The organism is Streptomyces sp. NPDC055955 (assembly GCF_042270245.1).
Classification (GTDB): Bacteria; Actinomycetota; Actinomycetes; order Streptomycetales; family Streptomycetaceae; genus Streptomyces.
Map to the genome: position 1 here is coordinate 407,459 of NZ_JBHJYS010000003.1, position 55,986 is coordinate 463,444.

53 protein-coding genes, 1 tRNA gene, 1 pseudogene and 1 riboswitch (2 of these 56 only partly in view) are annotated in these 55,986 nt (G+C 71.1%); of the genes and pseudogenes, 25 read left to right on the plus strand and 30 right to left on the minus strand.

Annotated features, from left to right (window positions below):
• Window positions 1-157, plus strand: the 3' portion of a protein-coding gene (locus ACFC96_RS07900) for a hypothetical protein (RefSeq protein ID WP_376227071.1). 140 nt of this gene lie to the left of the window's left edge; only the last 157 of its 297 coding nucleotides appear in the window; its start codon lies beyond the left edge, outside the window; its stop codon occupies window positions 155-157.
• Between the two features lie 199 nt (window positions 158-356).
• On the opposite strand, the gene ACFC96_RS07905 is transcribed toward ACFC96_RS07900, so the two are convergent.
• The 5 genes from ACFC96_RS07905 to thrC all read right to left on the minus strand — a co-directional run bounded on the left by ACFC96_RS07905 (window position 357) and on the right by thrC (window position 5,432).
• Complete coding sequence (locus ACFC96_RS07905; RefSeq protein ID WP_376610842.1) at window positions 357-1,067, minus strand: DUF6215 domain-containing protein; 711 nt, start codon at window positions 1,065-1,067, stop codon at window positions 357-359.
• A gap of 154 nt (window positions 1,068-1,221) precedes the next feature.
• Window positions 1,222-2,847 carry a chaperonin GroEL gene (groL, locus tag ACFC96_RS07910; protein WP_376260533.1) on the minus strand — a complete coding sequence of 542 codons (1,626 nt, stop codon included), beginning with the start codon at window positions 2,845-2,847 and terminating at the stop codon, window positions 1,222-1,224.
• A 320-nt stretch (window positions 2,848-3,167) separates the two neighbouring features.
• Complete coding sequence (locus tag ACFC96_RS07915; protein WP_005315736.1) at window positions 3,168-3,371, minus strand: cold-shock protein; 204 nt, start codon at window positions 3,369-3,371, stop codon at window positions 3,168-3,170.
• 451 nt (window positions 3,372-3,822) lie between these two features.
• Window positions 3,823-4,098 carry a MoaD/ThiS family protein gene (locus ACFC96_RS07920; RefSeq protein WP_100595710.1) on the minus strand — a complete coding sequence of 92 codons (276 nt, stop codon included), beginning with the start codon at window positions 4,096-4,098 and terminating at the stop codon, window positions 3,823-3,825.
• Between the two features lie 47 nt (window positions 4,099-4,145).
• Window positions 4,146-5,432: a threonine synthase gene (thrC, locus tag ACFC96_RS07925; protein ID WP_376260534.1), complete on the minus strand. Its 1,287-nt coding sequence runs from the start codon at window positions 5,430-5,432 to the stop codon at window positions 4,146-4,148.
• Window positions 5,433-5,449: 17 nt separating this feature from the next.
• Window positions 5,450-5,581, minus strand: a riboswitch (SAM riboswitch).
• Window positions 5,582-5,761: 180 nt separating this feature from the next.
• On the opposite strand from thrC, the gene ACFC96_RS07930 reads away from it, so the two are divergent.
• From ACFC96_RS07930 to ACFC96_RS07940, 3 genes are all read left to right on the plus strand, one after another.
• On the plus strand, window positions 5,762-6,709 hold the full coding sequence (locus ACFC96_RS07930) for a glucosyl-3-phosphoglycerate synthase (protein WP_376610844.1): 948 nt from the start codon (window positions 5,762-5,764) through the stop codon (window positions 6,707-6,709).
• A 37-nt stretch (window positions 6,710-6,746) separates the two neighbouring features.
• Entirely contained in the window at window positions 6,747-8,522 is a 1,776-nt protein-coding gene (locus ACFC96_RS07935) for a hypothetical protein (RefSeq protein WP_376610846.1), read from the plus strand.
• A 110-nt stretch (window positions 8,523-8,632) separates the two neighbouring features.
• On the plus strand, window positions 8,633-10,030 hold the full coding sequence (locus tag ACFC96_RS07940; protein WP_376610848.1) for a trehalose-6-phosphate synthase: 1,398 nt from the start codon (window positions 8,633-8,635) through the stop codon (window positions 10,028-10,030).
• On the opposite strand, the gene otsB is transcribed toward ACFC96_RS07940, so the two are convergent.
• From otsB to ACFC96_RS07955, 3 genes are read right to left on the minus strand one after another with little or no spacing between them, the layout of a single operon-like run.
• A complete protein-coding gene (gene otsB / locus ACFC96_RS07945; RefSeq protein WP_376610850.1) occupies window positions 10,027-10,884 on the minus strand; it encodes a trehalose-phosphatase in 858 nt (285 codons plus the stop codon). The two genes, ACFC96_RS07940 and otsB, sit on opposite strands and share 4 nt — an antisense overlap.
• Window positions 10,885-10,931: 47 nt before the next feature.
• Window positions 10,932-11,246 (minus strand): DUF3263 domain-containing protein, encoded by a 315-nt coding sequence (locus tag ACFC96_RS07950; protein ID WP_376610852.1) that lies wholly within the window; start codon window positions 11,244-11,246, stop codon window positions 10,932-10,934.
• 10 nt (window positions 11,247-11,256) lie between these two features.
• Complete coding sequence (locus ACFC96_RS07955; RefSeq protein WP_376610854.1) at window positions 11,257-12,507, minus strand: ABC transporter substrate-binding protein; 1,251 nt, start codon at window positions 12,505-12,507, stop codon at window positions 11,257-11,259.
• Between the two features lie 220 nt (window positions 12,508-12,727).
• Between ACFC96_RS07955 and ACFC96_RS07960 the strand changes: the two genes are divergently transcribed.
• The 3 genes from ACFC96_RS07960 (at window position 12,728) to ACFC96_RS07970 (ending at window position 15,837) form a co-directional block, all read left to right on the plus strand.
• Window positions 12,728-13,675, plus strand: coding sequence for an ROK family protein (locus ACFC96_RS07960; protein ID WP_376260545.1), 948 nt, complete (start codon window positions 12,728-12,730; stop codon window positions 13,673-13,675).
• The gene (gene nagA / locus ACFC96_RS07965; protein ID WP_376610856.1) at window positions 13,675-14,820 is read left to right on the plus strand and encodes an N-acetylglucosamine-6-phosphate deacetylase; all 1,146 of its coding nucleotides are present in this window, start codon (window positions 13,675-13,677) and stop codon (window positions 14,818-14,820) included. Before ACFC96_RS07960 ends, nagA begins: the two co-directional genes overlap by 1 nt.
• An 84-nt stretch (window positions 14,821-14,904) precedes the next feature.
• Window positions 14,905-15,837: a 1-phosphofructokinase family hexose kinase gene (locus ACFC96_RS07970; RefSeq protein ID WP_376260548.1), complete on the plus strand. Its 933-nt coding sequence runs from the start codon at window positions 14,905-14,907 to the stop codon at window positions 15,835-15,837.
• 251 nt (window positions 15,838-16,088) lie between these two features.
• Here ACFC96_RS07970 and ACFC96_RS07975 read toward each other — a convergent pair whose 3' ends face one another.
• On the minus strand, window positions 16,089-17,060 hold the full coding sequence (locus ACFC96_RS07975) for a carbohydrate-binding protein (protein WP_376260550.1): 972 nt from the start codon (window positions 17,058-17,060) through the stop codon (window positions 16,089-16,091).
• Window positions 17,061-17,158: 98 nt separating this feature from the next.
• Window positions 17,159-18,871 carry a diguanylate cyclase CdgB gene (cdgB, locus tag ACFC96_RS07980; protein ID WP_376610858.1) on the minus strand — a complete coding sequence of 571 codons (1,713 nt, stop codon included), beginning with the start codon at window positions 18,869-18,871 and terminating at the stop codon, window positions 17,159-17,161.
• 480 nt (window positions 18,872-19,351) lie between these two features.
• Here cdgB and ACFC96_RS07985 point away from each other — a divergent pair, with 480 nt between their 5' ends.
• Window positions 19,352-19,843: a flavin reductase family protein gene (locus ACFC96_RS07985; RefSeq protein ID WP_376260771.1), complete on the plus strand. Its 492-nt coding sequence runs from the start codon at window positions 19,352-19,354 to the stop codon at window positions 19,841-19,843.
• Window positions 19,844-19,870: 27 nt separating this feature from the next.
• Here the strand turns inward: ACFC96_RS07985 and arfB are convergent, their stop codons facing one another.
• On the minus strand, window positions 19,871-20,308 hold the full coding sequence (gene arfB / locus ACFC96_RS07990; protein ID WP_376260554.1) for an alternative ribosome rescue aminoacyl-tRNA hydrolase ArfB: 438 nt from the start codon (window positions 20,306-20,308) through the stop codon (window positions 19,871-19,873).
• A 180-nt stretch (window positions 20,309-20,488) separates the two neighbouring features.
• On the opposite strand from arfB, the gene ACFC96_RS07995 reads away from it, so the two are divergent.
• A complete protein-coding gene (locus ACFC96_RS07995; protein ID WP_376260555.1) occupies window positions 20,489-21,064 on the plus strand; it encodes a TerD family protein in 576 nt (191 codons plus the stop codon).
• A 279-nt stretch (window positions 21,065-21,343) separates the two neighbouring features.
• Window positions 21,344-22,981: a M4 family metallopeptidase gene (locus tag ACFC96_RS08000; RefSeq protein WP_376260557.1), complete on the plus strand. Its 1,638-nt coding sequence runs from the start codon at window positions 21,344-21,346 to the stop codon at window positions 22,979-22,981.
• 37 nt (window positions 22,982-23,018) lie between these two features.
• Here ACFC96_RS08000 and ACFC96_RS08005 read toward each other — a convergent pair whose 3' ends face one another.
• Window positions 23,019-24,401 carry a M1 family metallopeptidase gene (locus ACFC96_RS08005; RefSeq protein WP_376260559.1) on the minus strand — a complete coding sequence of 461 codons (1,383 nt, stop codon included), beginning with the start codon at window positions 24,399-24,401 and terminating at the stop codon, window positions 23,019-23,021.
• Window positions 24,402-24,473: 72 nt separating this feature from the next.
• Window positions 24,474-25,028, minus strand: coding sequence for a heme-binding protein (locus ACFC96_RS08010; protein ID WP_376260561.1), 555 nt, complete (start codon window positions 25,026-25,028; stop codon window positions 24,474-24,476).
• Window positions 25,029-25,312: 284 nt separating this feature from the next.
• Here ACFC96_RS08010 and ACFC96_RS08015 point away from each other — a divergent pair, with 284 nt between their 5' ends.
• The 3 genes from ACFC96_RS08015 to ACFC96_RS08025 all read left to right on the plus strand — a co-directional run bounded on the left by ACFC96_RS08015 (window position 25,313) and on the right by ACFC96_RS08025 (window position 27,718).
• Window positions 25,313-26,446: a sensor histidine kinase gene (locus ACFC96_RS08015; RefSeq protein WP_376610978.1), complete on the plus strand. Its 1,134-nt coding sequence runs from the start codon at window positions 25,313-25,315 to the stop codon at window positions 26,444-26,446.
• Window positions 26,443-27,084 carry a response regulator transcription factor gene (locus tag ACFC96_RS08020; RefSeq protein ID WP_328542519.1) on the plus strand — a complete coding sequence of 214 codons (642 nt, stop codon included), beginning with the start codon at window positions 26,443-26,445 and terminating at the stop codon, window positions 27,082-27,084. Before ACFC96_RS08015 ends, ACFC96_RS08020 begins: the two co-directional genes overlap by 4 nt.
• A 124-nt stretch (window positions 27,085-27,208) precedes the next feature.
• A complete protein-coding gene (locus ACFC96_RS08025; protein ID WP_376260563.1) occupies window positions 27,209-27,718 on the plus strand; it encodes a hypothetical protein in 510 nt (169 codons plus the stop codon).
• A gap of 90 nt (window positions 27,719-27,808) precedes the next feature.
• On the opposite strand, the gene ACFC96_RS08030 is transcribed toward ACFC96_RS08025, so the two are convergent.
• On the minus strand, window positions 27,809-28,519 hold the full coding sequence (locus ACFC96_RS08030; RefSeq protein WP_376610860.1) for a pentapeptide repeat-containing protein: 711 nt from the start codon (window positions 28,517-28,519) through the stop codon (window positions 27,809-27,811).
• 152 nt (window positions 28,520-28,671) lie between these two features.
• Here ACFC96_RS08030 and ACFC96_RS08035 point away from each other — a divergent pair, with 152 nt between their 5' ends.
• Both ACFC96_RS08035 and ACFC96_RS08040 read left to right on the plus strand, forming a co-directional pair.
• Window positions 28,672-29,847, plus strand: coding sequence for an FAD-dependent oxidoreductase (locus tag ACFC96_RS08035; RefSeq protein WP_376610861.1), 1,176 nt, complete (start codon window positions 28,672-28,674; stop codon window positions 29,845-29,847).
• 90 nt (window positions 29,848-29,937) lie between these two features.
• Window positions 29,938-30,942: a zinc-binding dehydrogenase gene (locus tag ACFC96_RS08040; protein ID WP_376610863.1), complete on the plus strand. Its 1,005-nt coding sequence runs from the start codon at window positions 29,938-29,940 to the stop codon at window positions 30,940-30,942.
• Window positions 30,943-30,966: 24 nt separating this feature from the next.
• Here the strand turns inward: ACFC96_RS08040 and ACFC96_RS08045 are convergent, their stop codons facing one another.
• Window positions 30,967-31,440 carry a GNAT family N-acetyltransferase gene (locus ACFC96_RS08045; RefSeq protein ID WP_376610865.1) on the minus strand — a complete coding sequence of 158 codons (474 nt, stop codon included), beginning with the start codon at window positions 31,438-31,440 and terminating at the stop codon, window positions 30,967-30,969.
• Between the two features lie 289 nt (window positions 31,441-31,729).
• On the minus strand, window positions 31,730-32,611 hold the full coding sequence (locus tag ACFC96_RS08050; RefSeq protein ID WP_376610867.1) for an aminoglycoside phosphotransferase family protein: 882 nt from the start codon (window positions 32,609-32,611) through the stop codon (window positions 31,730-31,732).
• A 26-nt stretch (window positions 32,612-32,637) separates the two neighbouring features.
• Here ACFC96_RS08050 and ACFC96_RS08055 point away from each other — a divergent pair, with 26 nt between their 5' ends.
• The 5 genes and pseudogenes from ACFC96_RS08055 to ACFC96_RS08075 all read left to right on the plus strand — a co-directional run.
• Window positions 32,638-33,369 (plus strand): rhomboid-like protein, encoded by a 732-nt coding sequence (locus ACFC96_RS08055; protein WP_376610869.1) that lies wholly within the window; start codon window positions 32,638-32,640, stop codon window positions 33,367-33,369.
• 11 nt (window positions 33,370-33,380) lie between these two features.
• On the plus strand, window positions 33,381-34,802 hold the full coding sequence (locus ACFC96_RS08060) for an NAD(P)/FAD-dependent oxidoreductase (RefSeq protein WP_376260575.1): 1,422 nt from the start codon (window positions 33,381-33,383) through the stop codon (window positions 34,800-34,802).
• Window positions 34,803-36,786: 1,984 nt separating this feature from the next.
• Window positions 36,787-37,443 (plus strand): YeeE/YedE thiosulfate transporter family protein, encoded by a 657-nt coding sequence (locus ACFC96_RS08065; protein ID WP_376226785.1) that lies wholly within the window; start codon window positions 36,787-36,789, stop codon window positions 37,441-37,443.
• Window positions 37,443-37,859 carry a YeeE/YedE thiosulfate transporter family protein gene (locus ACFC96_RS08070; RefSeq protein ID WP_376226786.1) on the plus strand — a complete coding sequence of 139 codons (417 nt, stop codon included), beginning with the start codon at window positions 37,443-37,445 and terminating at the stop codon, window positions 37,857-37,859. The genes ACFC96_RS08065 and ACFC96_RS08070 overlap by 1 nt, the downstream gene beginning before the upstream one ends.
• Before the next feature lie 19 nt (window positions 37,860-37,878).
• A pseudogene (locus ACFC96_RS08075) lies at window positions 37,879-38,073 on the plus strand (integrase); the annotation flags it as partial.
• Between the two features lie 45 nt (window positions 38,074-38,118).
• Here the strand turns inward: ACFC96_RS08075 and ACFC96_RS08080 are convergent.
• A tRNA-Thr gene (locus ACFC96_RS08080) sits at window positions 38,119-38,196 on the minus strand.
• 219 nt (window positions 38,197-38,415) lie between these two features.
• Between ACFC96_RS08080 and ACFC96_RS08085 the strand changes: the two genes are divergently transcribed.
• From ACFC96_RS08085 to ACFC96_RS08095, 3 genes are all read left to right on the plus strand, one after another.
• Window positions 38,416-39,555, plus strand: coding sequence for an ABC transporter ATP-binding protein (locus ACFC96_RS08085; RefSeq protein WP_376260577.1), 1,140 nt, complete (start codon window positions 38,416-38,418; stop codon window positions 39,553-39,555).
• A 223-nt stretch (window positions 39,556-39,778) separates the two neighbouring features.
• Window positions 39,779-40,234: a hypothetical protein gene (locus ACFC96_RS08090; protein ID WP_116512325.1), complete on the plus strand. Its 456-nt coding sequence runs from the start codon at window positions 39,779-39,781 to the stop codon at window positions 40,232-40,234.
• 44 nt (window positions 40,235-40,278) lie between these two features.
• Window positions 40,279-41,031 carry an NDP-sugar synthase gene (locus ACFC96_RS08095; protein ID WP_376260579.1) on the plus strand — a complete coding sequence of 251 codons (753 nt, stop codon included), beginning with the start codon at window positions 40,279-40,281 and terminating at the stop codon, window positions 41,029-41,031.
• A 77-nt stretch (window positions 41,032-41,108) separates the two neighbouring features.
• Here ACFC96_RS08095 and ACFC96_RS08100 read toward each other — a convergent pair whose 3' ends face one another.
• The 7 genes from ACFC96_RS08100 to ACFC96_RS08130 all read right to left on the minus strand — a co-directional run bounded on the left by ACFC96_RS08100 (window position 41,109) and on the right by ACFC96_RS08130 (window position 47,858).
• On the minus strand, window positions 41,109-42,758 hold the full coding sequence (locus ACFC96_RS08100; RefSeq protein WP_376610980.1) for a DoxX family membrane protein: 1,650 nt from the start codon (window positions 42,756-42,758) through the stop codon (window positions 41,109-41,111).
• Window positions 42,759-42,850: 92 nt separating this feature from the next.
• A complete protein-coding gene (gene rlmB / locus ACFC96_RS08105; RefSeq protein WP_227295563.1) occupies window positions 42,851-43,795 on the minus strand; it encodes a 23S rRNA (guanosine(2251)-2'-O)-methyltransferase RlmB in 945 nt (314 codons plus the stop codon).
• Window positions 43,796-43,880: 85 nt separating this feature from the next.
• Window positions 43,881-45,281: a cysteine--tRNA ligase gene (cysS, locus tag ACFC96_RS08110; protein WP_376260581.1), complete on the minus strand. Its 1,401-nt coding sequence runs from the start codon at window positions 45,279-45,281 to the stop codon at window positions 43,881-43,883.
• Window positions 45,282-45,374: 93 nt separating this feature from the next.
• Window positions 45,375-45,779 (minus strand): PPOX class F420-dependent oxidoreductase, encoded by a 405-nt coding sequence (locus ACFC96_RS08115; RefSeq protein WP_376260583.1) that lies wholly within the window; start codon window positions 45,777-45,779, stop codon window positions 45,375-45,377.
• Window positions 45,780-45,854: 75 nt separating this feature from the next.
• Window positions 45,855-46,349 (minus strand): 2-C-methyl-D-erythritol 2,4-cyclodiphosphate synthase, encoded by a 495-nt coding sequence (ispF, locus tag ACFC96_RS08120; protein ID WP_376260585.1) that lies wholly within the window; start codon window positions 46,347-46,349, stop codon window positions 45,855-45,857.
• Window positions 46,339-47,082, minus strand: a complete 744-nt coding sequence (gene ispD / locus ACFC96_RS08125; protein ID WP_376260587.1) for a 2-C-methyl-D-erythritol 4-phosphate cytidylyltransferase — start codon at window positions 47,080-47,082, stop codon at window positions 46,339-46,341. The genes ispF and ispD overlap by 11 nt, the downstream gene beginning before the upstream one ends.
• 293 nt (window positions 47,083-47,375) lie before the next feature.
• Window positions 47,376-47,858 carry a CarD family transcriptional regulator gene (locus ACFC96_RS08130; RefSeq protein WP_003953493.1) on the minus strand — a complete coding sequence of 161 codons (483 nt, stop codon included), beginning with the start codon at window positions 47,856-47,858 and terminating at the stop codon, window positions 47,376-47,378.
• A 678-nt stretch (window positions 47,859-48,536) separates the two neighbouring features.
• Between ACFC96_RS08130 and ACFC96_RS08135 the strand changes: the two genes are divergently transcribed.
• Window positions 48,537-49,181 carry a DUF461 domain-containing protein gene (locus tag ACFC96_RS08135; protein WP_376610871.1) on the plus strand — a complete coding sequence of 215 codons (645 nt, stop codon included), beginning with the start codon at window positions 48,537-48,539 and terminating at the stop codon, window positions 49,179-49,181.
• Window positions 49,182-49,270: 89 nt separating this feature from the next.
• Here the strand turns inward: ACFC96_RS08135 and ACFC96_RS08140 are convergent, their stop codons facing one another.
• Together ACFC96_RS08140 and ACFC96_RS08145 are read right to left on the minus strand one after the other, a co-directional pair.
• A complete protein-coding gene (locus ACFC96_RS08140) occupies window positions 49,271-49,951 on the minus strand; it encodes a response regulator transcription factor (protein WP_018527980.1) in 681 nt (226 codons plus the stop codon).
• Window positions 49,948-51,225: a sensor histidine kinase gene (locus tag ACFC96_RS08145; protein WP_376260591.1), complete on the minus strand. Its 1,278-nt coding sequence runs from the start codon at window positions 51,223-51,225 to the stop codon at window positions 49,948-49,950. Before ACFC96_RS08145 ends, ACFC96_RS08140 begins: the two co-directional genes overlap by 4 nt.
• A 189-nt stretch (window positions 51,226-51,414) precedes the next feature.
• Between ACFC96_RS08145 and phoU the strand changes: the two genes are divergently transcribed.
• Complete coding sequence (gene phoU, locus ACFC96_RS08150; RefSeq protein WP_100595662.1) at window positions 51,415-52,098, plus strand: phosphate signaling complex protein PhoU; 684 nt, start codon at window positions 51,415-51,417, stop codon at window positions 52,096-52,098.
• A 78-nt stretch (window positions 52,099-52,176) separates the two neighbouring features.
• Here the strand turns inward: phoU and ACFC96_RS08155 are convergent, their stop codons facing one another.
• From ACFC96_RS08155 to ACFC96_RS08170, 4 genes are all read right to left on the minus strand, one after another.
• Window positions 52,177-52,335: a hypothetical protein gene (locus tag ACFC96_RS08155; RefSeq protein ID WP_165914669.1), complete on the minus strand. Its 159-nt coding sequence runs from the start codon at window positions 52,333-52,335 to the stop codon at window positions 52,177-52,179.
• Window positions 52,336-52,396: 61 nt separating this feature from the next.
• Window positions 52,397-53,980 carry an APC family permease gene (locus ACFC96_RS08160; protein ID WP_376610873.1) on the minus strand — a complete coding sequence of 528 codons (1,584 nt, stop codon included), beginning with the start codon at window positions 53,978-53,980 and terminating at the stop codon, window positions 52,397-52,399.
• Between the two features lie 86 nt (window positions 53,981-54,066).
• A complete protein-coding gene (locus ACFC96_RS08165) occupies window positions 54,067-55,419 on the minus strand; it encodes an aspartate aminotransferase family protein (protein ID WP_376260595.1) in 1,353 nt (450 codons plus the stop codon).
• Window positions 55,420-55,502: 83 nt separating this feature from the next.
• Window positions 55,503-55,986, minus strand: partial view of an aldehyde dehydrogenase gene (locus ACFC96_RS08170; protein ID WP_376260596.1) — the 3' end only. Its footprint extends 980 nt past the window's final position; 484 of the gene's 1,464 nt are visible here — the last part of the coding sequence; its start codon lies off the right edge, out of view; its stop codon occupies window positions 55,503-55,505.

The following is a 55,986-nucleotide window of genomic DNA, read 5'->3' on the forward strand; positions in this document are numbered from 1 at the left end:
GCGCGCGGGCCGCAACTGGACCGGCAGCTGGGAGGTGCCGCCCGCCGAGCTGGCGACCCGCACCCTCCACCAGGCGCAGACCGCCGCGCAGAGCGCGGCCCAGGCCGGCCGAGAGGCCTGGACCAGCTACCAGGAGTCGCCGGTTCAGCGCGGCTAGGGCCTTTCGTCCGGATCAGGCCGGATCAGGGAGCTGGTCCCTCCGCCGTGCGTCGCAAGGCGGAGGGAGGAGCCGACGCTGAGCGTCGGCGACCGACGACAACGCCGCGAGGCGCGGTGCCGGCGCCCGCGAGCCCGGCATGATCCGGACGACAGGCCCCAGGACCTGTCCGGCGGATCCTCTCGCGGGACGCGGGCCGTCACTGGGCGGGCGCCCACCCCGGGATCCTCGGCAGCACCTTCTCGGCGACCTGGAACAGCACCGTGTCGTCCGGCACCGCGCCGTCCGATCGCCACAGCGTCAGCTCGAAGGAGCCGCCCTTGTCCTGCGCGTCCTGCGCGACGGACAGAACACGGGCCGGGACCCCGGGAGCGCTGCTCGAATCACTGCCGTCGAGGCGGAACCTGATGCTGATGGTGCGGTCCGAGTAGAGGACCGCCCGGCGGCCCAGGAACGTCCGCCGCTTCTGCGTGTCCCCGAAGAGGCCGGCGGTGTCGGCGACCGGACGGCCGTCGTAGGTGCCCTCCAGCGTCACGGTGTACGTCTCGAACTCGACCCGCGCCGAGGGCGTGGAGATCTCGCGCCCACCGGCCGTCCTGATCGAACTGCCGCTGCCCGACGCGGACTTCGCGATCTCCGTCGGCGTGCCGAGCAGGTCGGCGAGGTCCCGCCGGTTGAGCACTGCGCACAGTTGCGCGCCGGAGACCCGCCCCGCCGCCTCACCGGCCTTCGCGCCCTTCTCGGCCTCCCCGCCCGAGCAGGTCGCCGGCTTCGGCTCGGCGCTGCTCTCGGCGTCCGTCTTCGCGATCGCCCAGAACCCGATGGCGAGCGCGGCCACCAGCGCCACGGCCGATATCGCCTGTCCCCACGCGTTCATGCCCTTCTTGGGCACGTCGTCACTGTCGGCCATGTCCCCCACCCGCCCCGATCACCTGACAAATGCCCGGGGAATCTAACCCGTGATCACCGGGCGGACAAGGAGAACCGACCGGGGAACGCCCGAGGGCGGCACCCCCCGGGAAGAGGAGTGCCGCCCTCGGAAAGGACAGGCTGAACCGTCAGGCTCAGAAGTCCATGTCACCGCCCGGCATGCCGCCCGGAGCGCCGCCCGCGGCGGCCTTCTCCGGCTTGTCGGCGATGACGGCCTCGGTGGTCAGGAACAGCGCGGCGATGGACGCGGCGTTCTGCAGCGCGGAACGCGTGACCTTCGCCGGGTCGAGGATGCCCTCGGCGATCATGTCGACGTACTCGCCGGACGCGGCGTTCAGGCCGTGGCCGATGGGAAGGTTGCGGACCTTCTCCACGACGACGCCACCCTCGAGACCACCGTTGACGGCGATCTGCTTGAGCGGGGCCTCCAGCGCGAGCTTCACGGCGTTGGCGCCGGTCGCCTCGTCACCGTCGAGCTCGAGCTTCTCGAAGACCGCGGAGGCCTGCAGCAGGGCCACGCCGCCACCGGCGACGATGCCCTCCTCGACGGCCGCCTTCGCGTTGCGAACGGCGTCCTCGATGCGGTGCTTGCGCTCCTTGAGCTCGACCTCGGTCGCGGCACCGGCCTTGATGACCGCAACACCGCCGGCGAGCTTCGCCAGGCGCTCCTGCAGCTTCTCGCGGTCGTAGTCGCTGTCCGAGTTCTCGATCTCGGCACGGATCTGGTTGACGCGGCCCTGGACCTGGTCGCTGTCACCGGCGCCGTCGACGATCGTCGTCTCGTCCTTGGTGATGACGACCTTGCGGGCGCGGCCGAGCAGGTCGAGACCGGCGTTCTCCAGCTTGAGGCCGACCTCCTCGGAGATGACGGTGCCACCGGTGAGGATGGCGATGTCGCCGAGCATGGCCTTGCGGCGGTCACCGAAGCCCGGGGCCTTGACGGCGACGGACTTGAAGGTGCCACGGATCTTGTTGACGACCAGGGTCGACAGGGCCTCGCCCTCGACGTCCTCGGCGATGATCAGCAGCGGCTTCCCGGACTGCATGACCTTCTCGAGCAGCGGAAGGAGGTCCTTCACGTTGCCGATCTTGGAGTTGACGATGAGGATGTACGGGTCGTCGAGCGACGCCTCCATACGCTCCATGTCGGTGGCGAAGTAGGCCGAGATGTAGCCCTTGTCGAAGCGCATGCCCTCGGTGAGCTCAAGCTCGAGACCGAAGGTCTGCGACTCCTCGACGGTGATGACGCCTTCCTTGCCGACCTTGTCCATCGCCTCGGCGATGAGCTCGCCGATCTGGGTGTCGGCGGCGGAGATGGAGGCCGTGGAAGCGATCTGCTCCTTGGTCTCGACATCCTTGGCCTGCTCGAGCAGGGCGGCGGAGACGGCCTCGACGGCCTTCTCGATGCCGCGCTTGAGGGCCATCGGGTTGGCGCCGGCCGCGACGTTGCGCAGGCCTTCCTTGACGAGCGCCTGGGCGAGGACGGTCGCGGTCGTCGTGCCGTCACCGGCGACGTCGTCCGTCTTCTTCGCGACCTCCTTGACCAGCTCGGCGCCGATCTTCTCGTACGGGTCCTCGAGCTCGATCTCCTTGGCGATGGACACACCATCGTTGGTGATCGTGGGGGCGCCCCACTTCTTCTCGAGGACGACGTTGCGACCCTTGGGGCCCAGGGTCACCTTGACGGCGTCGGCGAGCTGGTTCATGCCGCGCTCGAGGCCGCGCCGTGCCTCCTCGTCGAACGCGATGATCTTGGCCATGTGAAGTGGTCCTCCCGGACGGGGTGGAAACGCAAAACGGACCGTGCTGGTGCCCGCGACGGACGGCCTGCGTGCCGTGTGGTTCCTTGCCCCACCCGGCCTGCGAGCCTCACCGACCCGATCCAAGTTCTGTCACTCTCACCTTCAGAGTGCTAACGCAATGATTAGCACTCGACCTAGGAGAGTGCAAGCGCCTCCGGCAGACGCGCGGTCCCCGCGGGCGGCGCGCGCGGACCGCGCGCGCACGCACGAGAGGCCCGTACCCCTCGCGGGGTACGGGCCTCTCGGCGTGAGTGTGTCGGTGGCCGATCGCGCCGAGATCAGACGGCGAGCTTGACCATGTCCGCCTGCGGACCCTTCTGGCCCTGCGAGATCTCGAATTCGACTCGCTGACCCTCTTCAAGGGTGCGGTATCCGTCCATCTGGATGGCGCTGTAGTGGACGAATACATCCGCACCACCGTCGACCGCGATGAAGCCGTACCCCTTCTCCGCGTTGAACCACTTGACGGTGCCCTGAGCCATGACTAACTCCCCTATTACTGGCCCTTGCACAGGCCCGCACTTCGCGGACCCGGGTCAGACCTCACGCCCCATTGGTTGGAGGTGTGCGCCGGAACGCGTCGACCGCGGCTGAATGTATCTGCCCAACTGCCGTCTGCAACAGGTCAATCGGACGAGAATTCTGGGCACGGCAGAGCGGTAATAAGCGGCGGAGTCATTGGATTCCGGGGCAACTCGGGCCCGACAAATGCCACGAACACCCGATAAGGGCTGGGCACTTTGGCTGCTTCTTGTCGGACGGCGGCCGACTTCATATATGCGCTCGGCACAGGCGCGAAGCTCGCTTCCCAACTCTACCGCGCTCAACCCTGCAGAATTGCCCCCTCCGCTTCTCTCGCGGAGGGGGCAATTCAGGTGACTCTGTGTGGCCTCGCAAGGCCGGGCGATCAGCCGCCGGCACGGTGCCCGACGGTCAGCCTCCGGCGACGGCCGGGATGATCGAGACGCCCGCGCCCGCCGGCGTCGCCGTCTCCAGGCCCTGCTCGAAGCGCACGTCGTCGTCGTTGACGTACACGTTCACGAAGCGGCGCAGCTTGCCCTGGTCGTCCAGGACGCGGGCCGCGATGCCCGTGTGGTTCTTCTCCAGGTCGGCGATGACCTCGGAGAGGGTCGCGCCCTCGGCGGCGACCTCGGCCTTGCCGCCGGTGTAGGTGCGCAGGATGGTGGGGATGCGGACGTTGACGCTCATGGGGGCTGCAGCCTTTCCGTGCGGGGGTCGCGGGAGTGCGCGGGTCTTCAGTGGGCGAGGCCCGCGTCGCGGAACGCGTCCAGGCTCGGGCGGATGGTGGCGGTCGCCTGGGACGTCTCGGCGACCGCGTCGAGGGTCTTGAGGCCGTCGCCGGTGTTGAGGACGACGGTGGTGAGCGTCGGGTCGATCAGGCCGGCCTCGATCAGCTTCTTCGTCACGCCGACCGTCACACCGCCCGCGGTCTCCGCGAAGATGCCCTCGGTCCGCGCCAGGAGCTTGATCGCGTCGACGACCTGCTCGTCGTTGACGTCCTCCACGGCGCCGCCGGTGCGGCGGGCGATGTCGAGGACGTACGGGCCGTCGGCCGGGTTGCCGATGGCCAGGGACTTGGCGATCGTGTTCGGCTTCTGCGGCCGCACGACGTCGTGGCCGCCCTTGTAGGCGACGGACACCGGCGAGCAGCCCTCGGCCTGGGCGCCGAAGAGCTTGTACGGCTTGTCCTCGACGAGGCCGAGCTTGATCAGCTCCTGGAGGCCCTTGTCGATCTTCGTGAACTGGGAGCCGGACGCGATCGGGATGACCAGCTGGTCAGGGAGCCGCCAGCCGAGCTGCTCACAGATCTCGTACGCGAGCGTCTTGGAGCCCTCGCCGTAGTACGGGCGGAGGTTGACGTTGACGAAGCCCCAGCCCTCGCCGAGCGGGTCGCCGATGAGCTCGGAGCAGAAGCGGTTGACGTCGTCGTAGTTGCCCTCGATGCCGACGAGTTCGCCGCCGTAGACCGCGGCCATGACGACCTTGCCCTGCTCCAGGTCGTGCGGGATGAACACGCAGGAGCGGAAGCCGGCGCGGGCCGCGGCGGCGCCGACGGCGCCGGCGAGGTTGCCGGTGGAGGAGCAGGACAGGGTGGTGAAGCCGAAGGCGCGGGCGGCCTCGATGGCCTGGGCGACGACGCGGTCCTTGAAGGAGTGCGTGGGGTTGCCGGAGTCGTCCTTGACGAACAACTTGCCCTGCTCCACGCCGAGTTCACGGGCGAGGTTGTCGGCCTTGACGAGCTTGGTCCAGCCGGGGTTCAGGTTCGGCTTCTCGGCGACGTCGGCCGGGACGGGCAGGAGAGGGGCGTAGCGCCAGATGTTGGCGGGTCCGGCCTCGATCTCCTTGCGCAGCGACTCGGGGTCGCCGACCGGCAGGTCGTAGGAGACTTCGAGCGGCCCGAAACACTCGGCACAGGCGAAGATCGGTCCGAGCGGGAAGCTGGTGCCGCACTCGCGGCAGGAAAGCGCCGAGGCGGGTCCCAGATCAACGGAAGTGGTGGTGGCGACAGTCTGCGCAGCCATGATGGCGAGGCCCTTTCTCCTCATCTTCCTCGCGGCGCATCTCGCCACGAGACGGAATTGGCACCTTCCCCACCTGGACCTCGACAAGGTCGGCGGGAGGGTTGCCGGGACTTCAACGGGCCGTATCCCTCTGTCCCTCTGGATGAGCGCTATTCGGTTGTTGTACTGGCGCTTGATCACTCAAGCGCGGCGGCGACCCCGACATGCGATGGTCACCGGCGTTGTTCAAGACTGTAACCGAAGGCCCGGACGCTTGAGATAGTCGTCCGAACCGCGAGATGGATCACAGTTCGTGATCAGACAGTTCAGACAGTGAGGAGCCGCGCACCGTGCTGGAAGAAGTAGAGCGCTGGCTGAGCAGGCGTTCCTGGTCGGTGTCGGACCGTCCGCTCCCTCAGCTGATCGCCGCGAAGCGGGCCTCGGGCACCTCGGTGAGCGTGGTGCTGCCCGCACTGAACGAGGAGGAGACGGTCGGCGAGATCGTCGCCGAGATCCGGCGTGCCCTGATGACGGAGCGGGTGCCGCTGGTCGACGAGCTGGTGGTGATCGACTCGGGCTCGACGGACCGCACGGCCGAGGTCGCGCGGGCCGCCGGAGCGCGCGTCGTGCACCGGGACGCGATCCTGCCGAGGATCCCGGCCGTGCCCGGCAAGGGTGAGGTGCTGTGGCGCTCGCTGCTCGCGACGGGCGGCGACATCGTCTGCTTCGTCGACGCGGACCTGAAGGAGTTCTCCGCGGACTTCGTCTCGGGGATCGTGGGCCCGCTGCTCACGGATCCCGGCGTGGACTTCGTGAAGGCGATGTACGACCGCCCGCTCGGGTCCGCCGCCGGCCAGGGGGGCCGGGTCACGGAGCTGGTGGCGCGCCCCCTCCTCAATCTGCACTGGCCGCTGCTCGCGGGGTTCGTGCAGCCGCTCGGCGGCGAGTACGCGGCCCGCAGATCGCTCCTGGAGCGCCTGCCGTTCCCCGTCGGTTACGGAGTCGAGCTCGGTCTTCTCGTCGACGCGCTGCACACGGTGGGCCTCGACGCGCTCGGGCAGGTCGACGTGGGGGTGCGCAAGCACCGGCACCAGGACGGGCAGGCGCTCGGCCGGATGGCCGCGGCGATCTACCGCACCGCGCAGCTGCGCCTCGCGCGCGGGCACCTCGTACGTCCGGTGCTCACCCAGTTCGAGCGCGGGGAACAGGGATTCGAGCCGCGCACGCACACCGTGGACACCGAGGAACGCCCCCCGATGACCGAAATCACCGAGTACACGGAGCGCCGCGTGGCGTAGCCGGGGGCAATCGTATGTTTTGCCTACATTGCCCTTTATGTGGCTCAGACAAGTTTCGGGTGAGCGACGGCTGCGCGCAGCCGCGACCCGCACCGCCGGGGCGCTCGTCGCCACGGCCACCGCACTGACGGCTCTCGTCGCCGCGGCCCCCGCCGCGGCGGACGTGGTGGCGCCGTTCGCCAAGCGCTACGACGCGTCGCTGTACGGCGACTTCGCGACCATCGGCAACACGGTCATGGGCTGCCAGTCCGCCCCGGCCGACCTGGCGGAGCGCTGCGCGGCCGCCGCCGGCGGGCAGGGCGGCGACAACAACGACACGTTCGTGATGCAGCGCGTCAACACGGCCGCCACGACGGCCGGTTACGGCTCCAGCACCGGCCGGGTGACGATCCCGCCGGGCGCGAAGGTGGCCTACGCCCGCCTGTTCTTCGGCGGCAACGACGGTACGTACAAGGGCCCGAGCGGCGCGCAGCTCGCGCGGTGCGACATCTCCGGCGCCGATGTGCGGCCCTCGCCGGGCGCTCCGCTCGCCGCCGTGCCCGTCCTGGGCGTGAACGGCGGCGCGCCGGCCAAGGTCTCCGCCGAGGTCCTGGTCCGGGACCCGGCGACCGCCGACGGCCCGCACTACTACACGGGCGAGGCCGACGTCACGGGCATGTTCGCCGGCGTCACCGGCACCGGCGCGCCCGTCCCCGTCGCGGTCGGCGGCGTCTGGGCGCCCAACGGCAAGGGCTGCGTGGCCGGCTGGTCGATGACGGTCGTCTACGAGTACGGCGCCCCGGACCCCAGGTACGCGCCGGAGCGTCGCCACGTGTACGTCTACGGCGGACACGTCCTCCAGCGCTCCGTCTCGCCGGCGACCACGATCGGCGTGGACGGCTTCCACCGCGCGGGCGGCGGCGCGGTGCGGGCGGGCGTCGCCGCGTACGAGGGCGACCGGAACACGCCGGGCGACCGCTTCCTGGTCGACGGCAGGAACGTCACCGAAGCCCAGACCGGCGACACCGACGGCTTCTTCGTCGGTGAGGGCGACGGTGCCGTCGCCCCGAGGACGGTCGACAGCCTGGGCATCGACGCGAAGGAGTTCGAGCTGCCCCCCGGGACCGTCCCGCCCGGCGCCACCTCCACCGAGCTGACGTTCACCACCGAGGGCGACACCTACCTCCCCTCGGCGCTCGCCCTGTCCGTCCCGGTCCCCGACCTGGAGGTCACCGGGACGGCGAGCCCGAAGGCGGCCGGCCCCGACGGCACCCTGAGCGAGAAGCCGCAGCCCCCGGCCCCGCCCGCCCTGCGCATCACGAGCGTGCCCGAGCGGCCCGCCGTGCCGCCGTGCGGGGAGAGCGGGAACACCGTCACGATCACCGACTTCTCGGCGAGGAAGCGCACCGGCGCCGCCGTCGAGTGGCCCGTGACGGCGGGCTCGGTCCCGGTCGCCTCCGCCGGGAGCGTCACGAAGCGGGGGTCCGTGTACGTCTGGAAGGGTGACGTCGCGGCCCACGGCAAGGTCGTCATCACCCAGCGCGTGAAGGCGCCCTGCACGGCGGGCGGGGCCACCGTGATCACGGTGACGGCCGACGTGCCGCGCACCAACTGTCCCAAGGCCCCGCGCGTCAAAGCCGACCCGTGCACCTCGGTGATCACCGCCGGACGGGCGCAGGCCCGCCCGGCCCCACCTCGGGAGTCGCACCGGCCGCGCGGCAGCGAGCTGGCCGACACCGGTGACTCGGACACGCTCCTGTACGGCGGTCTCGCGGGGGCCCTGTGCGGGCTCGGCGTCCTCGCGGTGGCGGCGGCGCGCAGCCGGCGTGACTGACCCGCGCGGGTAACCGTCGCGGCGGGCGAACGACGGATCGTATACGGCCGGGCTCCCACGGAGTCCGGCCGTACGTTTGAGCGTTTACGGGCCGGGCTACGTTTGCCCGTATGGCTTCCACGCAGGGTGCACAGATCCTCGTCGCGTCCAACCGCGGTCCGGTCTCGTACGAGCTCGGGGCCGACGGGACGCTCGACGCGCGGCGCGGCGGGGGCGGGCTCGTCTCCGGGCTCTCCGCGATCGGACAGGACCCGGACGGCGCGAGCGCGGTGTGGGTGTGCGCGGCCCTCGGCGAAGGCGACCGCGAGGCGGTGCGTCGCGGCGTCGCGGAGCCCGGCGTGCGGATGCTCGACATCGACCCCGAGGTGTACGCCGACGCGTACAACGGCATCGCGAACTCGGTCCTCTGGTTCGTCCACCACATGCTCTACCAGACGCCCCTGGAGCCGGTCTTCGGGCCGCAGTTCCGTGCGCAGTGGGCGTCGTACGAGGCCTACAACAGGGCGTTCGCCGAGGCGCTGGCCGCGGAGGCCGGGCCGGGCGCCGCGGTCGTCGTGCAGGACTACCACCTGGCGCTCGTGCCGGGGATGCTGCGGGAGCTGCGCGGCGACCTGCGCATCGGGCATTTCTCGCACACCCCGTGGGCGCCGGTCGACTACTTCCGGATGCTGCCGGACGACATCGCCGGGCAGCTGCTGCGCGGAATGCTGGGCGCGGACCGGCTCGGGTTCCTGACGCGCCGCTGGGCGGACACGTTCACGGCGTGCTGCGAGGCCGTGGTGGGCGGCACGTCCGGTGCGCAGATCGGGGTGCACGGCCTGGGCGCGGACGCGGACTTCCTGCGGGAGCGCTCGCGGCGCCCCGACGTCGAGGACCGGCTCGCCTCGCTGCGGGAGCAGATCGGTGGCCCGGACCGCAAGGTGATCGTCCGCGTGGACCGCACGGAGCTGTCGAAGAACATCGTGCGCGGCCTGCGCGCGTACGGGCTCCTCCTCGATGAGCACCCCGAGTGGCGGGAGCGGGTGGTGCACGTCGCCTTCGCGTACCCGTCACGGCAGGACCTGGCGGTCTACCGGGAGTACACGGACGAGGTGTCCCGGGTCGCCGGGGAGATCAACTCCCGATTCGGTACGCAGAGTTGGACCCCGGTCGTGCTCCATGTGAAGGACGACTTCGCCCGCTCCCTGGCCGCGTACCGGCTGGCCGACGTGGCACTGGTCAACCCGATCAGGGACGGCATGAACCTCGTCGCCAAGGAGGTCCCGGTCGTCTCCGACGAGGGCTGCGCGCTGGTCCTGTCGCGGGAGGCGGGGGCGTACGAGGAGCTGGGCGACGACGCGCTCGTGGTGAACCCTTACGACGTGTCGGCGACGGCCGAAGCCCTGCACGCCGCGCTGCTCATGGGCGACGGGGAGCGCGCCGAGCGCACGAAGGGCCTCGCGGCCGCGGCGACCGCGCTGCCGCCCGCCCAGTGGTTCCTGGACCAGCTCGACGCGCTGCGGGGCTAGGGCCTGGAGCTGATCGCGCCCGCCAGACCCGACAGCAGCCCCACCACTCCCTCCGGCCCGTCCACCACCACGTCAGCCCGTTCCGCCAGCTCCGTGACCTCCGAGCTGCCGCTGCACACCAGCAGGCCCGGCACCCCGTCCTTGCGGAGCTCGTCGACGGCGGCGAACGCCGGCAGATCACCGAGGTCGTCGCCCCCGTACAGGACCGACGTGGCGCCCACTTCCCGCGCGTAGGCGCTGAGCGCGGCGCCCTTGTCCATGCCGGGCGGCCGCAGTTCCAGGACGAGACGGCCGGGCTCGACGATCAGGCCGTGCCGGGCCGCGAGCTCGGACAGGGGCGCGCGCAGCGCCTCGAACGCCGCCTGCGGGTCGGCCGCGCGGCGCGTGTGGACGGCGACGGCCCGGCCCTTCTCCTCGATCCAGGTGCCGCGCCAGGCGCCCACGGACTCCAGGACTCCGGGCAGTTCGGCGCGGACGGCCGCGACGCCGGGGTGCACGGCGGGGGCGTGGACCGTGCCGGTGACGGCGTCCCAGCGCTCGGCGCCGTAGTGGCCGAGGACCACGAGGTGTTCGAGGCCCGGGACGCCCGCGAAGCCGCCGTGGCGCACGGCGACGCCCGCGGGACGGCCGGTGATCACGGCGACGGACGCGACCTGTGGTGCCAGCGCGGCGAGCGCGCCGACGGCGCCCGGGTGGGCGCGGGCCTGTTCGGGGTCGGGCACGATCGGCGCGAGCGTGCCGTCGAAGTCGAGCGCGATCACGGCCCGCGCGGGGTCCGAGAGGAGTGCGTCGAGGCCGTCACGCCCGGCGGCGGTCACAGGCGACGGCAGGTCGTGCTGCTGAGGGCTGCCCATGCGCCGAGCCTATCCGCGGGAGACGGACCGTACTCCTGGCGTGCCGGTCAGCGTTCCGCGCGTCGCGCGTCCCGCACCCGGCGCAGCCGGTTGACGGTGACCGGGTCGTGAGCGAGGGCCCTCGGGTCGTCGAGGAGCGCGTTGAGCAGCTGGTAGTAGCGCACCGGGGCGAGCCCCAACTCCTCGCGCACGGCACGCTCCTTGGCCCCGGCCGACGCCCACCCGCGCCGCTCCAGCGCGAGGACGCCCTGCTCGCGCGGGGACAGGGCGTCGGACATCTCGCCGGCGGACCCGGACCCCGGCTCCGGCTCCGGCCCCGGCTCCGGCTCCGGCCCTGACTCTGCGTACGGTGGTTCGCTCACGGCAGCGACGCTACTCCGCGTTCTCCGCCGCGTCGGCCGAGCGCTGGAGGCGGCCGAGGGTGGCGCCCGGGTTGCCGTTGGGGCCGACGGCCGAACCGATCTCGCGCTTGACGCCGGCGCTGACCTGGGCCCAGGACGTCTTGCCGACGGGGTAGAGCTGCGAGTTCGGCAGTTCGCCGAGGAACTTCGAGAGCTTCTGGTCGCGCCGGTCGTCGGCCATCGTGTCCGACGCGGAGTTGGTGACCGGCAGGAGGTCGTACTCGCGCGAGAAGTCGAGGACGTTCTTCTCGCTGTAGACGAAGTCGAGGAACTTGCCGATCTGGTCCTTGTGGCCGTTCTGCCGGAACGCCATCATCCAGTCGGCGACGCCCATGGTCGAACGGGCCCTGCCGTGGATGCCGGGCATCGGCACCGTGCCGAACCTGACGCCCTTCTTGGCGGCCATCTGCATCAGCGTCGGGTGCCCGTTGAGCATGCCGACGTCACCGCGCGTGAAGGCCGCGAAGGCCTGGGCGCGGTCGAGCTTGGCGGGCGGGGTCGGACCGGTGAGGCCCTGGCCGACCAGGTCGTTCTTCAGCCACTCGAAGGTCTTGACGTTCTGCGGGGAGTCGATGCTGTAGGTACCGACGTCGTCGGTGTATCCGGAGCCGCCGCTCAGCATCCACATCATCGTCTCGGCCTGCGCCTCCTCGCGGCCCAGCGGAAGCGCGTAGGGGATCTTCACGCCGCGCGCCTTGAGGGCCCTGGCGTCGGCCTGCAGCTCGGCCCAGGTCTGCGGCGGGGTCAGGCCCGCCTTGTCGAAGAGGGTCTTGTTGTAGAACAGCAGCCGCGTGGAGGACGCGAAGGGCATGCCGTACTGGACGCGGGAGACCTCACCGGCGGCGGCGAGCTGCGGCAGGAAGTCGGACTGCACGGGGATGGAGAGCAGGTCGTTCGCGCTGTAGAGCTTGCCGCTCGCGGCGTAGTCGGAGTACGCGCCGATCTGCGCCATGTCGGGCGCGTGGCCGTCCGCGACCATCTTCTTGACCTTGGCGTCGACGTCGCTCCAGGAGTAGACGCTGACGTCGACCTTGATGCCGGGGTTCTTCTTCTCGAAGGCGACGGACAGCTTGTCCCAGTACTTCTGGGAGCTGTTCGCCGGGGAGTCGCCGTAGTCGGCGGCCACCAGCTTCAGGGTCACGTCGTCGGATCCCGGGCCCCCGCAGGCGGCCAGCGTCGCCGCCATGCCGAGCGCGGCCACCGCCGCCGTCAGACCTGTCATGCGCCGCTGCACAGCCGGTTTCCCACCCTCTTGATGTCGCTCGTCAGGATTTCGGGCCCGGAAGACTCACGAGGCCCGGCCATAAGGTCTACACCACACGGGTTTCACGCCCGCAACAGGCCTTCACCGGGAAAGCGGAAACGCATCATCCGTACACATCGGCGCAAGATCCGTGCAAGTGGACTAGACCTCTCGCCGGTTGAGGCGCGAGACTGTCCCCGTGAGACATGTCATCGCCCTCGATGTGGGCGGCACCGGAATGAAGGCCGCGCTGGTCGGGGCCGACGGCACCCTGCTCCACCAGACGCGGCGCGCCACCGGCCGCGAGCGCGGACCCGACGCGGTCGTCGAGACGATACTCGGCTTCGCCGCCGATCTGCGCGCGTACGGCGAGGAACACCTCGGGGAGCCGGCCGCCGCGGCCGGCGTCGCGGTGCCGGGCATCGTCGACGACGAGAACGGCATCGCCCTGTACGCGTCGAACCTCGGCTGGCGCGACGTCCCGATGCGCAGACTGCTGAGCGAGCGGCTCGACGGCATCCCCGTCGCCCTCGGCCACGACGTGCGCACCGGCGGCCTCGGCGAGGGGCGGCTCGGCGCGGGCAAGGGCGCGGACCGCTTCCTGTTCGTACCGCTCGGCACGGGCATCGCCGGCGCCATCGGCATCGGCGGCCGCATCGAACCCGGCGCGCACGGCTCGGCCGGCGAGATCGGCCACATCGTCGTACGCCCCGGCGGCACGGACTGCGGCTGCGGTCAGCGCGGCTGCCTGGAGCGCTACGCGTCCGCCTCGGCGGTCTCGCTCGCCTGGGCCGAGGCCACCGGCGACCCGGAGGCGGACGCCGCGGACTGCGCCAAGGCCGTCGAGTCCGGTGATCCCAGGGCGCGACAGGTCTGGCAGGAGGCCGTGGAGGCGCTCGCCGACGGGCTCGTCACGGCGCTCACTCTGCTGGACCCGCGCACCCTGATCATCGGTGGCGGTCTGGCCGAGGCCGGGGAAACCTTGTTCACACCACTGCGGGCCGCCGTCGAGGAACGCGTGACGTTCCAGAAGCTGCCCACGATCGTCCCGGCGGCCCTCGGGGACACCGCCGGCTGCCTGGGCGCGGGCCTGCTCGCCTGGGACCTGCTCGCCCGGTCCACCGATTCCACGGAGGTAGTCGCCTGATGGCCGCTCTGAATGTTCTCTCCGGCGCCCGCGTCGTCCTGCCGGCCGGCGTCGTCGAGAACGGACGCGTGATCGTGGACGGCGCGAGGATCGCCGGCAGCGCGCCGGCCGGCGCCCCCTCCACCGATCTCACCGGCCACTGGGTCGTGCCCGGCTTCGTCGACATGCACAACCACGGCGGTGGCGGGGCCTCCTTCACCTCGGGGTCGATCGACGACATCCTCAAGGGCGTCCGCACGCACCGCCTGCACGGCACCACGACGGTCGTCGCGTCCTTCGTCACCGGCGAGACGGACTTCCTCACCCAGCGCGCCGGCCTGCTGTCCGAGCTGGCCGAACAGGGCGAGATCGCGGGCATCCACTTCGAGGGCCCGTTCATCTCCCCGTGCCGCAAGGGCGCCCACGACGAAACGCTCCTGCGCGATCCCGACCCGGCCGAGATCCGCAAGCTGCTCGACGCGGCGCGCGGCCAGGCCAAGATGCTCACCCTCGCCCCCGAACTCCCCGGCGGCACCGACTCCGTTCGCCTCCTCGCCGAGCACGGTGTGATCGCCGCGATCGGCCACACCGACGCCACGTACGAGCAGACCGTCGAGGCGATCGACGCCGGCGCCACCGTCGCCACGCACCTCTACAACGCCATGCCGGCCGTCGGCCACCGCGCCCCGGGCCCCATCACGGCGCTCCTCGAGGACGAGCGGATCACCGTCGAACTCATCAACGACGGCACACATCTGCACCCGGCGGCCCTGGAGCTGGCGTTCCATCACGTGGGCGGCGGGCGCGTCGCGTTCATCACCGACGCCATGGACGCGGCGGGCTTCGGCGACGGCCGCTACATGCTCGGTACCCTGGAGGTCGAGGTGAAGGACAGCGTCGCGCGGCTCGTCGAGGGCAACTCGATCGCCGGCTCGACGCTCACCCTGGACCGCGCGTTCAAGCGGGCCGCCACCATCGACAAGCTGCCCGTCGAGGACATCGTCCGCGCGATCTCCGCCAACCCGGCCCGCCTCCTCGGCGTGGACGACAGGGTGGGCTCGCTGGAGCCCGGCAAGGACGCCGACCTCGTGGTCCTCGACGAGGACTTCGAGCTCAAGGGCGTCATGCGCAAGGGCCGGTGGATCGTGGAACCCCGGCTCGCGTGAGGTCTGGGCCTACCGCCCGGTCTTTGGCATGATCAGGCCGCGTTACTGAAGGTAGTTCCGAACTGAGGGGTGGGCTGGGGTCTCGTGATCCTCACGGTCACACTGAACGCCGCGCTCGACATCACCTACGACGTGCCGGCGCTGCACCCGCACGCGTCGCACCGCGTCACCAAGGTCACCGAACGCCCCGGCGGCAAGGGCCTCAACGTCGCGCGCGTGCTCGCCGCGCTCGGCCACGACGTGACCGTCACCGGCTTCGCCGGCGGCGGCACGGGCCGCGCCCTCAGGGAACAGCTCGCGGACTCCCCCGGCATCCGGGACGCGCTCGTCCCGGTGTCGGGCGCCACCCGCCGCACCATCGCGGTCGTCGACGCCACGACCGGCGACACGACGCAGCTCAACGAACCGGGCCCGCTCGTCGCCCCCGCCGAGTGGTCCGCGTTCACCGAGGCCTACGACAAGCTGCTCGCGTCCGCGTCCGCGGTGGCCCTGTGCGGCAGCCTCCCGCCGGGCGTCCCCGTCGGCGCGTACGCCCAGCTGGTCCGCGCGGCCCGCGCCGCGTCCGTGCCCGTGCTGCTCGACTCGTCCGGGGAACCGCTGCGCCGGGGGCTCGCGGCCCGCCCCGACATCATCAAGCCGAACTCGGACGAGCTCGCCGAGCTCACCGGCTCCCACGAGCCGCTGCGCGCCACCCGTGACGCCCGCCGCCGCGGCGCGCGCTCCGTGGTCGCCTCACTGGGCCCTGAGGGCCTCCTCGCCGTCACCCCGGACGGCAGCTGGCGCGCCCCCGCCCCGGACCGGGTGAAGGGCAACCCGACGGGCGCGGGCGACTCCGCGGTCGCCGGCCTGCTCTCGGGCTACGTGGAGGACCTGCCGTGGCCGGACCGTCTGGCCCGCGCGGTCGCCCTGTCCGCGGCGACGGTACTGGCGCCGGTGGCCGGGGAGTTCGACCGCGCGGCGTACGAGGAACTGCTCGGCCGGGTCGCGGTGACCCGACAGACGCCGACAGCGGCCTAGGGCCTGTCGTCAAATTCCCGTCGTCCGCCCGAGGGGCGGGCCCGGCGGCGTCTGGTGCGTGCGATCGCAAGGCGCCGGAAAGTCCTGGTAGCGGAGCTACCAGGACTTTTCGGCAACGCCGCATGGGGGTCCCCCTGCTCGAGCAAAGCCGAGAGCCAGGGGGAGTGCGTGCCAGACGCCGCCGGGCAGACGGGAATGTGACGACAGGCCCTGGGGCGCACCCCGGGCCGCTGTCGGCACACCGCTGCCGGTCAGCCCTGGGTGCCCTTGACCAGCCACATCTGGTCGAAGTTCGCGTCACACTGATTGCCCTGCTCGCACGAGACCGCGATCGCGTTCGTGCCCTTGCTGAGCTGGACGACCGACCAGGTGGTGGTCCAGCCCTTCTCCCAGTCGCCTTCCTTGGCGCCGGAGAAATTCTTCATGTTGAGCGGGCGGTCCTGCACCTTGCCGTTGACCGTGATGGTCGCGTTGGCGTCCTTGCCGGGCACGCCGTAGTTGACGCGCAGGCTGTACGCGCCGTCCTTCGGGATGCCGTTGACCGTCCAGGTGAGCTTGGCGCCCACCTGGTTGAAGCCGGCCACATAGGTGCCGCCCTCGGCCTTGGCGCCCTGGACGTCCGACGCGGTGGCCGTGCCGCCCTCGAGCTTCAGCGCCTTGGCGTCCGTCTTCGGGAGGGCGGCCGGCTTGTCGGCGCTCTTGGACGGGGTCTGGCTCGGCTGGACCGACTGGGAGCCGCCGGACGGCTGCCCGCCCGCGTCGCCGCCCTTCGCGTCGTCGTTCGAGTCGCCGCCGAGGACCGCGACGCCGATGCCGACGACCACGGCCGCCACGACGGCGAGCGCGCCGATCAGCAGGCCCTTGGTGTTGGGCCCGCGTCCCCGGCCGCCACCGCCGCCGTGCTGCGTGGGCGTCACCGTGGTCGGTGCGCCGCCGGGCAGCGTCTCGGGGGCCGAGTAGTGCGCGTTCGGCTGGCCGTAGGCCTGGGGCTGCTGCTGCGGCGCCTGGCCGTACGCGGCGGTCGGCTGCTGCCCGTACTGGGGCTGCTGCCCGTACTGCCGCTCACCGACCGGCCTGACCTGGTGGTAGGACCGGGGACCCGGATAGCCGTAGCCGCCGCCCCCGCTGGGCGGTGTCGCCCCGGCCGCCTGTCCGTCGGCGTACAGATAGCCGAACGGATCGTCGTCCTCGGGCGTGCTCGCGCCGTTGTCAGCGGGCGCCATCCCTGATCACTCCCTACGTATCGCTTACCCGGCGAGCGTACCCGCTGGGAGTGGTCCCAAGGGGTGGCGTTGACCTCACCGATACCAGCGGAAGGAGATCATCCGGCCCGTCGGTGCTGCTTGGCACGCGACCGTTTCTCGATGTACATCCGCTGGTCAGCGGATTTCAACACCTCGTCGGCCGTCATCCCGCAGTGCGCCCACCCGATGCCGAAACTGGCGCCCACACGGACGGCCCTCCCGTCGACCCGGATGGGCGGAATGATCGCGTTCCGCAGACGGACGGCGAGGTCCTGCGCGTCGGCCCGGCCGAGCCCGTCGGCGAGCACGACGAACTCGTCGCCGCCGAGCCTCGCCACCGTGTCCCCGTCCCGGACACCGCTGGTCAGACGCCGCGCGACCTCGATCAGAACGGCGTCTCCGGTGTGGTGCCCGAACCGGTCGTTGATCGACTTGAAGCCGTCGAGGTCGCAGAAGAGGACCGCCAGGCCCTTCGTGCCGTCGTCGGTCTCCCCCTCGGGCGCGACGATGTGGACGTGGTGATCGAAGCCATAGTCGTCGTAGATCCCGCCGGAGGACCCGGACCCGGCGTTCTGCTGTCCGGCCGCGGCGGCAGCGGCGGCCCCCGCGAAGTCGAATCCGTGCCCGTTCGTGTCGTACGAACCACCGGCGCGGTCCCCGTACGCCGCGTCCAGGGAGTCCACGGCGCTCGGCTCGGGCAGCTGGGGGCGGCGGCACAGGCGGGCCGAGAGGCGGGAGCGCAGCTCCGCCGAGTTCGGCAGGCCGGTGAGGGAGTCGTGGGACGCGCGGTGCGCGAGGTGCAGCTCGCGGCGCTTGCGCTCCTCGATGTCCTCGACGTGGGTGAGCAGGAAGCGCGGCCCGTCGGCGGCGTCGGCCACCACCGAGTTGCGCAGGGACACCCAGACGTAGGTGCCGTCGCGGCGGCCGAGACGCAGCTCGGCGCGGCCTCCCTCGGCGGAGGTGCGCAGCAGCGTGCCGATGTCCTCGGGGTGGACGAGGTCGGAGAACGAGTAGCGGCGCATGGCGGACGCCGGGCGGCTGAGCAGCCGGCACAGGGCGTCGTTCGTGCGCAGGAGCCGCCCGTGCTGGTCGCCGCCCATCTCGGCGATGGCCATGCCGCTGGGGGCGTACTCGAAAGCCTGGCGGAAGGACTCCTCGCTGGCGCGCAGGGCCTGCTGCTCGCGTTCGAGCCGGACCAGGGCGCGCTGCATGTTGGCGCGCAGCCGTGCGTTGCTGATGGCGATGGCGGCCTGGAAGGCGTACATCTGCAGGGCCTCGCGGCCCCAGGCGCCGGGGCGCCTGCCGTTGCGCGGGCGGTCGGCGGAGATCACGCCGAGGAGTTCGCCGCCGGAGGCGCCGGTGGCGTACATCGGGGCGAAGAGGCGGTCCGCCGGGTGCCACTCGTCCTCGAAGCGCGGCGCCGGCCCGTCGGTGAACCACTGCGGCACGTCGTCCTCGTCGAGGACCCAGCCCTCGGTGTGCGGGATGAACCGCAGGTCGCCCCAGGCCTCACCCATGGACAGACGGCGGTCCCAGGACGCGCGGGAGCCGACCCGGCCGGTGATGAGGGCTTCGGCGGAGGAGTCTCCGGAGAAGGCGGCGACGACGAGGTCACCGTCGGGGCGTACGAGATTGACGCAGGCCAGCTCGTATCCGAGGCCGTTCACGACTCCGTCGGAGACCGTCTGCAGGGTGTCGGCCAGGCTGCGGGCGGTGTTCATGTCCGCCATCACCTGGTGAAGCTGCCGCAGGGTCGCAAGACGGACGTACGGCTCCGACTCGGTCTCCATGCTCAGCTCTCCCCGAGACCTCGACAGCACTCCAGAATTCTGATCGCCGATTCCGCACGTGCGTGTGCACGCTCTTCTTGCAGTGTCTTTGCCACTGAATCACAGCGAGCTGTGCACCCGGTACACAGGGTCAACAAAATATGGCTCCTGTGACTCAAGTCACAGGTGGAGATGAAGGGTTGAGGGGTGTTCCGGCGCACACCCCCTGCACTTCCTGAACACAGAACACTCCCGAACACCCCCATATCCGGACGAGACCGACCACAGGTCCTAGGACCGTCCTCGGCCCAAGGCCCGATGTGGCGGGCACGGCACCGAAGCTAGCGTCGAGACGTGCTGAAAACTCCCCCGCCGCTGAAGAATCCCCCGCTCTCCCCCACCACCCGCACGACCCCCACAACCCCCACGACCGCTTTCGTCCCCGCGCCCGCCTCGGCCGGGCATGCTGAGGGGGTGAGCAACGACGAGTTCCGCGCCGCCATGTCCCGACTGGCCGCGGGCGTGGTCCTGGTGACCGCGCGCGAGATGCCGCTCGACCCGGACGACCCGTCGGCTCCCCTGGGCGAGGACGTCGGCATGACGGCGACGGCGTTCCTGTCGGTCTCCCTCGACCCGCCGCTCGTCCTCGTCAGCCTGCGCAACGGCTCCCGCATGGACGACCTGCTCGACGAGCAGCCCCTGTGGGCGGTGTCCGTGCTCTCCGAGAGCCAGCGCCACATCGCGGGCCGCTTCGCGATGAAGGGCCGCATCAGCGACCGTCTCCTCTTCGAGGACATCCCTTACGTGCGCGGGGAGGTGTCGGGCGCGCCTCTGGTGGGCGGCGCGCTCGCGACGCTGGAGTGCCGCACGGAGCAGCGGGTGACGGCCGGGGACCACACGCTGGTGATCGGCCGGGTGCTCACGGCCACGCTGCCCAGCGGCGACGGCGGACCTCTGGCCTATTTCAAGGGGAAGTACCGGCAGTTGGGGTGAAGTCCGCGCCCGGATCCCGGGGGCCGCTCAGTCCCAGCCCCGCCCCGACCGGCCCCGCTTCGTGTCCGACCGTGCCTTCTTGTTGCGCAGGCGGCGCTCGTTGATACCCCGGGGGATGCGGGTCGCGCGGCGCGGCTTGGGCGGCGGGGCGGTGGCCTCGGCGAGGAGGGACGTGAGGCGTACGGCGGCGGTCTCGCGGTTGCGCCACTGGGAGCGGTGTTCCGAGGACCGTACGGAGATGACGCCGTCGACGAGGCGGGAGGCGAGCCGCTCCAGGGCCCGCGCCTTCCACACCTCGGGCAGCGCCTCCGTCCTGGCGAGGTCGAAGCGGAGCTCGACCTGGGAGTCGCTGGTGTTCACGTGCTGGCCGCCCGGCCCCGACGACCGGGAGAATCGCCAGAGGAGCTCGGCCTCCGGAAGGACCACCGAGCCGCGGATGATGTAGGGACCGGACATGGGTTCCATGGTCGCGCCTGGACACGCGCCGCGTCACCCCCTTTTCCCGGGGCCGCACCCATCCCGGGGAAAGCGGGTAAAGAAAGTAAAGACACCTGGAACCCTGGATCCCCCCTTGGCGTTCATAGGGGTACGAGTAGCTTCGTCTACGAAGCGCACGCATCGCTAACGAGGGAAGGACTCCCAACAATGGCTGTAAGCCTGTCCAAGGGTGGCAACGTCTCGCTCACCAAGGAGGCTCCGGGCCTGACCGCCGTCACCGTGGGCCTCGGCTGGGACGTCCGCACCACCACCGGCACCGACTTCGACCTCGACGCCTCCGCGATCGCGGTGAACCCGCAGGGCAAGGTCTACTCGGACGGCCACTTCGTCTTCTTCAACAACAAGTCGACGCCGGACCAGACCATCGTCCACACCGGTGACAACGTCACGGGCCAGGGCGAGGGCGACGACGAGCAGATCAACGTCAATCTGGCGGGCCTCCCGGCCGACATCGACAAGATCGTCTTCCCGGTCTCGATCTACGACGCGGAGAACCGCTCGCAGAACTTCGGCCAGGTGCGCAACGCGTTCATCCGCATCGTCAACCAGGCCGGCGGCAGCGAGATCGCCCGCTACGACCTCTCCGAGGACGCCGCCACCGAGACCGCCATGGTCTTCGGCGAGCTGTACCGCAACGGCGCGGAGTGGAAGTTCCGCGCCGTGGGCCAGGGTTACGCGTCGGGCCTCGTCGGCATCGCGCAGGACTTCGGCGTGAACGTCTGACCTGAGCGGAGTCACCGCCGCAGCAAGGCAGTTGAAGGGCCCCGGCCGGGGAATATCCGGCCGGGGCCCTTCTGCGTGCGCTCGGCGAGCACTCTCCCGACCGACTCTTCCCTGTCAAGCGGCAAATAACGGACAGCCACCACCCGCATTCGGACACGAACTGTTAAATCTTTGACGGCGCCCTGTCAAACTCAGTGCACCTGGTGTCACTCTCTCCTCCGCGCCCCCCACCCCCGACGGGTCACCTCCCACGGGTCGTTGGACACAGAAGGAGTCCGAGTGACACACCACTCCCCCGCTCCCCGCACCGCCGGCCGCAGGACTGCCGCGAGGGCCACCGCTCTCGCCGCATCGGCCGCGATGGTCGTACTGGCTCTGCAGAGCGGCACCGCGGCGACCGCCGCCGACCGCACCGCCGGCGCCACGGCCGTGCCGCTCAGCGCGTCCCAGCGGGCCACCGCCCTCAAGGCCGCGCAGACCGACGCCCCGGCGGCCGCCCGCCAACTGGGCCTCGGCAGCGGGGAAAAGCTCGTCGCCCGCGATGTCGTCAAGGACGCCGACGGCACGACGCACACCCGCTACGAGCGGACCTACGACGGTCTGCCCGTGCTCGGCGGCGACCTCGTCACGCACACCGCGAAGAACGGCGACCTGAAGGGCGTCTCCAAGGCGCACAAGGGCTCGATATCCGTGGCGTCGACGGACGCCGCACTCGCCCCCACCGCCGCCAAGAAGTCGGCCGTCGCGGTCTCGGACGCCAAGAGCGCCACCGCGAAGAACGTCCGCAAAGTCGTCTGGGCCGCCTCCGGCAAGCCGGTCCTCGCCTACGAGACGGTCGTGACCGGCACTCAGGCCGACGGGACGCCGAGCGAACTGCACGTCGTCACCGACGCCGCCACCGGCAAGAAGCTGTACTCGTACGAGGGCATCGAGAACGGCACGGGCACCAGCGAGTACAGCGGCACCGTCACGGTGGGCAGCACGGCCTCGGCCGGCGGCGGGTTCGACCTCGTCGACGGCGGACGCGGCGGCCACAAGACGTACGACCTGAACGGCGGGACGTCCGGCACGGGCGCGCTCTTCCACGACGGCGACGACCAGTGGGGCGACGGCACGGTGACGAACCGCCAGACCGCCGCGGTCGACGCCGCGTACGGCGCGGCGGAGACGTGGGACTACTACAAGAGCGCGTTCAACCGGAACGGCATCGCGGGCGACGGCAAGGCCGCTTACTCCCGCGTCCACTACGGCAACGCCTACGTCAACGCCTTCTGGTCCGACTCCTGCTTCTGCATGACGTACGGCGACGGACAGAACAACCAGCGGCCGCTGACCGCCCTCGACGTGGCGGGCCACGAGATGAGCCACGGCCTGACCGCGTCCACGGCGGGGCTCAACTACAGCCGTGAGTCGGGCGGCCTGAACGAGGCCACCTCCGACATCTTCGGTACGTCGGTGGAGTTCTTCGCGAACAACAGCAGCGACGTCGGCGACTACCTCATCGGCGAGAAGATCAACATCAACGGCAACGGCACCCCGCTGCGTTACATGGACAAGCCCAGCAAGGACGGCGGCTCCGCCGACTACTGGTCGAAGACGGTCGGCCGCCTCGACGTGCACTACTCGTCGGGCGTCGCCAACCACTTCTTCTACCTCCTGAGCGAGGGCAGCGGCGCGAAGACCATCAACGGGGTCTCGTACAACTCCCCGACCTCCGACAACTCCACGCTCACCGGCATCGGCCGGGCCAAGGCCGAGCAGATCTGGTACAAGGCCCTCTCCACGTACATGACGTCGACGACGAACTACGCGGCCGCTCGCACCGCCACCCTCCAGGCGGCGAGCGACCTGTACGGCGCGAACAGTGCCGAGCAGCAGGCAGTCGCGGCGACCTGGACCGCGGTGAACGTGAAGTAGACCGGCCCGCAAGGGAGTTCGGCCGGGCCGTCCGGGACTACGGGTGGTCCGGCTTTCCCTTTCCGTACAGCCAGTCGTCCCAGACGGGCCCCAGGTCCTTGCCCGGGTTCTGCTTCTCCACGTACGCGGTGAAGTCGGCGGTGTCCGCGTTGCCGTAACGGTGCGCGGCGGGCCAGCTCTTGAGCAGCTCGAAGAACTTGGCGTCCCCGACCGTCTCTCGGATCTTGTGCAGCACCATCGCGCCGCGCTCGTAGACGGGCGGGGCCGAGATGCTCGCGGCCCCGGACGGCTCGGCGGGCGGGAAGGCCCAGATCGCGTTCCCGCTCCCCTTCGCGTAGTAGCGGTCGAACGTGTCCTGTGCGCTGTCGCCGCCGTGCTGCTCCTGCCAGAGCCATTCGGCGTAGGTCGCGAAGCCCTCGTTGAGCCACATGTCCCGCCAGGACTTCGGCGTGACGGAGTCCCCGTACCACTCGTGGGACATCTCGTGGACGAGCGTGGACAGAGGCGGGGTGCCCGGGAAGACGGGCCGGTTCTGGGTCTCCAGCGCGTACCCGGCGTCGTCCTCCCGGTCGACGACGGCGCCGGTGGAGGAGAAGGGGTAGGGACCGAAGGTCTTCGACTCCCAGGCCATGACGTCCGGGAGCCTGGCGAGGACCTTGGCGCTCGCGGCCGCCTCCACCGGGTCCACGGCGGTGTACACGGGCAGCCCGTCGGGCGTCTTGTAGGCCTTGGTCTCGAACTTCCCGATCGCCAGCATCGCCAGATAACTGGCCATGGGCTGCGGGACGTGCCAGTCGAACGTCGTCCGCCCGCCGGCCGTCCGCTCCTTCGTCAACTCCCCGTTGGACACGGCCTTCAGCCCCTTGGGGACGGTGACACGGATGTCGTACGTCGCCTTGTCGGAGGGGTGATTGTTCCCGGGGAACCAGGCCATGGACCCGGTGGGCTCGCCGAGCGCGAGAGTCCCGTCCTCCGTGGGGAGCCAGCCCTCCTCGGAGCCGTCCGGGTCGGTGATGGTCACGGGCTTCCCGGAGTACCGCACGACCGTACGGAACTCGGAGCCCTTCCTCAGCGCCTTCGCCGGACGGATCGTCAGCTCGTGCCCGGCCCGCTCGACCGTGGCCTTCTGCCCGTCGACGGTGACGCGTTCGACGGTCAGGCCCGTGAGGTCGAGATTGAACGCGCTGAGGTCCTGGGTGGCCTTCGCGGTGATGTCGGCGGTGCCCGTCAGCCGGAGCCGGTCGGCGTCGAGGGTGAGGGTGTAGTGCGTGGCGTCGTAGCCGCCGTTGCCCAGCTTCGGAAAGTACGGGTCCCGCACACCCGCGGAGCCCGGCGTGCCGTCCACACCGGCGGCCGAACAGGCGCTGAGCGCCAGGACGACGGCGAGGACGACGGGCGCGGATCGTGGGCTGCGGGGCACTGAACGATCGTAGGCGCGAACACCGTGGAGGCGCCTGCCGGTCGGCGGGCGCCTCCACGGCGATGGGGTGAGCTAGCGGTTCAGCGCGGCGACACCGGCCTGCGCGAACTTCTCGTCCAGGTCGCCCGAGGGCGCACCCGCGACACCGATGCCCGCGACCGGGGCGCCGTCCGCCGCGACGGGCGCGCCGCCCGCGAGGAACAGGGTGCCCGGGATGTCCTTCAGGTTCGGGGCCTGCTCGAGGCGCTTGGCGAGCTCGGACGTCGGCGCGTTCCAGGACACCGCGGTGTACGCCTTCTTCACGGCGGACTCGTACGACTGCGGGCCGGCGCCGTCGCCGCGGAGGGTGACGATCGTGTTGCCGTTGCGGTCGACGACGGCGACGGAGACGCGCTGGTTCTCCTTCTTCGCGGCGTCGAGGGCGGCCTGCGCGGCCTTCGTGGCGGCGGCCGTGGTCAGGTGCGTGGACCGGGTGAGGTTCTTGGCCGGGGCGTCCGCGGTCACGGCGGCGGGGGCGGCGGCCGGGGCGGACGCGCTGGCCGAGACCGCGCCGAAGGTACCGGCGACGACGCCGGCGAGGACGGCGCCACCGGTCAGGACACGGGCGCGCTTCGAGATCTTCTTCATGACGGGTGCTCCTTGGAGGCGGTCGGATCGGTCAGAGGCGGTCGGTGAATCGCTCCGGTATCGATCCTCGGGCCAAGAACCGGGCCGCACCGTCGACGTACCGGCTGCGACCGGGGCGCGGCTCGGCTGACGTCCGGGTCAGCCGATCGGTTGACCCGCGTACCGTCCGAGCAGGCCACAATGGGGGTGTTTGACCAGTTCAGCAGCGCGACGGCGGAAGCGGAGAGGGTACGGGCGTGGCACATGAGACGCGGGATCCGGACGCCCGCTGGCTGGCCGCGGTGATGCACACCGCGTTCTTCCTGCTGCTCGGCGGAGCCCTCGCCCGGTTCCTGCTGCGCCACCCCGGCGAGGCCCGCACCCCGTGGATCATCGCGCTGTCCGTGGTCCTGGCCGCGCTGTACGTGCTCGGCCCCGCGCTCGGCGCGGGCCTCGGCACCCGCCCCACCCCGCGCCGGCTCACCTGGCTGGCCCTGGTCGTCGCCGTGTGGGTGGTCCTCGTCGTCCTCGCGCCGAGCTTCGCGTGGTGCGCCGTCCCGCTCTTCTACACGGGCCTGCGCACCCTGCCCGCCCGCGCCGCGCTCGTCCTGATCGGCGTACTCACCGTGTTCGTCGTCGGGGCGCAGCTGCGCCTCGCGGGGGACTTCGACCCGAACCTGCTGCTCGCGCCGCCGGCCGTCGCGGCCCTGGCCACCGCCGTCTTCGTCCACATGGAGCGCCAGGCCGAACGCCAGCGCGCCCTCATCGACGACCTGGTGCGCACCCGCAGGGAACTCGCCGCGACGGAGCGCCGCGAGGGGACGCTCGCCGAGCGCCAGCGCCTGTCGATGGAGATCCACGACACGCTCGCCCAGTCCCTGTCGAGCCAGCAGATGCTGCTCCAGGCGGCGGACCGGCTGTGGGACGCCGACCCCGAGCGGGCCCGCGCCCATGTGCGGACCGCGGAGTCGGTGACCGAGCGGGGCCTCGTCGAGGCGCGCCGGTTCGTGCACGACCTGGCGCCGGCCGATCTCGCGGGCGGCGGCCTGGACGAGGCGCTGCGCACGCTCGCGGCGCGGGAGTCGGAGGCGGGGCTCGCGGTCCGCTTCCACGCGGAGGGCGCCCCGGCCCCGCTGCCCGACCGGGTCGAGTCCGCGCTGCTGAGGATCGCGCAGGGCGCCCTGGCCAACGTGCGGGAGCACGCGGACGCGACGGCCGCCGCGATCACGCTGACGCACCTCGGCGACCAGGTCGTCCTCGACGTCGCGGACAACGGCCGCGGCTTCGCACCCGAGCCCCCGCGGGAGCCGGGCGTGCGCGGGCACGGCCTTCCGGCGATCCGGGCGCGCACGCGGCAGCTGGGTGGCACGCTGACGATCGAGTCGGCGCCGGGCGAGGGCACGGTGCTGTCGGTGGCGATTCCGCTGGAGGCCTCGTGAGTGACCCCGTACGACTGCTGGTGTGCGACGACCACGTGGTGGTGCGCGCGGGACTGCTCGCCCTGCTCGGCAGCGCACCCGGCATCGAGGTGGTCGGCGAGGCCGGCACGGGCGACGAGGCGGTGGCGCTCGCCGCGAAGCTGACGCCGGATGTCGTCCTCATGGACCTCCAGCTGGGCGAGGGCATCGACGGCGTGGAGGCGACGCGGCGCATCACGACCGCGCCGCCCGAGGCGGGCCCGCACCCGCACGTCCTGGTCCTGACCACGTACGACACGGACGCCGACATCACCCGGGCCATCGAGGCGGGCGCCACGGGATACCTCCTCAAGGCGGAGCGGCCCGAGGAGCTGTTCGCCGCGATCCAGGCCGCCGCCGAGGGCCGTACGACGCTGTCCCCGCCGGTCGCGAGCCGCGTCATGGCCCGGATGCGCAGCCCGCGCCCGTCCCTCACGGACCGCGAGCGCGACATCCTCGGCCAGCTCGCGCAGGGCCTGGGCAACCGGGACATCGCCCGCGCCCTGTTCATCAGCGAGGCCACGGTGAAGACCCATCTGGGCCGGATCTACGACAAGCTCGGCGTGGACACCCGGGCGGGCGCGGTGGCGGTGGCGAAGGAACAGCGGCTGCTGGGCTGAGCGCGTGCCGACCGCCGGGGGCCGCCCGGTGTGGGCGTGACGATCGCGGTGTGACCGTCACGGCCGTGCGCACCCCCTCCCACGCGTGAACGGCGCCCCTCCCGACCGTGACACCATCACTAACGTGCTCGACATCGGCTACGCCCTCTCCCGCCGCTTCCCCGACCCTCCGCAGACGGACTTCCGTCGCGCGGACGTCCACGCGCTGCGGCACGACCTGTTCGCCGGCGATGTCTACCTCGCCGACACCAAGGCCGACCGGGAGCTGTCCACAGCCTGGGGATGGGTTCCGGTGCTGGACTTCGCGTGGGCGCTGTGCGACATCGTCGAGCAGCTGGACCGTGACCCACGGGGCAGCCGCGCGTCGAGGCCGCAGTACGCCGAGCTCGACTTCACCGAGTCGACGGACCGGATGCTCTTCGAGCGCCGCTTCGGGTGGGTCGACATCGAGGCCGACTGGATGGAGGCCGACGAGCCTCCCCTGACGTTCTCCCACACCGAGCTGCGCCGTGAGGCCCGCGACTTCCTGCACGACGTGATCGCCGACCTGACCGACCTGCACGAGGACCTGGCGGACAACCCGGCCATCTGGGACCTCCAGGCCCGCTTCCCCCGCGTCCCGGACGAGCGCTAGAGCCTGTCGTTCGGGGGCGGGCCGGACCAGGCACCAGCACCCGCGAGCCCGGCATGATCCGCACGACAGGCGCCGGCCCGCACCTCCCGGTCAGCCGCCCTGCTCCACCCGCACCCCGATCTGCGCCGCGAACGCCGGTGCCAGGTCGAAGAGCTGGGCCGGGCTGATCACGGCCCCGGCCAGCCGGTCCACGCCCCGCGCGATCCCCAGCTCGGCCACGCCCCGCAGGTCCACGTCCGTCATCACGGCACTCGTGAAGTCCGCGCCCCGCACCACGCAGCCCTGGAACTCCACCCGGTCCAGACGCGCGCCCCCGAAGTCCGGCTCCACCAGCACGCATCCGTCGAAGACGACGTCCTTCAGGCGCGCCTTGCGCAGATTCAGGTACTCGATCTTCCCGCCGCGCACCACGACCCGCTCCAGCACGCTCCCGTGCAGCTGGACCCCGCCGAGCCGGGCGTCCACCACCTCGACGTCCCGCAGGGTCGCCTCCGCGAGGTCCGTGCCCACACCCCGTATCCCCGTCAGCGTGGAATCGAGGATCCGGGCGCGGGTCAGCCGTGTCTCGTCGAGCCCGCACCCTTCGAGCGCGCAGTCCATGAAGCGGGCGCCCCCGCCGTCCTGCCCGGTGAAGTCGGCCGCCGTGAACTCCACCCCGTCGTAGTCCCCGTCCGGCTCGAGCTCGCCGCCGGTCCAGGGCGCCAGCGGGGGCAGCCGTACCTCGGGCCGCCGCGCCTTCTTCACCGCCGCCGGTTTCGCCGACGACGCCTTGGCCGACCGCACCACTCGTTTCTCCGCCATGCCCCCCATGCTGCCCGCAGCCACTGACAATCGGTGACCGCCGCCTCCCCCATGTCACATTCCGCCGCGCGCAGCCGTCGTAACTCGTAAAGACGACAGACGCACAGACACAGACATGGCACGGCACGGCCAACCCGAAGGGGAACTGCGGCATGGCAACGACCACCCCCGACCTCACCGTCATCGGCGGCGGATTCGCCGGCCTCACCGCGGCCGTCACCGCCGCCGAGGCCGGAGCGCGCGTCACGCTGTACGAGTCGCACCACACCCTCGGCGGCCGCGCCCGCACCGCCGAAGGCCCGTACCGCACGCACGACGGACCGCACGCCCTCTACAGCGGCGGCCCGCACTGGACCTGGCTGAAGCAGCGCGACCTGCTCGGCCCGCTCGCCCCGATCCCGCTCGCCGAGGGCTCCCGCCTGCGCTTCCACCACCGCGGAGCCCTGCGCCGCACCCCTCCGTCTGCCCTGCTGCGCCTTCTTCGCCACCGGTCCGAACACGCGCCCGTGGACATGGACTTCATGACGTGGGCGACGCGCCACGTCGGCGAGGAGGGCGCCCGCGCGGCCGCCCACTACACGTCCGTCGCGCTCTTCCACCACGACCCGGGCTCCCTCTCCGCGGCCTTCGTCCAGGAGCGCCTGCGCCGCTCCGCGAAGGTGCCGCCCGAGGCGCGCTGTCCGCGCGGCGGCTGGGCGTCCGTGATCGACCGGATGGCGGCCCGCGCCTGGAAGCTGGGCGTGCGTGTGGAGACGCTGTCCCGCGTCGACTCCGTGTCCACGGGCGGCGGGCCGGTGATCGTCGCGACGTCCCTGGACTCGGCGCGCCGCCTCCTCGGGGACTCGTCGCTGACGTGGGACAGCGGCCGGACGACTCTGATCGACCTGGCCGTGCGCACCCGCCGCGGCGACGCCTTCATCGTGTCCGGGCTCGACTTCCCGGCCTGGCTGGAGCGGTTCACGGCACAGGACCGGAGTCTGGCGCCGCACGGGCAGCAGCTCGTCCAGGGCCACATCCCCGTGGCGCCGCACGAGTCGAAGGCGGACGGTACGGCCCGCGCCGAGCGCCTGCTCGACCTGGCGTTTCCCGGCTGGCGCGACCGCGCGACCTGGCGCAGGGACGCGCTCGCGAACGGACGGACGGGAGCGGTCGACCTGCCCGGCACCACCTGGCGGGACCGGCCCGCGATCGACCGCGGGGACGGCGTGTATCTGGCGGGTGACCAGGTGGCGGCTCCCGGCGTGCTCTCCGAGGTGTCGTTCAACAGCGCCGTCGAGGCGACCACGCTGGCCCTCACCGCGTCCCGTCCGGGGCTCCGCGCGGCCTGACACCCACGCTTGACCTCAAGTCTGCTTGAGGTTGAAGGGTGGTGGGCGCACCTGAGCCGTCAAGAGGCCGCACACCCAAGGGAGCCCGCCATGCACGCCGTACGTCTGCACGCCTTCGGACCCGCCGAGAACCTCACCTACGAGAGGACCGGCGACCCCCTGCCCGGCCCCGGCCAGGTCAGGATCGCCGTGGCCGCGGCCGGCGTGCACCTCCTGGACACCGCGCTGCGCGAGGGCATGAAGGGCCCCGCGCCCGAACCGCCCGCGCTGCCCACCGTCCCCGGCCGTGAGGTCGCCGGCACCGTCGAATCGCTCGGCGAGGGCACCGACGCGTCCTGGCTCGGCAAGCGCGTCGTCGGCCACCTCGGATTCGCCCCCGGCGGCTACGCCGAGCTCGCCGTGACCGACGCGGCCCGCCTGCACGAACTCCCGCCCGGCCTGGACTTCGCCGAGGCCGTCGCCCTGATCGGCACGGGCCGTACGGCGATGGGGATCCTGCAGTTCGCCCCGCTCGGCCCCGCGTCGGTGGCCGTGATCCCGGCCGCGGCGGGAGGCATCGGCACCCTGCTCGTCCAGTACGCGAAGCACGCGGGCGCCACCGTCGTCGGCCTCGCGGGCGGCCCCGAGAAGGTGGCCCGCGTCCGCGCGAACGGCGCCGACCTGGCCGTCGACTACACCGCCCCCGGCTGGCCCGACGAGGTCCGCCGGCTTCTCGGCGGCCGCCCGGCGACCGTCGTCTTCGACGGGGTGGGCGGCGACGCGGGCCTGGCCGCCGTCGACCTGCTCGGCCCCGGCGGCGTCCACGTCGTGTTCGGCTGGTCCGGCGAGGGCCTGCACGACGGCGAGCCCCTCACCTTCTCCGCGGACGAACTCACCCGGCGCGGTATCACCCAGGAACAGGTGCTCGGCCCGCCGATGATGCGGCGCGCGGGCGGCGACAACCCGGTCCGCACGCTGGAACTGGCCGCGCTGAGGGAGGCCGAGGCGGGCCGGCTGCGTCCCGCGGTGACCCGCTTCCCCCTCGCCGAGGCCGCCGCGGCGCACCGCGCCCTGGAGAACCGGGGCACGATCGGCAAGGTGGTCCTGATCCCGTGACCCGAGCCCGGGTCCCCGGGCGCGCTACGACCCGAGCCGGGCCAGCGCCTCATCCGTCAGCCGGTACACGGTCCACTCGTCCTGCGGCGCCGCGCCGAGCGCCTTGTAGAAGTTGATCGACGGCTCGTTCCAGTCGAGGACCGACCACTCCAGGCGCTCGTAACCGCGCTCGACGCAGATCCGCGCCAGCTCGGTCAGCAGCGCCTTGCCGTGGCCGCCGCCGCGCGCCTCGGGCCGTACGTACAGGTCCTCCAGATAGATCCCGTGCACCCCGCGCCAGGTGGAGAAGTTCAGGAACCACAGGCAGAAGCCGACGGGCTCGCCCGTCGTGTCGTCCTCGGCGACGTGGGCGAACGCGGCGGGCCGCTCCCCGAACAGCGCCTCGCGCAACTGATCCTCGGTGGCCCGCGCCTCGTGCAGCGCCTTCTCGTAGTCGGCCAGTTCACGGACCATGGCGTGGATGACGGGGACATCGGCGGGCGTGGCGGTACGAATCATGACGGCAGGCTAACCACTCACCGCGGGGCGGCCCGCACGGGTCGGCCGACCACGCACCGCGGGCCGCACACACCCGGGGACCGACCACGGCACCACGGGCCGCACGCCCCCGTCGGCCGACCAGCCGCCACCGGCCGCACGCCCCCGTCGGCCGACCAGCCGCCACCGGCCGCACGCACCCGTCGGCCAACCCACCCACCACGGGCCGCACACGCACGCCCAGGCCCCCTCCCACCCAAGCGCGGCCCCGCACAGGACCCTCACCGCAGCGCGCCCCGCACGGGCCCCCTCAGCGCCCGAGCAGTCTGCGCGCCGTCTCCAGATGGTCCGGCACCAGTGGCCGCCCGTCCTCGATCTCCCACAGGGAGTCCTGAAGCACCCGTCCGAGCGTCCAGGCGCGCGCCCGCTCCCGGTCGAGCCCGAGCACCCCGCTCATCGCGTCGAACCGCCACACCACCTCGTCCGCGTCGAAGCGGTTGTCGATGGCGGGCTTCAGGTCGAAGCCCGGGTCGCCCGCGAGCGGCTTCGGGTCGATGGCCAGCCAGGGCTCCCTCTCGCCGGCCAGCACGTTCTCGAAGTGCAGATCCCAGTGCAGCAGCCGGTCACCCGCCTCGCCCGCGACCTCGCGCACGGCCGCCGCACAGTCCGCGAGTAGCGCGCGGTCGGCTCGCCCGGGCACGGCCGCGAGCGCCGACGGCACCCGGGCGAGCATGTCGGCCGCGATGTCGGACAGCCGCCGCATCCCTTGGGGGGCGGGCCCGGACGTGAGCCGGGCCAGCAGTTCGGCGATGACGAGGACGGCCTTCCGGGAGTCCTCCACGGAGTCCAGCATCCGCCCGGAGTCGAGCCGTTCGAGGAGCATCGTGCCCGTGGCGCCGTCGTGGTCCAGGAGCCGGACGGCACCGTCGCCGTCCCAGACGCGCAGCGCGACCGGCTCGCCCTCGGTCTCCTCGTCGAGGATCTGGAACTTGACCGCGGCGGGCGTCCCGTCGCCCCGCACCACGGGCAGGACCAGGGCGGCCATGCCGTGCATCGCGGGCCCGTCGACGCGCAGATCCCAGCGTTCGACGAACTCCTCCACCCGCGCCGGGAGCCCGGCGATGAAGGCGCGGCCGGGCTCACCCGCGTAGGTGTACTGGGACTCGACCAGGCTGTCCGGGATGTCGATCACCCGAACGACCCTATGTGCGTGCCTGAATGCAGTCCATGCGCCGTTTCCCCCTCGCCGCGTGGTCCTACGTACGGCACGCCCCCGGCACCTATCTCTGGCTGGCCGCCCTGTTCTTCACGACGGTCGCGATGCACCACATGGACCCGCGCTTCGAGCACGAGTTCCTGCGCCAGCGCTCCACGAACCTGCAAGAGCTCTCGACCCACCCGGTCCGCGTCTTCGTCGCCTCCTTGTTCTGGATCGACGACAGCAGCTGGTGGCCGTACGCCGTCCTCTACACGGTGTTCCACGCGCAGGCCGAGCGCTGGCTCGACACCTGGCGCTGGCTGGCCGTCGTGGGGGCGGCGCACGTCCTCGCGACCCTGATCAGCCAGGGCGCCCTGCTGTGGGCGATCCGCCACGGCCACGCCCCCGCCGCCTCCGTCGACACCCTCGACGTGGGGGTGAGCTACGCGCTCGCGGGCGTCGTCGGCGTCCTCACGTACCGGCTCGCCCCGCCCTGGCGCTACGTCTACCTGGCCGTCGTCCTGACCGTCTACGGCGGCCCCCTCCTCACCAGCCGCACCTTCACCGACCTGGGGCACTTCGTCTCGGTCCTCATCGGCCTGGCCTGCCACCCCCTCGTACGCGACCGGGGCGACCCCTTGAAGCCGCTGACGCTCCTGTCGCGACGGGACCGGACGACGCGGCGAAACGATCACTCCAAAAAGCAGGAAGGCGGCCGTCCCCCCTGCCCGAACCCCCCTGCGGAGCGCTAACGTCCGGGGCCATGAGCAGCAAGAACGGCACTCACGGCGCCCAGGTCACCGTCAACGGCGGCATATCGTTCTGGTACGCGGACGACGGCATCCCCACCGCCCGCGAGCCCCTCCCGGGGGACGCGTCCGCCGACGTCGTCATCGTCGGCGGCGGCTACACGGGCCTGTGGACCGCCTACTACCTGAAGAAGGCCGCGCCCTTCCTCCGCATCACCGTCCTGGAGCAGAAGTTCTGCGGCTACGGCGCGTCCGGGCGCAACGGCGGCTGGCTCTACAACGGCATCGCCGGGCGTGACCGCTACGCGAAACTGCACGGCCGCGACGCGGCCGTCCGCCTCCAGGAAGCCATGAACGACACCGTCTCCGAGGTGATCCGCGCGGCCGCCGATGAGGAGATCGACGCCGACATCCACCAGGGCGGCGTACTCGAAATCGCCTACACACCGGCCCAGTTGGCCCGCCTCAAGGCCTTCCACGCGGCGGAACTCGCGTACGGCGAGAAGGACCGCACCCTGCACGGCGCCCGCGAGACCGCGGAGCGCGTCCGGGTCTTCGGGGCCGTCGGCTCGACCTGGACCCCGCACGGCGCCCGCCTGCACCCCGTCAAGCTCCTCAAGGGCCTGGCCGCCGCCGTCGAGGCGCTCGGCGTCACGATCCACGAGTCGACGCCCGTCACGGAGATCAAGCCGAAGCACGCCGTCACCCCGTACGGCACGGTCCGCGCGCCCTACATCCTGCGCTGCACCGAGGGCTTCACCGCCTCGCTCAAGGGCCAGCGCCGCACCTGGCTCCCCATGAACTCCTCCATGATCGCCACCGAGCCGCTGACCGACGCGCAGTGGGAGTCCATCGGCTGGGAGGGCCGCGAGACCCTCGGCGACATGGCGCACGCCTACATGTACGCCCAGCGCACCGCCGACGGCCGCATCGCGCTCGGCGGCCGGGGCGTCCCGTACCGCTACGGCTCGAGGACCGACAACGACGGCCGCACCCAGCCCGCCACCATCGAGTCCCTCACCGCGCTCCTGACCCGCTTCTTCCCCCAGCTGGCGGGCGTCGCCGTGACCCACGCCTGGTCCGGCGTCCTCGGCGTCCCCCGCGACTGGTGCGCCACGGTCACCCTCGACCGCGCGACGGGCCTCGGCTGGGCGGGCGGCTACGTCGGCTCGGGCGTCGCCACCACCAACCTCGCCGCCCGCACCCTGCGCGACCTGGTCCAGCAGGACTCCGGCCAGTCCGGCCCCACCGACCTCACGACCCTCCCCTGGGTCAACCACAAGGTCCGCAAGTGGGAACCGGAACCCTTCCGCTGGCTGGGCGTCCACGGCATGTACGCCACCTACAACGCGGCCGACCACCGCGAACTCACCACGCACACGACGGACTCCTCCCGCCTGGCCCGAGCCGCGGACCGGGTGGCGGGCCGCGGCTGACAAGCCCCCCCACGCACGACGAAGGCCCAGGTCACGCCCGTGACCTGGGCCTTCGTCGTGCGTGGGAGCCCCCTGTCGGGCTCGAACCGACGACCTACGCACGACAACTTGTCGGATCTCGTTCCGCACACGTCCAGGGCAGTCCGCTCCGTGGCTTTCATCGCAGCTCAGAGGCGTTATCGCACCACAGCGGAGGAGTGCGGACAGCCCTGGAACGCCACCAGTGACATTCCATGGGCACAGCGCGCTGGAAGAAGTGACCCGATCACGAGGGTCGAGGCGCTCGCTCTCCTGGGGAGGTACGCGGGCGCCGACCGCAGGAGCGGGCTGGTTCCCCCTGTGCTGGACCGCTCCCGCGCGCATACGGCAGCCCGGGCGTCCACGTGGCAGTGGCACCCGGGCTGCCGTCATCGGCGAATCCCTCAAAGGCCGTCGGATGGCACCGGCGGCCAGAACGGCCCTCTCGCTCGCGTCCACGGCAACCTGCCCGGCATTCACGCCGGCGACAAGCGAATGCCAGTGCTACATCCGGAGCATCATCGCGCTCCGGCATTCTTCGGTGCGTCGGGCGCGCAGAAAGTGGATGAGGCCATCAGAAGAAGCGCATGCTGTCACGCGGAGCGCTTATGACGTTCGCCGCGAGACGCGGGCGTTGGTGCCGGCTCCGCACTCGGTGTCACTCGGCACCCCGGAGTTCTGAAATCCGGGTCCTCATGACCCAATAACCAACGCCTTGGACTCATGGGACCCAGAGCGAGCACACTCAGATGATTACCTCATGCCGGGCTTTTCACCCAATCAATGAGCCGAGCCCACCAGCCGCCCGTCGATCGACCCGGCGGGCCCCCTGTGTGCCCAGGAGCATGCGTGCGTCGTGACGGCCCGTCCTGTCGGGCTGGCATCGATTCCGATCGAGTCGTCACCTCCGCCGGGCGTGCACCCTCGTGTTCCGCGGGGGGCTCACACACGCACCGCTGAGCCGTTGGCACACCCATGAGCACTTGGTCCACATGCCTCCCGCACCCCTCATAGGTCAACTTTCGGCACGTCCGACAGACAGCGCGTTGGCACATGACTACTCTCCCCTAGCTCTTCGTTTGATATCCACGACATTCACGCGATCACCACAAGAAACTCCGGGATTTACACCCCTCTCGATAAACAGCCGGCTTGTGCCGGTGCGGGCCGCGATCGCGAAGTCGAATCACGATCCAAATAGTCTCGCTCACGCGCATAAATATCCGGACATGAGAGGCAAGCGCCGCATATCCGTCGTGGTCCCCGAGTTGCCCGGGACGCCGAAACAATGGTTGCATCGCGCGCGCCGATGAATGGAGGCATAGCGCCCTATTGTCACTGCCCGTCGCTGCATTGCTTTTCAGACCGTCGACCGTGCCCAGCGAGGGCAGGAATCGAAGAACGGCAACCGCTCTCCCCGAACGGGTGTGGTGCGCCGGTCAGGAGGGAGCAACGTGAGTTGCTCGCACGCCGCAGGATGCCCCCTTTTCCCCCTACTCAGGGCGAGCTTGCAAGGTTGGCGCGACCACTACTGCGACAGCGCGGATCGATGGCTCGGCTGTGCGCGCTACCAGATGTCACTCACCGGCGAGCGCGTACCGATCAGCCTGCTGCCCAACGGAGCCCGCGCGCGGCACCTCGAAGCCCCGGCCGAGACGGACCGATCCGGCGCCACCAGCCCGATGGCAGCCCCCCGACAGCCCCCGCCGCCACGGCCCGCTCCAGGGTCACCGGAGACCGCGTTCCGGCCCCAGCCGCATGAGCAGTCGGGACCTGGAACCGCGACACCGGAGGCCATGGCCCAGTTCGGGGCAACGCCTCCGCCATCAGCTGTCTGGCATCACCAACCGTCACCGCCCTCACAGGCTGCCCGCCCTTCGGACAACCTCGCTCAACACACGCGGCAGGCGCCCGGCTCGAAGCGCGGTCGGTGGGCTCGATTCGCCGATTGGATGAGAGGACCCGCATGAGTACCTACTGGCCCTGGTGGGCGGGCGCCATCGGACTCGCTCTGGTCACCATCAACCACACCCTCATCACCGATCGGTCTCTCGGGGTGTCGGCCGCATGGGATCGCGTGTTGCACTGGCGTCGCGAACGCCAGCTCGAACGGATGGACGAGGAGTTCACCGACGATCAAGCTCTCGCTGAGGCACTTGCCGCAGCCACAGCGGAGCACTTCGGCACTGACACCGGCGCGTCCACCGTGCCGCAGGATCCGTACGGGAAGTCGCAGCCGCTCGAAGCCGACGCCGCATCTGCAGTGAGTGAGCGCCCGCCGGCCACGAGCCTGCGCCCGGCCCCGCTGGTCACTCAGGCTGTCCTGCTGATGTCGATCTTCCTCGGTGGATTCATCGCCGCGGTCACCTCCGGGCGGTTCCACCTCCGCTACGACATGGGCCCGGCTTTTCGGCACCTGGTCACCGCCGATTCGATCACCATGATCGCCGTGCTGTTCGTGGGAGGTGTGCTGGTCGGCTTCGGCACTCGGCTGGCCGGTGGATGCAGCTCCGGCCACGGACTCAGCGGCTGCGGTCGGCTGCGCCCGGTCAGCATGGTCGCGACTGCCGTGTTCTTCGGCACCGCCGTCGCGGTGTCGTTCCTCCTGTGGAAGGTGATCTGATGCGCACCCGAGGCGCGATTCTGCTGGCCAGCATCATCACCGGACTGGCCCTCGGTTACACCGTCACCAACATCGGCTTCGGTGACTACGCCGAGCTGAACCGCATGTTCACCTTCCAGGACCTGCGCATGTTCCTCTCGTTCGCGGGTGCTGTGGTGATCATCGTGTGCGCGTTCGCTCTGCTGCGGGTCCGCCGCACCCCAGGGCGCATCCACGCCGGCGTGATCCCCGGCGCGGTGTTGTTCGGTACAGGCTGGGCGATCTCAGGCGGATGTCCTGCAATCCCGATCATCCAGGTCGCCAGCGGATACCTGCCTGCCCTGGTGACGATCGTCGGCGTCGTCGTCGGTATCCGGCTGTGCCGCTGGGCCAACGCCCGATACTTCCATCTGGACCGCGGCTCCTGCGGGCTGTGACCGAGCACGCTCGCCGGCTTTCCTTCGGCATACCCAGATCAGTCAGACCCGGCGCTACGTGAAGGGCAGATCACACCTGTCGAAGGACGCGATGCCCATGGGCGAGTTCTTCGCCCCCGCTCCCGCAGAACCCCTTCCGGGCACCACTGAAACCGAAACTGAGACCGGCGGCAGCCGCGCGGCCCGCGCCCGGCGTCTCCGCCGCGTCCACTGAACCAAGAAACCCCAGCTCAGACGATGTCTGGGCTGGGGTTTCCGATGGAGCCCCCTGTCGGATTCGAACCGACGACCTACGCATTACAAGTGCGTTGCTCTGGCCGGACTGAGCTAAGGAGGCAGCAGCCCGAGCAGTGTAACCAACGACGGGCGGCACTCCGTCGAATATTTCGTCGAAGGTCACCCCGCTCCGACTACTGACAGACCCGACACCCGACAGGTACCGTCCAGAAGCAGTTCACCCGTGTGGACTAAACCACTGCGGCACCAGCCGCAGCGGATCACCACCTTTACTCGGATCGTCCGGCACGTTCCTGCCGGTGAAGGGGGCTTCACAGCCATGGCAACTGTTTCGTTCGACAAGGCGACCCGGATCTACCCGGGCTCCACCAAGCCGGCCGTCGACGGCCTGGAGATCGAGATCGAGGACGGCGAGTTCCTCGTCCTCGTCGGCCCGTCCGGCTGCGGCAAGTCGACCTCCCTGCGCATGCTCGCGGGTCTCGAGGACGTGAACGGCGGAGCGATCCGCATCGGCGACCGCGACGTGACCCACCTGCCGCCCAAGGACCGGGACATCGCCATGGTGTTCCAGAACTACGCGCTCTACCCGCACATGTCGGTCGCCGACAACATGGGCTTCGCCCTCAAGATCGCCGGCGTGAACAAGACCGAGATCCGCCAGAAGGTCGAAGAGGCCGCGAAGATCCTCGACCTCACGGACTACCTGGACCGCAAGCCGAAGGCCCTCTCCGGCGGTCAGCGCCAGCGCGTCGCGATGGGCCGCGCCATCGTGCGTGAGCCCCAGGTCTTCCTCATGGACGAGCCGCTGTCGAACCTCGACGCCAAGCTCCGCGTCTCGACCCGTACGCAGATCGCCTCGCTCCAGCGCCGCCTCGGCATCACCACGGTGTACGTCACGCACGACCAGGTCGAGGCCATGACCATGGGCGACCGCGTCGCGGTCCTCAAGGACGGTCTGCTCCAGCAGGTCGACTCGCCGCGCAACATGTACGACCGCCCGGCCAACCTCTTCGTCGCCGGCTTCATCGGCTCCCCCGCCATGAACCTGGTCGAGGTCCCGATCACCGACGGCGGCGTGAAGTTCGGCAACTCGGTCGTCCCGGTGAACCGCGAGGCGCTGAAGGCCGCCTCCGACGCCGGCGACCGCACCGTCACGGTCGGCGTCCGCCCGGAGCACTTCGACATCGTCGAGGCGGGCGGCGGCGAGGCCGCGAAGTCCCTCACCAAGGACGCCGAGGACTCCCCCGCCGGTCTCGCCGTCTCGGTGAACGTCGTCGAGGAGCTCGGCGCCGACGGCTACGTCTACGGCACCGCGCAGGTCGGTGGCGAGGCCAAGGACCTCGTCGTCCGGGTCAACGGCCGCCAGGTCCCCGAGAAGGGCACCCAGCTCCACGTCGTGCCGCGCCCGGGCGAGACCCACGTCTTCTCCTCGTCGACCGGCGCGCGCCTCACCGACTGACGCCCGCCTGTTCCGCTGTGGAGCCCCGCACTTCGGTGCGGGGCTCCTGCGCGTTCGGGGCGCTCCCCGCCCGTCACACACGCCGCGTTGTCGACAAATACCCCGGCACACCCGCCATTTCGAACCTTGTACGTCAACACGCGTGAATCAAAACCGGATTGCCCATCCCTCGACCGAGTGACTAAATGTCGCCAAATCATCACCGACCGCTACGCTCGCTCGCGTGACGCACTCCGCCAACTACACCCAGAAGCCGCGCCGAGGCCGGGGCCCCGCCCGCCGCGTCGGCCGCACCCTCGCTCTCGTCCTGCCGGTGATGCTGGTGCTCTCCGGCACACTCGCGGTCACCCGAGTGAACTGGTCCGGCAGTTCAGCGGACTCGATCCTCACCGCTTCCTCGCAGAACGTCTCGGCGCGCGCCAAGTCGCGTGCCCCCCAGGACGTCCTGCGCGACAAGCTGCTGCTCGAGCTCCAGGACAAGGACCCCGGTATCGCCCTCACCCACCTCCAGCAGGAGATGCACGAGCGGCCGTCCCTCGCCAAGCACTGCGTCTCCATCGCCCGCGCCCTGGGCCGCGCCGCCGTGCAGGCCTACGGCCCCTCCCGCGCCCAGTCCTTCGCCCGCCCCGTCTGCGACACCGCGTTCGCCACGGGCGTCGCCACGGCAGCGCGCGGCTGACGCCCTGACGGCCGGCCGGGAAGGGGCCGACGTACAGTGCGGGCATGACGAGCGCCGAGGCCCAGGACCCGCACACGCACAGCCAGCACCACCCCACACAGGCCGTCGTCCTGGCCGGCGGCCAGGGCTCGCGCCTGCGGCCCTACACCGACGACCGGCCCAAGCCGATGGTCGAGATCCCCGGCACGGGGACCCCGATCATCGGCCATCAGCTTGCCTGGCTCGCCGAAGAGGGCGTGACGGACGCGGTCGTCTCCTGCGGGCATCTCGCCGAGGTGCTCCAGGAGTGGCTCGACGGCGCCGAACTCCCCCTGCGCGTCACCACGGTGGTCGAGAAGGAACCCCTCGGCCGTGGCGGCGGCCTCAAGTACGCCGCCGCCCACCTGCCGCACCCCGACCGGCCCTGGTACGCGACGAACGGCGACATCTGGACCCGGTTCTCGCTGCGGGAGATGGCGGACTTCCACGCCGAGCGCGACGCCACCGCCACCCTCGCCCTGGCCCGCCCCCGCATCCCGTGGGGCGCTGTGGAGACCGACGCGTTCGGCCACATCACGGACTTCGTCGAGGCCCCGCCCTCCCCGTATCTGATCAACGCGGGCGTCTACGTCTTCTCCCCCGACTTCACGGGCCTGCTCCCGGACCGCGGTGACCACGAGCGCACCACGTTCCCGCGCCTGGCCCGCGCCAAGCGTCTGGCCGGGTTCCCGATCCCGCAGGGCGCGTACTGGAGGGCCATCGACACGGCGAAGGACCTCACCGAGGCCGCCAAGGAGCTGGCCGGACCGGGCCGTTGAGCCCGTCCGCTCCCGATGTCCGAAGGGGCCCGCACACGCTGTGTGTGCGGGCCCCTTCAGGTTTCTGCGGGGTGTGGTCAGCCGCCGAGCACTCCGCCGAGGAGGCCCCCCGGCTCGTCCCCGCCGCCGGAACCACCGGTGCCGCCACCGGTACCGGTGCCGCCGCCCGTGCCCGTACCGCCGCTGGAGGCGGGTCCGCTGCTGGACGCCGGAGGCTGCTGCTGGGCAGGCGGGGCCGACTGCGGGGGCGCCTGGACGGTGCCCTGCGTCTGGCTGGGCTGGCCCGCGGCGCCGGCGGTGCCCGTCGCCGGGGCGGATCCCGGTGAGCTCGCGGCGCCGGACGGCTTCGCCGAAGTGGCATCCTGCGTAGGCGTGTTGGACGCCGACGGGCTCTGCGAGCGGTGCTGCTTGCGGCCGGGCTCCGACGGGAGCGGGGAGCCGGGCAGCTCGTTGCGGGGGGCCTCACCGGGACCGGGGGCGGTGACACGGCCCGCGTCACGCACGGCGCCGCCGAGCAGCGAGCCGATGAGCAGGGTCAGGCCGACGACGACGGTCGTCACGACGGTGCCGCGGCGCAGCACGTACCGCCGCAGCTCCCACAGTTCGGCGCGCGGGCCGAGTCGGCGCCAGGCGCCGCCCGCGAGGCGTCCGTCGATGGAGTAGACGGGCGCGCCCGCGATGATCAGCGGGGACCAGGCGGCCAGGTAGATGATGTCGGGCGCGTCGTAGGCGGGCACCGTCTTCCAGCTGACGGTGACGATGAGGGCGGCCGAGAGCAGTACGCCGAAGACGGCCGCGACGCGCTGCCAGAGGCCGAGCACGGTGAGCACGCCGACGACGACCTGGAGGAAGGCGATGCACAGCCCGGCGCCGACGGGGTGCTGGAGGGCGAAGTCGCGCAGGGGTTCGGCGAGAGCCCACGGGTGCAGCGAGTTGAGCCACTTGACCATGGAGCCGCGGTCGCCGCCGTCGAAGTAGACGGGGTCGCAGAGCTTGCCCATGCCGGCGTACATGGAGATGAAGCCGAGGAAGACGCGCAGCGGGAGGAGGACGACGCCGAGGTTCATCCGGCGGCCCGGGTAGTACGCGTGCCGCACCGGGTCCGCGCCGTGCCGCCGGGAGGCGTTCCGCTCGCCCCCGTCGTGGTACTCGTCGTCGACGAACTCGCCGTCGTCGTAAGGAGGTTCCTCGTACGGCGGCTCTTCGAAGGCGCTGCCGGACTGACGCATCTTCGGGAGGAGGCGGGTGCCCTGCGCGGTGACCGTGGGCAGTTCGCCCGTGGCGTCGTCCCTGAGGTCGCTGTCGAGGTCGAGGCGCGGGATGACCTGGGTGGCGCCGCCCTCCCCGCCCTCGAAGCCGTGCCGGGGAAGCGTGCTCTCGCCCGCTCTGCGGGCCGCCTGGAGGAGACCGGTCGCCCCGGGGTCGCCCGGCGCGGACCGGCCGCTCCAGACGACCGGGGCGCGGCGGCGCGCGGCGGCCGCCCCGACGACGGGGATGCGGGCGGTCTGGTCGAGCGAGCCCAGGTGCCGGGCGATGCGGGAGGACTGCGCCTGCTGCGTCCTGGGCAGCTGCACGCGGAAACTCGCGTGATTGACGACGACCTGCGCGGGATCGCACGGCACCTTCACCATGCTCAGCGCGGGACCGTCGTCGAATCCGGAATCGAATCCGGGGCCGAATCCGGGCGAGCGGTCCCCCGTAGGTGTGCGGGGTGTTCTGGTGTCCACACTCATCTAACCGAGTGATGTGTGTTTAGGACACTGCCTCGAGCGCGTGCAAATGTCCGGACCGCGTCAAGATCGCGGCCCGGACACCCGGCTCAGGACCGGCGGCGCGCGGCCTCGTACAGGACGACGCCCGCCGCGACACCGGCGTTGAGGGATTCGGTGCCACCCGGCATCGGGATCCGCACGCGGTAGTCACAGGTCTCGCCGACGAGGCGCGACAGGCCCTTGCCCTCGCTGCCGACGACGATGACGACGGGCCCGCCGAGGGCTTCGAGGTCACCGACGGTGTGCTCGCCGTCGGCCGCGAGACCGACGATGGCGATGCCCGCCTTCTTGTAGCCCTCGAGCGCGCGCGTCAGGTTCGTCGCGCGGGCGACGGGCGTACGGGCCGCGGCGCCCGCGGACGTCTTCCAGGCACCGGCGGTCATGCCGGCCGCGCGCCGCTCGGGCACGACGACGCCGTGGCCGCCGAACGCGGAGACGGAACGCACGACGGCGCCCAGGTTGCGCGGGTCGGTCACGCCGTCCAGCGCGACGATCAGCGGGTCCTGGCCCTGGTCGTACGCGGCGGCGGCGAGGTCCTCCGGGTGCGCGTACTCGTACGGCGGGACCTGGAGGACGAGGCCCTGGTGGTTGAGGCCGTTCGTCATGCGGTCCAGCTCGGGGCGGGGGGCCTCCATCAGGTGGATGCCGCCGCGTTCACCGGCGAGCTGGAGCGCCTCGCGCACCCGCTCGTCGTTGTCGATGTACTGCTGGACATAGAGCATCGAGGCGGGCACGCCCTCGCGCAGCGCCTCGACGACGGAGTTGCGTCCGACGACCATCTCGGACGTGCCCTTGCCGCCGCGGCTCTTCAGCGTCGCGGGGCGGCGGGCGGCCTGCTTGGCCTTGGCGTTCGCGATGCGGTTCTTCTTGTGCTTCTTGCGCATCTCGGCGGGCGGCGTCGGACCCTTGCCTTCGAGTCCCCGGCGTCGCTGGCCGCCACTGCCGACCTGCGCGCCCTTCTTGCCGGACATGCGGCGGTTGTTCGCGGCCATGATCTACCTGTCTGTGTGATGCGTATGTGCGTACGTATATGAAGTGTGCCGCCCGGAGGCCCGAGCGGCACATTCGCGCAGGTCGTCAGCGCGGGCCGAGCGTCCAGCGCGGCCCGGTCGGGCTGTCCTCGATGACGAGCCCGGACTGGCCGAGCTGGTCGCGGATGGCGTCGGCGGTGGCCCAGTCCTTGCGGGCGCGAGCGGACTCGCGCTGCTCCAGGACGAGCCGTACGAGGGTGTCGACGGCGCCGTGCAGGTCCTCGCCGCGGTCGGTCTCGCCGGCCCAGTGCGGGTCGAGCGGGTCCAGACCGAGGACGCCGAGCATCGCGCGTACCTCTGCGAGGCGGGCGACGGCGGCTTCCTTGTCGTCGGCGGCGAGGGCGCTGTTGCCCTGGCGGACGGCCGTGTGGATGATCGCGAGCGCCTGCGGCACTCCGAGGTCGTCGTCCATGGCCTCGGCGAAGGCGGGCGGCACCTCGTCGGCGGGGGCGACGACGCCCCCGGCCTTCTCCACGACGCGCTGCACGAAGCCCTCGATCCGCGCGAACGCGGACTCGGCGTCGCGCAGGGCCTCCTCGCTGTACTCGATGGTCGAGCGGTAGTGCGGGGTGCCGAGGTAGTAGCGCAGCACGATCGGGCGCCAGTCCTTGACCATCTCGGACACGAGGACCGAGTTGCCCAGGGACTTCGACATCTTCTCGCCGCTCATGGTGACCCACGAGTTGTGCACCCAGTACTTGGCGAACTCGTCACCAAAGGCCTTGGCCTGGGCGATCTCGTTCTCGTGGTGCGGGAAGATCAGGTCGATGCCGCCGCCGTGGATGTCGAAGGCGGTGCCCAGGTACTTGTGGGCCATCGCCGAGCACTCCAGGTGCCAGCCGGGCCGGCCGCGGCCCCACGGGGTCTCCCAGCTGGGTTCCCCGGGCTTGACGGCCTTCCACATGGCGAAGTCGCGCGGGTCGCGCTTGCCGGTCTCACCGTCGCCGGACGGCTGGCGCAGTTCGTCGAGGTCCTGGTTCGACAGCTCCAGGTAGCCGGGGAAGGAACGCACGTCGAAGTAGACGTTCCCGTCCGCCTCGTAGGCGTGGCCGCGCTCGATGAGGCCGCGCATCATCTCGACCATCTCGGTGACATGACCGGTGGCGCGCGGCTCGTAGGTGGGCGGCAGGCAGCCGAGGGCGGTGTAGCCGTCGTTGAACGCGCGCTCGTTCTCGTACCCGATCGACCACCAGGGCCTGCCCTGTTCGGCGGCCTTCTTGATGATCTTGTCGTCGATGTCGGTGACGTTCCGCACGAACGTCACTTCGTACCCGCGGTAGGTGAACCAGCGGCGCATGATGTCGAAGTTGAGGCCGGACCGGATGTGCCCGATGTGCGGAGCGGCCTGCACGGTCGCGCCACAGAGGTAGATCGAGACACAACCCGGTGTCAGCGGGACGAAGTCACGGATCTTCCGGGCGCTGGTGTCGTGCAGGCGAATAGTCACGCCTCCAGGGTAGTGGGCCCGAGGCAGTGCCCCGCGACCCCTTGGGGGACACGGGGCGCAACCGTGACGTTGTGACGTGTGTCAGACCGCCGTTCAGATCCGGCCGACGACCTTGCGCGGTGTGATGCGCACGACGACGCGCTCGGCGTCGTCGGCGGAGCGGGGGTTGAAGTCCGCGTACTGCTTGCCCGTGTACTTGAGCGACAGCTCGTCGATGAGCTCCTGGCCGCCCTCGGTGGTGAGGTCGGCGGTGCCGCGGATCTCGGCGTACGCGTAGGGGTTGTCGGCGGGCTGCACGACGACGGTGACGCGGGGGTCGCGGCGCAGGTTCTTCTGCTTGCGCCGGTCGACGGTCGTGGAGAACAGCACGTCGTCCCCGTCCCGCTTCACCCAGACAGGCGACACCTGCGGGCTCCCGTCGGGCTGGATGGTGGCGACAGTGATGAACACGGGGGTGTCGAGCAACGCCTTGAGCTCGTCGGACAGCTGGGCTGACATGAAGCCTCACTCCTTGGGGGGGATGCCTGTACGAGTACCCGATACTGCGCCAACATCCGCCCCCGGAGCGGTATTTCAGCCTGCCCTGACGACCAGTGCCGTGGCGATCGCCGCGAGGCCGTCGCCGCGGCCGGGGAAACCCAGGCCGTCGGTGGTGGCGCCGGAGACGGAGACCGGGGCGCCGGCGGCGTCCGACAGCACCTTCTGCGCCTCCTCGCGCCGCTTCCCGATCTTCGGCCGGGGGCCGATGACCTGTACGGCGACGTTGCCGATGGTGAAGCCCGCCTCGCGCACGATGCGGGCGGCCTCGGTCAGCAGCGTGAGCCCGGACGCGCCGGACCACTCGGGGCGGCCGGTGCCGAAGTGGGCACCGAGGTCACCGAGTCCGGCGGCGGAGAACAGCGCGTTGCACGCGGCGTGCGCGACGACGTCGGCGTCGGAGTGCCCGGCGAGACCGGGGCCCTCGCCCTCCCACTTCAGGCCGGCGCACCACAACTCGCGGCCCTCTTCGAAGGCGTGGATGTCGGTGCCGATGCCGACGAGGGGGATGACCGGCGGCTCAGAACCCATCGTTGGCCCTCCTGCGGGCGAGTACGGCTTCGGCGAGCACGAGGTCGAGGGGGCGGGTCACCTTGAAGGCCTCCTCGTGCCCGGGCACGAGGACGACCGGCTCGCCGAGCTGCTCGACCATGCTGGCGTCGTCCGTCACGTTGTCGGTGACGGTCTCGTGGGCGCGCACGAGCGTCGCGCGGTCGAAGCCCTGCGGGGTCTGCACGGCACGCAGCCGGGCCCGCTCGGGCGTCGCGACGACGAGCTCGGGGCCGCCGTCGGTGCGGGTCCCGACCTGCTTGACGGTGTCGGCGAGGGGCAGCGCGGGGACGACGGCGGGGGCCCCTTCGCGTACGGCTTCGATGACGCCGTCGACCGTGTCGACGGGCACCAGGGGGCGGGCCGCGTCGTGGACGAGGACGATGTCGATGCCGGGCGGCAGGGCGTCGAGGCCGAGCTTCACGGACTCCTGGCGGGTCTCGCCGCCGGGGACGACGACGAAGTCGGTCCTCTCGGGCAGCGCGTGGTCGGCGAGGAGGGTCTTCACCTCGGCGGCGGACGCCTCGTCGGGCGGGGCGACCACGACGACGAGGGAGACGGACCGCGAGGCGGCCATCGCCCGGACGGCGTGGACGAGCATCGGGGTGCCGTTGAGCGCGCGGAGTGCTTTGGGGGCGCCCGGGCCGAGGCGTACGCCCCGGCCGGCGGCCGGAATCACGGCCGCGGTGCGCGAGGGCCGCGTTTCGTCAGACATCGCTTCCGTTCAGGTTTGTGTGCTCGACCGAGGTGGGTATGGCCAACACCAGTGCCGGGCGCGACGCCTTGACCGGACCCCTTCCGTGACATCCGGTCGAGCCGACTGCCCGGGCCCGGCACACCAACTGGGTCGAGCGGGTGAGGCGCCACGAGTAGGCGTTGAGTGCGGGTACGAACATGCCGCAGCGCCCGGCGACACCATCAGGGTCAGCGGGCACCGCGGCATTATTCATGCCCCTGGGCTCTCGCCCGGGACTTCTTGTCGCAGCCGCGTGCCGGTCAGGGCACGCGTCAGGACGCGAGAACCTCGTCGAGCAGGGCCTCGGCCTTGTCCTCGTTCGTGTTCTCGGCGAGCGCGAGCTCGCTCACCAGGATCTGCCGTGCCTTGGCGAGCATGCGCTTCTCACCTGCGGACAGTCCGCGCTCACGCTCCCGACGCCACAGGTCACGGACGACTTCCGCGACCTTGATGACATCGCCGGAGGCGAGCTTCTCGAGATTTGCCTTGTAGCGGCGCGACCAGTTCGTGGGCTCTTCGGCGTACGGCGCGCGAAGCACCTCGAAGACCCGGTCGAGACCGTCCTGACCGACCACATCACGTACGCCGACGAACTCCGCATTGTCCGCTGGCACACGCACCGTCAGGTCACCCTGCGCGACCTTCAGCACCAAGTAGGTCTTGTCCACGCCTTTGATCTGGCGAGTTTCGATAGCCTCGATCAGCGCGGCCCCGTGATGGGGATAGACCACGGTGTCGCCAACCTTGAACGTCATGTGACAGGTACCCCTTCCGTGGCTATCCAGGGTAACACGGAAACGGCGTCTTCTGAATGGCGTTTTCGCAGGTCAGGGCATATCTCGGGGCTTGACAACCACAACCGGAACGTGCTGCGGAGGGCCTGTGGAAGGGGGTATTCGCAGGTCGGAGCGGCTCTCCGGCGGAGCCGAAACGCGCACGTTACACCTACCTGGAAGGGCCCGCAGAGGGCCGAACGTCCCGTTTTGCGCGGTTCGAAGCGCCACGCTTCCGCTACTCCGTTCGGTGACTCGGAGACGCGTGCGACCTGAATCCGGAATTGATCACCGTGGCGGGTGATCAATTTTCCGTACCGCCATGCATTCCTTACCGGAAATCCGCAGGAGCGGCCCCGCGGCCCGAATGTGAATGGTGAACGGGAGGCCAATGCGGCCTGTCACGTTTGGTGAGGTGAGAGGGGCCGAGGGGGTTCGGCGGAGAGTGTGATCGCGGGTGGGGCGGGCCGTGCGCCGCGCGGTCGGAGCGGGGCGCCGGCCGGTGCCGAGATCCATCCGAAACCCCCTAGGGGCGGGTCGGGTGCAACGGCGCACGAACGGCTCGGTAACCTAAGCCCGCTGACAGACCCTTAGGGCGGCTTTACACCCGTCCAGGGCGTCCAGACCCTTACCGCCCACGTTCAAGGAGTTGCCGCCGCCGTGAGCAGCAGCCTTCGACGCGGCGCCCTCGCCGCCGCCGCCCTCGCGTTCTCGATCGCCTCGCTCGCCGCGTGCGGCGCCGGAAACAACGCCCAGACGCTGGAGGTCAAGCCGGACAACGCGGAGACCTCCGTCGGGGACATCCGGATCCAGAACGCCACCGTGATCACGCAGCCCGACCTGAAGTCCACGGGACCGGCCGTCGTGACCGCGACACTCTTCAACAACGGCTCCAAGGCCCAGACCCTCGACTCGATCGAGCTCGACGGCGTCGGCAAGAAGGCCGAGCTGTCGGCCGCCGACGGCAAGAAGACCGTGACGATCCCGGCCGGCGGCTCCCTCGTGCTCGGCGGGGAGGGCAACGCGTCCGCGCAGCTGCCCAACAGCCGTACCGCCGACCTCGACGGTGACGTGCGGACGCTGACCTTCACGTTCAGCACCACGGGCGCCGTCAAGATCCAGTCGTTCGTCGTGCCGGCCGAGAGCTACTTCAAGAAGTGGGGGCCGAGCGAGATCCCGGCCGTGCCGAGCACGGAGCCGTCGGAGTCCGCGTCCGGCTCCGCGACGCCCTCCGGGTCGGCCACCCCGTCCGGCTCCGCCTCGCCGTCCGAGTCGGCCTCGGGCAGCCCCGCCGCCGGTCACTGATCACGTACGCGATGGCGAAGGGCGGGGCCCCCGGTGGGGGTCCCGCCCTTCGGCGTTCCGTGGCTGGGTCACCGCCGTGACCCGGGGCTCTACGGCTCGAACTTGTAGCCCAGACCGCGCACCGTCACCAGGTAGCGCGGGGCCCCCGGGTCGGGCTCGATCTTGGCGCGCAGGCGCTTGACGTGGACGTCGAGGGTCTTGGTGTCGCCCACGTAGTCGGCGCCCCAGACACGGTCGATCAGCTGCATGCGGGTCAGGACACGGCCCGCGTTGCGCAGGAGCATCTCCAGGAGGTCGAACTCCTTGAGGGGCAGGTCGACCTTGGAGCCGGAGACCGTGACGACGTGGCGGTCCACGTCCATGCGGACCGGGCCGGCCTCCAGGGCCTGCGGGGCGACCTCCTCGGGCTCGCCCCGGCGGCGCAGGACCGCGCGGATGCGGGCGACCAGCTCGCGGGACGAGAAGGGCTTGGTGACGTAGTCGTCGGCTCCTATCTCCAGGCCCACGACCTTGTCGATCTCGCTGTCCTTGGCGGTCACCATGATGACGGGGACATTGGACCGGCCGCGCAGCTGGCGGCAGACCTCGGTGCCGGGCAGGCCCGGCAGCATCAGGTCGAGCAGGACGAGGTCGGCGCCGTTGCGCTCGAACTCGTCGAGTCCGTCGGGGCCGGTGGCCGCGATGGCGACCTCGAAACCCTCCTTGCGAAGCATGTACGACAGGGCGTCGGAGAAGGATTCCTCGTCCTCGACGACGAGCACTCGGGTCACGGAAGGACCTCCGGGGCGGCAGGAATGGGGTCGTATGCGGTTGTCTCGTCGGGCCCGGCGGCGTCGTTGCCGTCGTGGTGTCCGTATGCGTCGCCGCCTACGTGTCCTGGGCCGCGGTCGCGGGTCGCGCCTGCCTCCGGCAGCCGCAGGGTGAACGTGGAGCCCTGGCCTTCGGAGCTCCATACGGTGACTTCCCCGCCGTGCGAGGCAGCCACGTGCTTGACGATGGCGAGGCCGAGGCCGGTGCCGCCGGTGGCCCGGGAGCGGGCCGGGTCGACGCGGTAGAAGCGCTCGAAGATGCGCTCCTTGTCCTTGTCGGAGATGCCGAGGCCCTGGTCGGTGACCGCCACTTCTATGAGGTCTCCGCCGGGTGCACTGACCCGGCGCGCGGCTATGCCCACGCGGGTTCGGGCCGGGCTGTAGTTGACGGCGTTCTCGACGAGGTTGCCGAGAGCCGCGGCGAGCTGGCCGCGGTTGCCCCAGATCTGGAGGTCCGCGGTGCCTCCCGAGGCCATGGTGATCTGCTTCGTGCCGGCCTGGTGGCGGCAGCGGTCGATCGCCTCGGCGACGAGTTCGTCGACGCGGACGGGCTCGGCGTCCTCCAGCGGGTCGTCGTTCTGCACCCGGGACAGGTCGATGAGCTCCTGGACCAGGTTCGTCAGGCGGGTCGCCTCGATCTGCATCCTGCCCGCGAAGCGCTCCACCGCTTCCGGGTCGTCGGACGCGTCCATGACCGCCTCGGACAGGAGGCTGAGCGCGCCGACCGGGGTCTTCAGCTCGTGGCTGACGTTCGCCACGAAGTCGCGGCGGACCGCCTCGATGCGGCGGGCCTCCGTCAGGTCCTCCACGAGGAGCAGGACCAGGCGGGAGCCGAGGGGGGCCACCCGTGCGGAGACCGCGAGGGCGTCCCCGCGGCCGGTGCCGCGCCGGGGCAGGTCGAGCTCGACCTGTCGTATCTCTCCGTCACGGCGGGTGTCCCTGGCCATGAGGAGCATCGGCTCCACGGCCAGCTTGCCGCCTCTGACCAGGCCGAGGGCGTACGCCGCCGAGCTGGCCTTGACCACGCTGTCCGCCTCGTCCAGGACGACGGCGGAGGAGCGCAGTACGGAGAGGACGGTGTCGACGCCGGGCGGAAGGACCGGGTCCGTGTGCAGGGAAGTACGGGTGGGGCGTTTCTGGTCGCGTTCGCTCCAGCGAAACGCCAGCATGGCGATCACGCCGGTGCACACCCCGGCGATCGCTGCCGCTGCGGCGACCGCCGCGTTCACGTCCATGCCCCCAGGTTATGCGCCTCGTAAGCGCTGCCCACAGCCGTCCGAGTGGTACCTCGAACACTCGTCGCCCAGAGTTCACCTTGGGTACAGGGGTGATTCATTCGAGGTGACGGAAACGGACGCGTACGGGGCCGAACGTGGGAGCGTGGGGCACATCAGCCCCACGCAGTGAGTGAGAGGGACAGTTGTATGCGTGACGCGTACCACGAGGAACTTGACTCGATCGGCGAGGGCCTGGTCGAGATGGCCCGCCTTGTCGGGTCGGCGATCGGGCGCGCCACCACGGCCATGCTCGACGCCGACCTGAAGCTGGCCGAGAGTGTCATCGCGGGGGATCAGAAGGTCGACGATCTGCAGCACGACCTGGAGGCGAGGGCGATAGCCCTGCTCGCGCGCCAGCAGCCCGTCGCCACGGACCTGCGGATCGTCGTGACCTCGCTGCGGATGAGCGCGGACCTGGAGCGCAGCGGTGACCTGGCGCAGCACGTCGCCAAGCTCGCCCGGCTGCGGTTCCCGGACCAGGCCGTTCCGCACGACCTGCACGCGACCGTCCTGGAGATGGGGCAGCTCGCGCAGCGGCTCATGGCGAAGTCCGCCGAGGTCATCATCACCAAGGACGTCGACCTCGCGCTCCAGCTGGAGCAGGACGACGACGAGATGGACCAGCTGCACCGGACGCTGTTCCAGCACCTGATGGACGACCGGTGGAAGCACGGCATCGAGACGGCCGTGGACGTGACGCTGCTGGGCCGTTACTACGAGCGTTTCGCCGATCACGCGGTCTCCGTGGCCAAGCGTGTGGTGTATCTCGTGACCGGTGAGCACGCCGACGAGATCCAGGCGCCGCAGCCGCAGCCGGTGGACGGCAGCTGAGCCGGTCCCCTCTCGGGGCGGACTGACGGACGGGGCCCCGCACCTGTGTGGTGCGGGGCCCCGTCGTGTTCCGTCATGTCAGCCCGAGCAGCCGCCGCACTGGCACGGCGCGCCCGACTGGCAGCCGCAGCCGCAGCCCGAGCCGCAGCCGCAGGCGCCTAGCAGGACCAGCCGGTGCGGCTGCGCGACTTCCGTGGGCTGCTCGGCGACGGCTTCGGGGGTGGGGGACTCGGCCATGGTGTTCCCTCCTCGGGGCGAACTGCCTGTCCCCCAGTTCATGCCCAGCCCGGCGGGCGCGTCAACGGCGCACACGCGCGCGGGTGTTCGCCTTTCCGGCCACGGTGTGACCGATGGTGCCGAGGAGCAGCAGGGCGACCACTGTGCCCAGCGTGAATGCCTCGAACGTCGTCCGTGGCACCCCCCACGTGTCGTGGAAGTCGTACGTGATGCCGAGCAGCGCCTCCAGCGTGCCCGGGAACAGGGCCGCCCACGAGCCGGTCAGGATCCACGCGTAGACCAGCGCCGCGCAGGTCATGAACCCCTTTGTCCCGAAGGGCACGCGGTACGGGCGCGGTACGTCCCTGTGGCGCAGGCGCAGGACCGCCAGGGCCGGGATCACCGTCAGGTACGAGAGCAGCAGCGTCGTCACCGCGACGGTCAGGACGACCGAGAACACCGCCGCCGCGTCGCCGTCCGCGAGCCGCATCGCCGCCACCATGAACACCGTCGCGATCGCTCCCGACAGCAGGTTGGTGCGCACCGGTGTGCCCAGCGTCGGGTGGAACGCGCCCAGCTTGCGGCTGAAGAAGCCGCCGTCCGCCGCCGCCATCGCCTGCATCCGGTCGCTGACGATCATCCACGCGCTGCCCTGGGTGAGGAGCGCGAAGACGAAGAGGAGCGCGGTCGCCTTCAGCAGTGCGCCGCTCGCGCCTCCGTAGATCGTGAAGATGGTCTGGGCGCCCTCCATGAAGCCGCCGATGCCGGTCACCTTGCCGGGCGGGACCACGGAGAGGATCGCCAGGACGGGGAGCAGGTAGCAGGCCGCCGCGATCGCCGCGGAGCGTCCGAGGGCGGTGGGGACGTCGCGCTGCGGATTGTGCATCTCCTCGCCCGCCGCGTTCGGGGCCTCGAAGCCCACGTACGCGAAGAGGAGTACCGGGACGAGCGCCAGGAAGCCGGCTGTCGTGGGCGTGAAGGTGGCGGTGGTGTGGTCCGCCGTTCCTGTCAGGCCCTGGAAGCCGTGCTCCAGTCCGTACGCCACCGCCGTCGCGGTGAAGACGGTGAGCGCGAGGACCTTGGCCGCCGCGCCCGCCGTGGTGATCCATTTGCCTTTGCGCAGCGAGACCACCGCAGTGAGGATCGCGGTCCAGATGAACACCGTCTTGAACGCGTAGTCCGCGAACGTGCCCTGGCCCAGGCGGAACACGAAGCCGTCCCAGGTCTGGGCCGCGATGAACACGAGCGAGCCGCCCAGCCAGATCGGGTTCGTCACCCAGTAGAAGAGCGTCGTGATCGCCGCCGTCAGCCGGCCGAACGCCAGCTTCACCCAGACGTAGGGGCCGCCCTCCTGGGGGAAGGCCGCGCCGGTCTCCGCGAAGAGCAGCGCGTACGGGATGAGGAACGCGACCGCGATGACCGCCGTCCACGTCACCGCCTCTCCCCCGCCCGTCGCGATCTGGCCCACCGTGTCGAAGGAGATCACCGCGGCCACCGCCATCGCCGTGATGTCGAAGCGGCGGAGGCTTCTGTGGAGGTGCGGGGTGGACGTGGGCGTTGAGGTGGAGGTGCTTTCCGGGTCCGCGGGGGTGCGGGGGCTCCCCGCGGACCCGGGGGTGGTCGTACCGGGTGGTGGAGCTGCTGCTTGTTCTTTGTAGTCGGGCACGTCTGTGTCCTCGTGAGCTGGGGACGGGTGGGACGGTGCGGGTGGCTTGGGGGCGCTCGGTGGTTCGTGGGGCGGGGCCCCGGGGGCTACTCGGTGATGTCGCCCGCCGGTGTCGTGCGTTCGAGGACCGAGCGCATCGCCGTCGCCGCCTCCTTCGCCTCCTGCTCCGTCATGATCAGCGGCGGGGACAGGACCAGGCTGTGGGCCGAGTCGCGGACGATGACGCCCGTCTCCTTGCGGATGACGTCGTGCGGCATGCGGGCCGGGTTCATGGGGAGGGGGGTGCGGGTCTCGCGGTCCGCGACCAGCTCCACCGCCAGCATCATGCCGACCGAACGGATCTCGCCGACGATCGGCAGGTCGCCCAGCGCGTCGGTGAGCTGGTGGTGGAGGTACGCGCCCATCGTGACCGCGCGCGACAGGAGGTTCTCCCGCTCGATGATGTCGAGGTTCGCGAGCGCCACCGCCGCCGCCACCGGGTGCCCGTTGTACGTGTAGCCCATCGGGAAGCCGTGGTCCTGGAGCAGCGCCTCGGTCACCTCGTCGGAGACGAGGAGTGCGCCGAGCGGTGTGTAGCCCGACGTGATGCCCTTGGCCGTCGTGATGATGTCCGGCTTCACGTCGAAGTGCTGGGCCGCGAACCATTCGCCCACGCGGCCGTACGCCGTCACCACCTCGTCGAAGATGAGGAGGATGCCGTGGCGGTCGAGGACCTCGCGTACGCGCGGCCAGTAGTCCGCCGGCGGGACCAGCATGCCGCCCACGCCCATGATGGGCTCGCCGATCATCGCCGCGATGTTGGAGGCGCCGATCTGCGCGATGCGGCCCTCCAGTTCGGCGATCAGGAAGTCCGTGGGGTCGGCGTCGCCGTAGAGCTCGGTGCGGTACGGCCACGGGGGCGTCAGGTGGCTGACGTGCGGCATCATCGGCGCGAAGCCCTCGTGGTAGACCGGGAAGCCGGTGGCCGAGCCGCCGCCGTAGCCGATGCCGTGGTACGCCTTGTCGCGGGCCAGGATCCAGGTGCGGGAGCCCTCGCCCCGGCGGTGGTGGTAGTAGCGGGCCATCTTGATGGCCGCCTCGTTGCCCTCCGAGCCGCCCGACGTGAAGTAGACGTGGTTGAGGTTGTCGGGGGCCAACGTGGCGAGGCGTTCGGCCAGTTGGATCGCCTTGTCGTTCGAGAACTCCCAGAAGCTCGTGAAGTACTCGAGCTGCTGCATCTGCGCGTGCGCGACGTCCGCGATCTCCTTGCGGCCGTGGCCGACCTGGGCGAGCCAGAGCCCGCCGGTCGCGTCGAGGTAGCTGCGGCCCTCCGCGTCGGTGAGGCGGCAGCCCTTGCCCTCCGTCATCACCACGCGTTCCTCGGCGGTGCCGGGGAGGTAGGGGTGGATGATGTGCGCCCGGTCCGTGGCGGCGAGCTGCTGTGCGGGGGTGAGGGTCATGGTGTTCGTCCCTTCGGGAGTTCGTGTGGAGGGTCGGGGAGCCGTCCGGCCGGTCGCCGTCGGGCCCGGTCGCGCGTCCGGGTTCACGCGTACGTGATCCACGTCGTCTTCAGGCCCGTGTACTTGTCGAGGGAGTGGAGCGACAGGTCCCTGCCGTGGCCCGACTGCTTGAAGCCGCCGAACGGTGTCAACGGGCTCAGCGCGTCGACCGTGTTCACCGAGACGGTCCCGGCGTGCAGGGCGTCCGCCACGCGGTGGGCGCGGGCCAGGTCCCTCGTCCACAGCGAGGCCGCCAGGCCGTACGGGGAGTCGTTCGCCGTCGCGATCGCCTCGGCCTCCGTGGTGAAGGGGTGGACCGTCAGGACCGGGCCGAAGAGTTCCTCGCGGGCCAGGGGCGCCTCGGGGGGCAGGCCGGTGACGATCGTGGGGGTGATGTACGCGCCGTCGCGCGTACCGCCCGTGATCACCTTGCCGTCCGACGCCTCGATCGCGTCGAGGACCCGGACGGCCTGGGCTTCGTCCACCAGCGGGCCGAGGTTCGTGTCGGGGTCCAGGGGGTCGCCCGGC

Coding starts and splice junctions, on each gene's coding strand:
- ACFC96_RS08040 (WP_376610863.1), top strand. CDS start 29,938: ATGCACGCCGTACGTCTGCACGCCTTCGGACCCGCCGAGAACCTCACC.
- ACFC96_RS08035 (WP_376610861.1), top strand. CDS start 28,672: ATGGCAACGACCACCCCCGACCTCACCGTCATCGGCGGCGGATTCGCC.
- ACFC96_RS08065 (WP_376226785.1), top strand. CDS start 36,787: ATGAGTACCTACTGGCCCTGGTGGGCGGGCGCCATCGGACTCGCTCTG.
- ispF (WP_376260585.1), bottom strand. CDS start 46,349: ATGGGTTCTGAGCCGCCGGTCATCCCCCTCGTCGGCATCGGCACCGAC.
- arfB (WP_376260554.1), bottom strand. CDS start 20,308: ATGGAACCCATGTCCGGTCCCTACATCATCCGCGGCTCGGTGGTCCTT.
- ACFC96_RS07985 (WP_376260771.1), top strand. CDS start 19,352: ATGTCCCGACTGGCCGCGGGCGTGGTCCTGGTGACCGCGCGCGAGATG.
- ACFC96_RS08085 (WP_376260577.1), top strand. CDS start 38,416: ATGGCAACTGTTTCGTTCGACAAGGCGACCCGGATCTACCCGGGCTCC.
- ACFC96_RS08070 (WP_376226786.1), top strand. CDS start 37,443: ATGCGCACCCGAGGCGCGATTCTGCTGGCCAGCATCATCACCGGACTG.
- phoU (WP_100595662.1), top strand. CDS start 51,415: ATGCGTGACGCGTACCACGAGGAACTTGACTCGATCGGCGAGGGCCTG.
- ispD (WP_376260587.1), bottom strand. CDS start 47,082: ATGTCTGACGAAACGCGGCCCTCGCGCACCGCGGCCGTGATTCCGGCC.
- ACFC96_RS08145 (WP_376260591.1), bottom strand. CDS start 51,225: ATGGACGTGAACGCGGCGGTCGCCGCAGCGGCAGCGATCGCCGGGGTG.
- ACFC96_RS07995 (WP_376260555.1), top strand. CDS start 20,489: ATGGCTGTAAGCCTGTCCAAGGGTGGCAACGTCTCGCTCACCAAGGAG.
- ACFC96_RS08130 (WP_003953493.1), bottom strand. CDS start 47,858: ATGACGTTCAAGGTTGGCGACACCGTGGTCTATCCCCATCACGGGGCC.
- ACFC96_RS08115 (WP_376260583.1), bottom strand. CDS start 45,779: ATGTCAGCCCAGCTGTCCGACGAGCTCAAGGCGTTGCTCGACACCCCC.
- cdgB (WP_376610858.1), bottom strand. CDS start 18,871: ATGGAGACCGAGTCGGAGCCGTACGTCCGTCTTGCGACCCTGCGGCAG.
- groL (WP_376260533.1), bottom strand. CDS start 2,847: ATGGCCAAGATCATCGCGTTCGACGAGGAGGCACGGCGCGGCCTCGAG.
- thrC (WP_376260534.1), bottom strand. CDS start 5,432: ATGGCTGCGCAGACTGTCGCCACCACCACTTCCGTTGATCTGGGACCC.
- ACFC96_RS08010 (WP_376260561.1), bottom strand. CDS start 25,028: ATGAAGAAGATCTCGAAGCGCGCCCGTGTCCTGACCGGTGGCGCCGTC.
- ACFC96_RS07905 (WP_376610842.1), bottom strand. CDS start 1,067: ATGGCCGACAGTGACGACGTGCCCAAGAAGGGCATGAACGCGTGGGGA.
- otsB (WP_376610850.1), bottom strand. CDS start 10,884: ATGGGCAGCCCTCAGCAGCACGACCTGCCGTCGCCTGTGACCGCCGCC.
- ACFC96_RS07935 (WP_376610846.1), top strand. CDS start 6,747: ATGTGGCTCAGACAAGTTTCGGGTGAGCGACGGCTGCGCGCAGCCGCG.
- ACFC96_RS07915 (WP_005315736.1), bottom strand. CDS start 3,371: ATGGCTCAGGGCACCGTCAAGTGGTTCAACGCGGAGAAGGGGTACGGC.
- ACFC96_RS07920 (WP_100595710.1), bottom strand. CDS start 4,098: ATGAGCGTCAACGTCCGCATCCCCACCATCCTGCGCACCTACACCGGC.
- ACFC96_RS08155 (WP_165914669.1), bottom strand. CDS start 52,335: ATGGCCGAGTCCCCCACCCCCGAAGCCGTCGCCGAGCAGCCCACGGAA.
- ACFC96_RS08015 (WP_376610978.1), top strand. CDS start 25,313: ATGCACACCGCGTTCTTCCTGCTGCTCGGCGGAGCCCTCGCCCGGTTC.
- ACFC96_RS07940 (WP_376610848.1), top strand. CDS start 8,633: ATGGCTTCCACGCAGGGTGCACAGATCCTCGTCGCGTCCAACCGCGGT.
- ACFC96_RS08060 (WP_376260575.1), top strand. CDS start 33,381: ATGAGCAGCAAGAACGGCACTCACGGCGCCCAGGTCACCGTCAACGGC.
- ACFC96_RS08045 (WP_376610865.1), bottom strand. CDS start 31,440: ATGATTCGTACCGCCACGCCCGCCGATGTCCCCGTCATCCACGCCATG.
- ACFC96_RS07955 (WP_376610854.1), bottom strand. CDS start 12,507: ATGACAGGTCTGACGGCGGCGGTGGCCGCGCTCGGCATGGCGGCGACG.
- ACFC96_RS07975 (WP_376260550.1), bottom strand. CDS start 17,060: ATGGCGCCCGCTGACAACGGCGCGAGCACGCCCGAGGACGACGATCCG.
- ACFC96_RS08095 (WP_376260579.1), top strand. CDS start 40,279: ATGACGAGCGCCGAGGCCCAGGACCCGCACACGCACAGCCAGCACCAC.
- rlmB (WP_227295563.1), bottom strand. CDS start 43,795: ATGGCCGCGAACAACCGCCGCATGTCCGGCAAGAAGGGCGCGCAGGTC.
- ACFC96_RS08030 (WP_376610860.1), bottom strand. CDS start 28,519: ATGGCGGAGAAACGAGTGGTGCGGTCGGCCAAGGCGTCGTCGGCGAAA.
- ACFC96_RS08055 (WP_376610869.1), top strand. CDS start 32,638: ATGCAGTCCATGCGCCGTTTCCCCCTCGCCGCGTGGTCCTACGTACGG.
- ACFC96_RS08165 (WP_376260595.1), bottom strand. CDS start 55,419: ATGACCCTCACCCCCGCACAGCAGCTCGCCGCCACGGACCGGGCGCAC.
- nagA (WP_376610856.1), top strand. CDS start 13,675: ATGGCCGCTCTGAATGTTCTCTCCGGCGCCCGCGTCGTCCTGCCGGCC.